At 70.7% G+C, this 52,249-nt stretch carries 53 protein-coding genes, 1 tRNA gene, 1 pseudogene and 1 riboswitch; of the genes and pseudogenes, 29 read left to right on the top strand and 26 right to left on the bottom strand.

What is annotated here, in order from left to right:
- From N2041_RS07915 to N2041_RS07900, 4 genes are all read left to right on the top strand, one after another.
- The coding region (locus N2041_RS07915; RefSeq protein WP_297677539.1) for an MFS transporter at window positions 1–371 on the top strand (371 nt) is incomplete at its 5' end.
- A 75-nt stretch (window positions 372–446) separates the two neighbouring features.
- Window positions 447–665, top strand: a complete 219-nt coding sequence (locus tag N2041_RS07910; protein WP_297677537.1) for a hypothetical protein — start codon at window positions 447–449, stop codon at window positions 663–665.
- 50 nt (window positions 666–715) lie between these two features.
- A complete protein-coding gene (locus N2041_RS07905) occupies window positions 716–1,609 on the top strand; it encodes an alpha/beta hydrolase (RefSeq protein ID WP_297677535.1) in 894 nt (297 codons plus the stop codon).
- Window positions 1,606–2,421 (top strand): phosphotransferase, encoded by an 816-nt coding sequence (locus N2041_RS07900; RefSeq protein ID WP_297677533.1) that lies wholly within the window; start codon window positions 1,606–1,608, stop codon window positions 2,419–2,421. Before N2041_RS07905 ends, N2041_RS07900 begins: the two co-directional genes overlap by 4 nt.
- Here the strand turns inward: N2041_RS07900 and N2041_RS07895 are convergent.
- Window positions 2,418–2,891 (bottom strand): DinB family protein, encoded by a 474-nt coding sequence (locus N2041_RS07895; protein ID WP_297677531.1) that lies wholly within the window; start codon window positions 2,889–2,891, stop codon window positions 2,418–2,420. The genes N2041_RS07900 and N2041_RS07895 overlap by 4 nt on opposite strands.
- A gap of 80 nt (window positions 2,892–2,971) precedes the next feature.
- On the opposite strand from N2041_RS07895, the gene N2041_RS07890 reads away from it, so the two are divergent.
- Together N2041_RS07890 and N2041_RS07885 are read left to right on the top strand one after the other, a co-directional pair.
- The gene (locus N2041_RS07890) at window positions 2,972–3,658 is read left to right on the top strand and encodes an MIP/aquaporin family protein (RefSeq protein ID WP_297677530.1); all 687 of its coding nucleotides are present in this window, start codon (window positions 2,972–2,974) and stop codon (window positions 3,656–3,658) included.
- Window positions 3,659–3,661: 3 nt separating this feature from the next.
- The gene (locus tag N2041_RS07885) at window positions 3,662–4,318 is read left to right on the top strand and encodes a low molecular weight phosphatase family protein (protein ID WP_297677528.1); all 657 of its coding nucleotides are present in this window, start codon (window positions 3,662–3,664) and stop codon (window positions 4,316–4,318) included.
- 6 nt (window positions 4,319–4,324) lie between these two features.
- On the opposite strand, the gene N2041_RS07880 is transcribed toward N2041_RS07885, so the two are convergent.
- Window positions 4,325–5,077 carry a 3-hydroxyacyl-CoA dehydrogenase family protein gene (locus tag N2041_RS07880; RefSeq protein WP_297677526.1) on the bottom strand — a complete coding sequence of 251 codons (753 nt, stop codon included), beginning with the start codon at window positions 5,075–5,077 and terminating at the stop codon, window positions 4,325–4,327.
- 398 nt (window positions 5,078–5,475) lie between these two features.
- On the opposite strand from N2041_RS07880, the gene N2041_RS07875 reads away from it, so the two are divergent.
- Entirely contained in the window at window positions 5,476–7,047 is a 1,572-nt protein-coding gene (locus N2041_RS07875) for an ABC-F family ATP-binding cassette domain-containing protein (protein ID WP_297677524.1), read from the top strand.
- Here the strand turns inward: N2041_RS07875 and N2041_RS07870 are convergent.
- A complete protein-coding gene (locus N2041_RS07870; protein ID WP_297677522.1) occupies window positions 7,044–7,631 on the bottom strand; it encodes a hypothetical protein in 588 nt (195 codons plus the stop codon). The genes N2041_RS07875 and N2041_RS07870 overlap by 4 nt on opposite strands.
- A 117-nt stretch (window positions 7,632–7,748) precedes the next feature.
- Here N2041_RS07870 and N2041_RS07865 point away from each other — a divergent pair, with 117 nt between their 5' ends.
- Window positions 7,749–8,288, top strand: a complete 540-nt coding sequence (locus N2041_RS07865) for an inorganic diphosphatase (protein ID WP_297677520.1) — start codon at window positions 7,749–7,751, stop codon at window positions 8,286–8,288.
- Between the two features lie 18 nt (window positions 8,289–8,306).
- On the opposite strand, the gene chrA is transcribed toward N2041_RS07865, so the two are convergent.
- The gene (chrA, locus tag N2041_RS07860) at window positions 8,307–9,551 is read right to left on the bottom strand and encodes a chromate efflux transporter (RefSeq protein ID WP_297677518.1); all 1,245 of its coding nucleotides are present in this window, start codon (window positions 9,549–9,551) and stop codon (window positions 8,307–8,309) included.
- 120 nt (window positions 9,552–9,671) lie between these two features.
- Here chrA and N2041_RS07855 point away from each other — a divergent pair, with 120 nt between their 5' ends.
- The 3 genes from N2041_RS07855 to N2041_RS07845 are packed head-to-tail and all read left to right on the top strand — an operon-like array spanning window position 9,672 to window position 11,682.
- Window positions 9,672–9,998, top strand: coding sequence for a hypothetical protein (locus tag N2041_RS07855; RefSeq protein ID WP_297677516.1), 327 nt, complete (start codon window positions 9,672–9,674; stop codon window positions 9,996–9,998).
- Window positions 9,995–10,948, top strand: coding sequence for an ABC transporter ATP-binding protein (locus N2041_RS07850; protein ID WP_297677514.1), 954 nt, complete (start codon window positions 9,995–9,997; stop codon window positions 10,946–10,948). The genes N2041_RS07855 and N2041_RS07850 overlap by 4 nt, the downstream gene beginning before the upstream one ends.
- Complete coding sequence (locus N2041_RS07845) at window positions 10,945–11,682, top strand: ABC transporter permease (protein WP_297677511.1); 738 nt, start codon at window positions 10,945–10,947, stop codon at window positions 11,680–11,682. The genes N2041_RS07850 and N2041_RS07845 overlap by 4 nt, the downstream gene beginning before the upstream one ends.
- A 6-nt stretch (window positions 11,683–11,688) precedes the next feature.
- Here the strand turns inward: N2041_RS07845 and N2041_RS07840 are convergent, their stop codons facing one another.
- From N2041_RS07840 to N2041_RS07830, 4 genes and pseudogenes are all read right to left on the bottom strand, one after another.
- Window positions 11,689–12,492, bottom strand: coding sequence for a hypothetical protein (locus N2041_RS07840; RefSeq protein ID WP_297677509.1), 804 nt, complete (start codon window positions 12,490–12,492; stop codon window positions 11,689–11,691).
- A 3-nt stretch (window positions 12,493–12,495) separates the two neighbouring features.
- Window positions 12,496–15,924, bottom strand: coding sequence for a RecQ family ATP-dependent DNA helicase (locus N2041_RS07835; RefSeq protein ID WP_297677507.1), 3,429 nt, complete (start codon window positions 15,922–15,924; stop codon window positions 12,496–12,498).
- A gap of 84 nt (window positions 15,925–16,008) precedes the next feature.
- Window positions 16,009–16,131: pseudogene (locus tag N2041_RS14910) on the bottom strand (topoisomerase DNA-binding C4 zinc finger domain-containing protein); the annotation flags it as partial.
- A 93-nt stretch (window positions 16,132–16,224) separates the two neighbouring features.
- Window positions 16,225–16,794, bottom strand: coding sequence for a TMEM165/GDT1 family protein (locus tag N2041_RS07830; protein ID WP_297677505.1), 570 nt, complete (start codon window positions 16,792–16,794; stop codon window positions 16,225–16,227).
- Between the two features lie 308 nt (window positions 16,795–17,102).
- Here N2041_RS07830 and N2041_RS07825 point away from each other — a divergent pair, with 308 nt between their 5' ends.
- Window positions 17,103–17,306, top strand: coding sequence for a dodecin family protein (locus N2041_RS07825; RefSeq protein WP_297677503.1), 204 nt, complete (start codon window positions 17,103–17,105; stop codon window positions 17,304–17,306).
- Here the strand turns inward: N2041_RS07825 and N2041_RS07820 are convergent.
- The 5 genes from N2041_RS07820 to N2041_RS07800 form a co-directional block, all read right to left on the bottom strand.
- Entirely contained in the window at window positions 17,290–18,522 is a 1,233-nt protein-coding gene (locus N2041_RS07820) for a hypothetical protein (protein ID WP_297677501.1), read from the bottom strand. The genes N2041_RS07825 and N2041_RS07820 overlap by 17 nt on opposite strands.
- A 10-nt stretch (window positions 18,523–18,532) precedes the next feature.
- A complete protein-coding gene (locus N2041_RS07815; protein ID WP_297677499.1) occupies window positions 18,533–19,786 on the bottom strand; it encodes a BREX system ATP-binding domain-containing protein in 1,254 nt (417 codons plus the stop codon).
- On the bottom strand, window positions 19,783–20,718 hold the full coding sequence (locus tag N2041_RS07810) for a hypothetical protein (protein ID WP_297677497.1): 936 nt from the start codon (window positions 20,716–20,718) through the stop codon (window positions 19,783–19,785). The genes N2041_RS07815 and N2041_RS07810 overlap by 4 nt, the downstream gene beginning before the upstream one ends.
- Entirely contained in the window at window positions 20,711–21,493 is a 783-nt protein-coding gene (locus N2041_RS07805; protein ID WP_297677495.1) for a hypothetical protein, read from the bottom strand. Before N2041_RS07805 ends, N2041_RS07810 begins: the two co-directional genes overlap by 8 nt.
- Window positions 21,494–21,591: 98 nt before the next feature.
- Window positions 21,592–22,233: a class I SAM-dependent methyltransferase gene (locus tag N2041_RS07800; protein ID WP_297677493.1), complete on the bottom strand. Its 642-nt coding sequence runs from the start codon at window positions 22,231–22,233 to the stop codon at window positions 21,592–21,594.
- 188 nt (window positions 22,234–22,421) lie between these two features.
- Between N2041_RS07800 and N2041_RS07795 the strand changes: the two genes are divergently transcribed.
- Together N2041_RS07795 and N2041_RS07790 are read left to right on the top strand one after the other, a co-directional pair.
- Complete coding sequence (locus tag N2041_RS07795; RefSeq protein WP_297677543.1) at window positions 22,422–26,243, top strand: Calx-beta domain-containing protein; 3,822 nt, start codon at window positions 22,422–22,424, stop codon at window positions 26,241–26,243.
- Between the two features lie 91 nt (window positions 26,244–26,334).
- Window positions 26,335–27,714, top strand: a complete 1,380-nt coding sequence (locus N2041_RS07790; RefSeq protein WP_297677491.1) for an MFS transporter — start codon at window positions 26,335–26,337, stop codon at window positions 27,712–27,714.
- A 7-nt stretch (window positions 27,715–27,721) separates the two neighbouring features.
- On the opposite strand, the gene N2041_RS07785 is transcribed toward N2041_RS07790, so the two are convergent.
- Complete coding sequence (locus N2041_RS07785) at window positions 27,722–28,261, bottom strand: hypothetical protein (protein WP_297677489.1); 540 nt, start codon at window positions 28,259–28,261, stop codon at window positions 27,722–27,724.
- Window positions 28,262–28,413: 152 nt separating this feature from the next.
- Here N2041_RS07785 and N2041_RS07780 point away from each other — a divergent pair, with 152 nt between their 5' ends.
- From N2041_RS07780 to N2041_RS07770, 3 genes are all read left to right on the top strand, one after another.
- Entirely contained in the window at window positions 28,414–28,710 is a 297-nt protein-coding gene (locus N2041_RS07780; RefSeq protein ID WP_297677487.1) for a hypothetical protein, read from the top strand.
- Window positions 28,711–28,772: 62 nt separating this feature from the next.
- Window positions 28,773–29,957, top strand: a complete 1,185-nt coding sequence (locus N2041_RS07775; protein ID WP_297677485.1) for an MFS transporter — start codon at window positions 28,773–28,775, stop codon at window positions 29,955–29,957.
- A gap of 499 nt (window positions 29,958–30,456) precedes the next feature.
- Window positions 30,457–31,356: an enoyl-CoA hydratase-related protein gene (locus N2041_RS07770; RefSeq protein WP_297677484.1), complete on the top strand. Its 900-nt coding sequence runs from the start codon at window positions 30,457–30,459 to the stop codon at window positions 31,354–31,356.
- A gap of 9 nt (window positions 31,357–31,365) precedes the next feature.
- Here N2041_RS07770 and N2041_RS07765 read toward each other — a convergent pair whose 3' ends face one another.
- Together N2041_RS07765 and N2041_RS07760 are read right to left on the bottom strand one after the other, a co-directional pair.
- Complete coding sequence (locus N2041_RS07765) at window positions 31,366–32,541, bottom strand: cytochrome P450 (protein WP_297677482.1); 1,176 nt, start codon at window positions 32,539–32,541, stop codon at window positions 31,366–31,368.
- A gap of 263 nt (window positions 32,542–32,804) precedes the next feature.
- Window positions 32,805–33,641 (bottom strand): Dam family site-specific DNA-(adenine-N6)-methyltransferase, encoded by an 837-nt coding sequence (locus tag N2041_RS07760; protein WP_297677480.1) that lies wholly within the window; start codon window positions 33,639–33,641, stop codon window positions 32,805–32,807.
- 73 nt (window positions 33,642–33,714) lie between these two features.
- Between N2041_RS07760 and N2041_RS07755 the strand changes: the two genes are divergently transcribed.
- From N2041_RS07755 to N2041_RS07745, 3 genes are all read left to right on the top strand, one after another.
- Entirely contained in the window at window positions 33,715–34,602 is an 888-nt protein-coding gene (locus N2041_RS07755) for an NUDIX hydrolase (RefSeq protein WP_297677478.1), read from the top strand.
- 294 nt (window positions 34,603–34,896) lie between these two features.
- Window positions 34,897–37,557, top strand: a complete 2,661-nt coding sequence (gene gyrA, locus N2041_RS07750) for a DNA gyrase subunit A (protein ID WP_297677476.1) — start codon at window positions 34,897–34,899, stop codon at window positions 37,555–37,557.
- A 12-nt stretch (window positions 37,558–37,569) separates the two neighbouring features.
- Window positions 37,570–38,412: a DMT family transporter gene (locus N2041_RS07745; protein ID WP_297677474.1), complete on the top strand. Its 843-nt coding sequence runs from the start codon at window positions 37,570–37,572 to the stop codon at window positions 38,410–38,412.
- A 75-nt stretch (window positions 38,413–38,487) separates the two neighbouring features.
- On the opposite strand, the gene N2041_RS07740 is transcribed toward N2041_RS07745, so the two are convergent.
- Both N2041_RS07740 and N2041_RS07735 read right to left on the bottom strand, forming a co-directional pair.
- Window positions 38,488–39,258, bottom strand: a complete 771-nt coding sequence (locus tag N2041_RS07740; RefSeq protein WP_297677472.1) for a YceI family protein — start codon at window positions 39,256–39,258, stop codon at window positions 38,488–38,490.
- A 164-nt stretch (window positions 39,259–39,422) separates the two neighbouring features.
- Window positions 39,423–40,727, bottom strand: a complete 1,305-nt coding sequence (locus N2041_RS07735; protein WP_297677470.1) for a thiolase family protein — start codon at window positions 40,725–40,727, stop codon at window positions 39,423–39,425.
- A gap of 168 nt (window positions 40,728–40,895) precedes the next feature.
- On the opposite strand from N2041_RS07735, the gene N2041_RS07730 reads away from it, so the two are divergent.
- Genes N2041_RS07730 through N2041_RS07720 form a run of 3 tightly spaced genes read left to right on the top strand, consistent with a single transcriptional unit; the run spans window position 40,896 to window position 42,100 of the window.
- Window positions 40,896–41,612, top strand: coding sequence for a hypothetical protein (locus N2041_RS07730; RefSeq protein ID WP_297677468.1), 717 nt, complete (start codon window positions 40,896–40,898; stop codon window positions 41,610–41,612).
- A gap of 37 nt (window positions 41,613–41,649) precedes the next feature.
- The gene (locus N2041_RS07725; protein ID WP_297677466.1) at window positions 41,650–41,955 is read left to right on the top strand and encodes a nucleotidyltransferase family protein; all 306 of its coding nucleotides are present in this window, start codon (window positions 41,650–41,652) and stop codon (window positions 41,953–41,955) included.
- The gene (locus tag N2041_RS07720) at window positions 41,939–42,100 is read left to right on the top strand and encodes a hypothetical protein (RefSeq protein ID WP_297677464.1); all 162 of its coding nucleotides are present in this window, start codon (window positions 41,939–41,941) and stop codon (window positions 42,098–42,100) included. Before N2041_RS07725 ends, N2041_RS07720 begins: the two co-directional genes overlap by 17 nt.
- Before the next feature lie 15 nt (window positions 42,101–42,115).
- Here N2041_RS07720 and N2041_RS07715 read toward each other — a convergent pair whose 3' ends face one another.
- The 6 genes from N2041_RS07715 to N2041_RS07690 all read right to left on the bottom strand — a co-directional run bounded on the left by N2041_RS07715 (window position 42,116) and on the right by N2041_RS07690 (window position 45,747).
- Window positions 42,116–42,409, bottom strand: coding sequence for a zinc ribbon domain-containing protein (locus N2041_RS07715; RefSeq protein WP_297677462.1), 294 nt, complete (start codon window positions 42,407–42,409; stop codon window positions 42,116–42,118).
- Complete coding sequence (locus N2041_RS07710) at window positions 42,399–42,692, bottom strand: hypothetical protein (protein ID WP_297677460.1); 294 nt, start codon at window positions 42,690–42,692, stop codon at window positions 42,399–42,401. Before N2041_RS07710 ends, N2041_RS07715 begins: the two co-directional genes overlap by 11 nt.
- An 11-nt stretch (window positions 42,693–42,703) precedes the next feature.
- On the bottom strand, window positions 42,704–43,411 hold the full coding sequence (locus N2041_RS07705) for a PspA/IM30 family protein (protein WP_297677458.1): 708 nt from the start codon (window positions 43,409–43,411) through the stop codon (window positions 42,704–42,706).
- Window positions 43,412–43,516: 105 nt separating this feature from the next.
- Window positions 43,517–44,461: a TerC family protein gene (locus tag N2041_RS07700; RefSeq protein ID WP_297677456.1), complete on the bottom strand. Its 945-nt coding sequence runs from the start codon at window positions 44,459–44,461 to the stop codon at window positions 43,517–43,519.
- Between the two features lie 220 nt (window positions 44,462–44,681).
- Window positions 44,682–44,757: transfer RNA gene (locus N2041_RS07695), tRNA-Thr, on the bottom strand.
- 54 nt (window positions 44,758–44,811) lie between these two features.
- Entirely contained in the window at window positions 44,812–45,747 is a 936-nt protein-coding gene (locus tag N2041_RS07690; RefSeq protein ID WP_297677454.1) for a lytic transglycosylase domain-containing protein, read from the bottom strand.
- Window positions 45,748–46,058: 311 nt separating this feature from the next.
- Here N2041_RS07690 and cysS point away from each other — a divergent pair, with 311 nt between their 5' ends.
- The 5 genes from cysS (at window position 46,059) to panC (ending at window position 50,728) form a co-directional block, all read left to right on the top strand.
- Complete coding sequence (gene cysS, locus N2041_RS07685; RefSeq protein ID WP_297677452.1) at window positions 46,059–47,432, top strand: cysteine--tRNA ligase; 1,374 nt, start codon at window positions 46,059–46,061, stop codon at window positions 47,430–47,432.
- 82 nt (window positions 47,433–47,514) lie between these two features.
- A riboswitch (cyclic di-AMP (ydaO/yuaA leader) is annotated at window positions 47,515–47,652 on the top strand.
- 92 nt (window positions 47,653–47,744) lie between these two features.
- Window positions 47,745–48,236, top strand: coding sequence for a hypothetical protein (locus N2041_RS07680; protein ID WP_297677450.1), 492 nt, complete (start codon window positions 47,745–47,747; stop codon window positions 48,234–48,236).
- A gap of 296 nt (window positions 48,237–48,532) precedes the next feature.
- Window positions 48,533–48,940, top strand: a complete 408-nt coding sequence (gene panD, locus N2041_RS07675; RefSeq protein ID WP_297677448.1) for an aspartate 1-decarboxylase — start codon at window positions 48,533–48,535, stop codon at window positions 48,938–48,940.
- Between the two features lie 37 nt (window positions 48,941–48,977).
- On the top strand, window positions 48,978–49,820 hold the full coding sequence (gene panB, locus N2041_RS07670) for a 3-methyl-2-oxobutanoate hydroxymethyltransferase (protein ID WP_297677446.1): 843 nt from the start codon (window positions 48,978–48,980) through the stop codon (window positions 49,818–49,820).
- A gap of 98 nt (window positions 49,821–49,918) precedes the next feature.
- Window positions 49,919–50,728, top strand: a complete 810-nt coding sequence (gene panC / locus N2041_RS07665) for a pantoate--beta-alanine ligase (RefSeq protein WP_367187706.1) — start codon at window positions 49,919–49,921, stop codon at window positions 50,726–50,728.
- A gap of 470 nt (window positions 50,729–51,198) precedes the next feature.
- Here the strand turns inward: panC and N2041_RS07660 are convergent, their stop codons facing one another.
- Both N2041_RS07660 and N2041_RS07655 read right to left on the bottom strand, forming a co-directional pair.
- Complete coding sequence (locus tag N2041_RS07660) at window positions 51,199–51,384, bottom strand: type II toxin-antitoxin system HicA family toxin (RefSeq protein WP_297677442.1); 186 nt, start codon at window positions 51,382–51,384, stop codon at window positions 51,199–51,201.
- A complete protein-coding gene (locus tag N2041_RS07655) occupies window positions 51,381–51,596 on the bottom strand; it encodes a type II toxin-antitoxin system HicB family antitoxin (protein WP_297677440.1) in 216 nt (71 codons plus the stop codon). Before N2041_RS07655 ends, N2041_RS07660 begins: the two co-directional genes overlap by 4 nt.
- Before the next feature lie 257 nt (window positions 51,597–51,853).
- Here N2041_RS07655 and N2041_RS07650 point away from each other — a divergent pair, with 257 nt between their 5' ends.
- Window positions 51,854–52,174, top strand: a complete 321-nt coding sequence (locus tag N2041_RS07650; RefSeq protein ID WP_297677437.1) for an RNA-binding protein — start codon at window positions 51,854–51,856, stop codon at window positions 52,172–52,174.
- The last annotated feature ends 75 nt before the right edge of the window (window positions 52,175–52,249 follow it).

Here is a 52,249-nt window from a genome sequence, read left to right as displayed (position 1 = left end):
CCGCCGGCCAGCTCTGCCTCGTCGCCGGGCTGCTCGTGCTGGCGGCCACCGCCAGCCTGCCCGTGGCGATGGCGGCCGCAGTCCTCGTCGTCGCCGGCAACGTGCTCACCGTGCCGGCGTGGAACGCTGCGGTGATGGACCTCGCGCCCGAGAGCCACCGCGGCACGCTCATCGGCCTCTCGGTGGCGCTCAGCGGGCTGGCGCTCGCGCTCGGGCCTGCGCTCGGCGGCTTCGTCGTCGGCCGCTGGGGCGCGCCCGCCGCGTTCACCGTCTCGGCGGCGCTGGCCGCGGCCGCGGCGCTCGCCACGCTCGCCTACGCCCGCCGCGCCGGGGCGGCGCCGGCCCCGGGTCCGATCGTTCGAGGCTCCTGAACCGTTCGCGCTCGCCCGGCCCGCGCGTGCCTACGATACGGGCCGTTCGCGACACCATCGCCGGGAGGATGCCCCGTGACGCAGGCCCAGCGCACCGAAACGAAGTGGCGGATGCGGCTCATCATCTTCGCCGTCGTCCTGCTCGCCCTCATCGTCTTCATCGCCGAGAACTGGCTCACGGTGCAGGTCCGCTTCCTCTTCGCGAAGACGGAGACGCGCCTCGCGTGGGCGCTGATCGTCGCCGCCGTCCTCGGGTATGCTGCCGGCTGGCTGACGCCGAAGCTCCGCCGCTAGCCCGCGGCGCAGCGCCGGCGCCGGCACGCTCTCCCGGTGGAGGATTCCCGATGCCCAGCGCCGAAGCCCAGCAGCTCGCCGCGATGTTCCGCGCCGCGCCCCCGCCCCTCGAAACGCCCGACGTCCGCCAGATGCGGGCGAACATGGAGGGGATGGCCGCGCTCGGCGGCGCTGAGCCCGGCACCGCGCTCGAACCGGCCGATGCCGCCGGCGTCCCCGCCGAGTGGTCCGTCGCGCCCGGCGTCTCCCGCACCCGGGCCATCCTCTACCTCCACGGCGGCGGCTACGTCATCGGCTCCATCGCCACCCACCGCGGCCTCGTCTCCCGGCTCTCGGCCGCCTCCGGCGCGGCCGGCTTCGCCATCGATTACCGGCTCGCGCCCGAGCACCCGTTCCCGGCGGCCGTCGACGATGCGGTCGCGGCCTACCGCTGGCTGCTCGGGCAGGGCCTCGAGCCCGGCCGCATCGCCATCGCCGGCGACTCCGCCGGCGGCGGGCTGACCGTCGCCACGCTCCTCGCACTGCGCGATGCCGGGACGCCGCTGCCCGCCTGCGCCGTCGTCTTCTCGCCGTGGACGGACCTCGCCCTCGAAGGCGCCTCCATGGACGCCCGCGATGCCCGCGACCCGATGGTGCACCGGCCCGGCCTCCAGCAGATGGCCGACTGGTACCTCGCCGGACAGGACGCGCGCCAGCCGCTCGCCTCGCCCATCCACGGCGACCTCCGCGGCCTGCCGCCCCTCCTCATCCAGGTCGGCACCGAAGAGACGCTCTACGACGATGCCGTCCGCCTCGCCGTCCGGGCGGTCGAAGCCGGCGTGCCGGTCGCCTTCGAGCCGTACCCGGAGATGTTCCACGTCTTCCAGATCTTCGGCATGCTGCCGGAGGCGCACGCGGCCGTGAAGGCGGCCGGCGCCTTCATCGCCCGCCACACCGGCGGGTGACCATCGACCCCGGCGCGCTCCCCCGGCTGGGGCAGGGGCGCGCCGCCGAAGTGTTCGCGCTCGATGCGCGCCGGGTGGTGAAGCTCGCGCGCAGGCCGGGACCCCTTGCGCCGTTCGAACGGGAGGCCGCGGCGCTCCGCGCTGCCGCCGCAGCGGGGGTGCCCGTGCCCGCCGTCGAGGGCGTTACCGTCATCGATGGACGGCCCGGGCTCATCATGGCCCGGGTCGAGGGCCGCGACCTCCTCGACGTCGCGGCAGCACGCCCCTGGCGGCTGCCGGCGCTGGCGCGGCAGTTCGCCGCCATCCACGCCCACCTCACGCGCGCCGACGGCAGCGGCTTCCCGGGGTGGCGCGAGCGGGTGCTCGAGGTGCTCGCATCGTCGCCGCGCGTCCCCGCACGCGTCCGCGCGGCGGCCCGGCCCCACCTGTCCGCGCTTCCCGGCGGAGACCGCCTCGTCCACGCTGACTTCCACCCGGGCAACGTGATGATGACCCCGGCAGGGCCGGTCCTCATCGACTTCGCCGACGTCTACCAGGGCGACCCGCTCGCCAGCCACGCCCGGACGCTGGTCCTCCTCGAACTGGGCGCCCTGCCGCCGGGGGCGACCCGCGCCGAGCGAATCCTCGCGGCGGCCGGCCGCCGGCTCTTCGCTGCGCAGTATGCCGCCGCATACCGCCGCTCTGTTCCCGCGCCGCCGGACGTTGCGCGCGCCTGGCGGTCAGCTGCCATCATCGAACGTTTGGATGCAGACATCCCGGGCGAGCGGCTGCCGCTGCTCCGGGCCCTCGCCCGCGCGCTCCGGCCCTCCTAGCGCGGCAGCGCTTCCACCCGCAGGCCGAAGAGCGCCGGCGGCTCGGTCCCCAGCGCCGCGAGGTACGAACAGAGCTGGCTCCGGTGGTGCACCTCGTGCTCTACCAGCCCGCCCAGCACCCGCTTCCACGCCGGGAATGGGTCGCCCGCGAGGTTGCCGATGGTCCGCTCCAGGTCGGCCCGCGCGAGCACGGCGACCGTCTTCTTCCCCGAGCGGAGGCAGAGCTCCCGCAGCCGGTCCGCCGTCAGCCCGGGCGTCGGTTCGTGGCCCGGGTAGCGCGGCGCGCCCGTTTCGATGGCGAGCAGGTTCATCCGCCGCGCCGCCACGATGTGGAGCGCCAGCTCCGCAACCGAGAATTCGCCGGGCGCCGGCCGCCACTCGAGGTGCTCGTCGCGCAGCCGCTCGAACGCCTCGTACGTCCGCGCCTGCACGTTCACCACGTACTTGATGAGGTCGTCGCGCCCGATCACCGTCCCCATGCTACGGCAGCGGCTGCTCAGCGGCCCGCTGCTCATCTCCCGTTAACCTTTCCGCAGGAGAGTTCGACCGCGTGTCCCGCGAACAGGCTGCGCCGTACCTGGCCGAGTTCCTCGGCACGTTCGCGCTCGTCTTCGCCGGGCCGGGCTCGATGGCCGTCGATGCCGCCTCCGGCGGCGCGGTCGGCGGCGTGGGCATCGGCCTCAGCTTCGGCTTCATCGTGATGGCGATGATCTTCGCGCTCGGCCACGTCTCCGGCTGCCACATCAACCCGGCGATCACGGCCGCCTTCGCCGCCACGCGCCGCATCCGCCCCGGCCGCGCGGCCGGCTACATCGCCGCCCAGCTCGCCGGCGCGGCGCTCGCCGGCCTCGCCGTCGTCGCCATCGTCGGTGACCACGCCGATGCCGGCGCCAGCCTGCCGCGCCTCGGCGGCGCCGATGCCGCCCTCGCCTCAGAAATCGTCCTCACCTTCTTCCTCGCCCTGGTCGTCTTCTCCGTCGCGACCGATGCGCGGGCGCAGGGCGCGCTCGCGGCCATCGCCATCGGCGGCTACGTCGCGATGGCGGCCACCGGCTGGGGGCCGGTCGCCAACGCCTCGATGAACCCGGCGCGCAGCTTCGGCCCGGCCGTCGCCTCTGGCGCGTGGGATGCCCACTGGGTCTACTGGCTCGGCCCCGCGCTCGGCGCCGTGCTCGCCGCCTTCGCCTACGACCTCCTCCGCCCCGGCGCGCCGCCGCCACCACCCGAAAGGAGCTGACCCATGGCTGCCCTCTCGCTCACCCCTGCCGAGGAAGGCGAACTCCGCCTCCGCATCCGCCGCGAAGCCGAAGCGCTCGCCCGCGAATTCGCCGGCATCTTCTCCATCGAAACCATCGAGCGGTACGTCAACGAATCGTTCGATGCCATCCGCGGCCGCGCCCGGCTGCTCGACTTCGTGCCCGTCTTCGTGCACCGTTACACGCGTGAACGGCTCCGCGCCCTCGCGCAGGCGGAGGGCCTCGTGACGAAGGACCGGCCCGAAGTCCTCTACGTTTGCGTCCACAACGCCGGCCGCTCGCAAATCGCGGCGGCGCTCACGGCGCAGCTCAGCGGGGGCGCCGTGGCGGTCCGCTCCGCCGGCTCCGACCCGGCCGATGAGATCAACCCGGCCGTCGTCGCCATCCTCGCCGAGCGCGGCATCGACCTCTCGCAGGAGTTCCCGAAGCCGCTCGCCGACGAACTGGTCCGCGCCGCCGACGTCGTCATCACGATGGGCTGCGGCGACGCCTGCCCCATCTACCCCGGCAAGCGGTACATGGACTGGGAGGTGCCGGACCCGGCGGGCCAGCCGCGCGAAGTCGTCGAAGCGATCGTCGCCGACATCGAAGGCCGGGTCCGGAAGCTGCTCGAAGAGCTGGGCGTCCCCGCCATCAGCTGAGGCCCGTCACCACTCCTTGCCGATGCCGCCGCGGCCGCCGAAGAAGCCGGACGGCCAGTTGCGCCCGGTGATCATCGCCTTGTCGACGTCCTCCGGCGTGGCGATGCCGGCCTCGACGATGGCGCGCGCCTCGCGGTAGGCGGCCGCGAACACCCGGTTCAGGATGAAGCCGTACGTCCCCGGCGTGTCCTTCACCATCGAGACCTCCTTGCCGGCGGCCTCGGCCAGCTTCCGCGCGGTCGCGATGACCTCCTCGCTGTTCTGCGGCGTCCAGATCACTTCGCACATCCGCATCACGGTCACCGGGTTCGAGAAGTGCATCCCGATGAACCGCTCCTTCCGGGCGTCGGAAACGTCCCGCGCCACGTCCTGGATGCAGAAGCCGCTCGTGTTCGTCGCGAAGATGGCCTCGGGCTTCGCCAGCCGGTCGAGCTCGGCGAAGACCTGCTGCTTCAGGTCGAGCTTCTCCGGGATCGCCTCGATGATGACGTCGCAGTCGGCGAGGGCAGCGAGGTCGGTGCTGTAGCTGATGCGGGCCATCGCCGCCAGCGCGTCGTCGAAGCCGAGCTTGCCGCGCTCGACTGCGCGCTTCATGCCCCACTTGCCGTCTTCGATGGCGTGGCGGGTCTTCGCAATCGCCTCGTCGCTGATATCGCGGACCACCACCTCGTAGCCCGCCTGCGCCACGACCTGGGCGATGCCGCCGCCCATGATGCCGCCGCCCAGGCAGCCGACCTTCTTCACGTCCTCGAACTTCACCGGACCAACCTCCACGGGGCCGAACGCCCCTCGAATCTCGTGCCCCGCAAGGTACACCGGGAGGCGGGAACGGGGGAGGAGGGAGAGAGGGAGAGGTTGGAGGTTGGAGGTTGGAGGTTGGAGGTTGGAGGTTGGAGGTTGAAGGTTGGAGGTTGATGCTCCCCGTTCGCCGTTCGCCGTTCCCCGTTCCCGGTTCCCGCCTCCCGGTTCCCGCTTCCCGTCTCCCGTCTCCGAACTCCCAACTCCGTAGCCGCGGGGCTCCGTCCCCGCGGAGGGCCGGTGAGGCCCACCCGGACCTCCGAATTCACGCGCCCTCCCGCTTCCCGCTTCCCGGTTCCCGCCTCCCGCTTCCCGGTTCCCGCTTCCCTCCCAACTCCTGCTACCCTCACCCTGTCCCCATGCTCTTCTGCGACCACGTTTCGAAGTCGTTCGGCGCCAAAGAGGTGCTCCGCGATGTCACCTTCACCGTCAGCGAAGGCGAGCGCGTCGGGCTCGTCGGGCCCAACGGCGCGGGCAAATCCACCGTCCTCCGCCTCATCGCCGGCCTCGAACAGCCCGATGCCGGCCGCGCCGGCTACACCGGCGGCAGCCTCGGCTACCTCCGCCAGGAGGCCGACCTCGACGACGACAACACCCTCCTCCAGGAGCTCTGGCGCGCGTTCCCCGATGCCAGCGCCATCGAGCGCGAACTCGCCCGCGTCGCCGCCGCCATCGAAGCCGGCGACGGCGACCTCGATGCGCTCGTCGACGAGCAGGCCCGCCTCTTCGAACGGTTCGAAGCGCTCGACGGCTACCGCATCGAAGCCCGCATCGGCCGCGTCCTCGACGGCCTCGGCTTCGAACCCGCCGACTGGCAGAAGCGCTGCAGCGAATTCTCCGGCGGCTGGCAGATGCGCATCGCCCTCGCGAAGGTCCTCGTCCGCCGGCCCGAAAACGTCCTCCTCGATGAGCCGACGAACCACCTCGACGCCCGCGCCCGCGACTGGCTCGCAGAGGAGCTGACCGAATGGGACGCCGCCATCCTCGTCGTCACCCACGACGGCGAGTTCCTCGACCGCTTCGCCACCCGCATCCTCGACCTCCGCGAGAAGACCATCGAGAGCTACACCGGCAACTACACCGCCTTCCAGAAGCAGAAGGCGGCGAAGCTCCAGGCGCTCGACCAGGCCGCCGCCCGGCAGGAGCGCGAACTCGCCCGGCAGGAGCGCTTCATCGAACGGTTCCGCGCCAAGGCCACCAAAGCCGCGCAGGTCCAGTCCCGCGAAAAGCAGCTCGCCCGCGTCGAGCGCATCGAACGGCCGAAGAAGGAGGCCGAAGTCCACTTCGAAATCAGCGCCCACGGCCGCACCGAGCGCGACGTCCTCGTCTTCCGCCACGTCGGCCACGCCTACGGCGACCACCTCGTGCTCGTCGACGTCAACCTCCACATCGAGCGCGGCCAGAAAGTCGTCCTCGTCGGCCCGAACGGCGGCGGCAAGAGCACCCTGCTGAAAATCGCGGCCGGCCTCATCGCCCCCACGGAGGGGTCCGTCGAATGGGCCGAGCGCGCCCGCTTCGGCTACTACGACCAGCACCAGGACGAAGCCCTCGCCATGGACCGCACCGTGCTCGAGGAGGTCCGCTCCGTCGCCCCCCACGAGCCGGAAGTCCGCCTCCGCACCGTCCTCGGCCAATTCCTCTTCAAAGGTGACGACGTCTTCAAGCCGATCCGGGTGCTCTCCGGCGGCGAACGGAGCCGGGTCGCGCTCGCGAAGTTCCTCCTCCAGCCGACGAACGTCCTCCTGCTGGACGAGCCGACGAACCACCTCGACCGCACCACCCGCCGCAAGCTCATCGAAGCCCTGCAGGCCTACGACGGCACCATCCTCTGCGCGAGCCACGACCCCGGCATCGTCGAAGGCGTCGCCACCCACGTCTACGAAGTGAAAGACCTCGGGGTGCGCGAACTCCTCCACCTGCGGAAGGGCTAGGGGGCGCCGGCGCGCCGGGCGCGCAGCCGCCCGCGCCCGCCCAGCTCCCGCAGCAGCTGGCGGAACGCCGTCTCCCGCTCCCGGGCCATGGCGGCGTAGGCCGCCGCCGTGCCGGCGTTCAGCGTGAGCCGCTCGAGCGTGCCGCTCGCCGCCTCCGCCGCTGCGAACGCCGTCGCCCCCAGCACCGCGATGTCCTCCAGCGCGGCCGGCAGCGTCGAACCCGCGTCGTCGGCCTCGTGGAGCAGCCGGCACCAGAGCCGGCAGTCGCTCCCGTCCGGCAGCGGCCCGTCTTCGAACCGCAGCAGGCTGCCGAAGACGGCGAAGCGGCGGAAGGCCGGCGGTTCGAGCCCGGCGGGGTACTCCGCCCGCGCCACGCCGAGCAGCCCGGGGATGCCCGCGAGGCTCAGCTCCCGGCTGCCCGGCGCCGTCGCCGCCGTCAGCCGCGCCTCCCGCGGGGCCGCCCGCGAAAGCTCGGCCAGCGCCCGTCCGAAGTGCCGGTCCAGCGCCGCGTCCGTCCACCGCTCTCCGTCGGGGTCCTGCAGGTCGATGCGCATCCGTTCGCGAAAATCAGCCAGTGTCGTCATGCCCCCACGCTGGCAGCATGCCGCCGCAGCTCCAACAGGTGCCTGTCACGTCACTCGCGCCGAGATTCGCCCGGTGCGACACTCGGGACATCTCACCCGGAAGCGAGCCGCGCACCGATGCATCCCTGGCACGACATCGCCGTCGACCCCGACAAGATCGAGTCCGAGCTTCCCGTCGTCATCGAAATCCCCGCAGGCAGCAAGAACAAGTACGAACTCGAAAAGAAGAGCGGCATCCTCAAGCTGGACCGCGTGCTCTCCAGCTCCGTCCGCTACCCCGCCAACTACGGCTTCATCCCCCGCAGCTTCTGCGACGACGGCGACCCGCTCGATGTCCTCGTCCTCGGCCAGGAGCCCGTCGTCCCGATGACGCTCGTCTACGTCCGGCCGGTCGGTGTCATGCACATGCGCGACGGCGGCAAGGCCGATGAGAAGATCCTCGGCGTCCACTCCCACGACCCGGCCTTCAGCCACATCCGGAAGCTGGAAGACGTCCCGCCCCACCTCGTGGCCGAAATCCAGCGCTTCTTCATCGACTACAAGGTGCTTGAGGAGAAGGAGGTCGTCGTCGACCCCTTCGAAGGCCGGGAGCGGGCGCTCGAAGTCATCCGCATCGCCCTGAGCGACTACTGGAAGATGCGCGCGAACGAGCGCTGAGCCGGCCCGCTGCTGCGTTCAGCCCGCCGCCGTCCAGGCGAGGCCGAGCGCGATGCCGCCGAGCACCAGCCATGCCGAGTTGATCCGCGTCGCGACCGCCGCGCCGAGGGCGGCCGCGAAGAGGCTCCACGCGAACGGGCCGGTGAGCACCTCCCGCGCCAGCTGCACGCTGACGACTACGATGAGCGCCCAGGCCGCGGCGTTCACCCCATCGAGGAAGGCCGCGGAGAGCCGCCACCGCCGCAGCCGCGGCACGAACGGCGCCGCCAGCATCACGAACAGGAACGACGGCAGGAAGATGCCGGCCGCCGCCGCGAGCGCCCCCGCAAAGCCGTCCATCACGTAGCCCGCGAACGCCGCCGAGCTGAAGAGCGGCCCCGGCGTCACCTGCCCGGCCGCGATCGCGTCCAGCAGCTGCGCCTCCGTGAGCCAGCCCCGCCGCTGGACGAACTCGTCACGCATGAACGAGACGAGCACGTAGCCGCTCCCGTACAGCACCGCCCCGATCTTCAGGAAGCCGAGGAAGATGCCGAGCGTCGTCGCCCCGGCGGCGCCGCCGGCAGCCGCCAGCGCCGGGCCGGGCGCGAGCGGCGGCAGCCAGACGCGGGACCGCCGGCCCCGGCCGGGTCCATCTTTCCGCTGGCGGGGCAGCCGCCACCAGTGGCCGCCGGCCCGCGGCAGCTCCGGCAGCTGCCGCCGCGCGGAGCGCGTGAGCGCGTGCACGAGCGCCCAGGCCGCGGCCGAATACACGCCCGCGCCCAGCACCAGCGCGACTTCGCTCACGCCGGCGAGGGCGAGCCCCGTGACGGCCGCGATGACGATCACGGACTCGAGGCCGCGGAACGCCGCCCCCGTCAGTCCCCACGCCGCGTGGAGGATGAGCGCCAGCACCACCGGCTGCGCCCCCAGCAGGATGCCCTCGCCGGCGGGCGTCGTCCCGTACCGCACGTAGGCCCAGGCGAGCGCCGTCACGATCGCCACCGCCGGGAGCAAGAAGAGCAGGCCGCCCAGCCAGAGGCCGGCCATCCCCGCGCGCCGGTGGCCGAGGTGCATCGTCATCTCGGTCGAATTGGGGCCGGGGATGAGGTTCGTCACCCCCAGCATGTCGAGGAACTCCTGGTCGCTTACCCAGCCCCGCTCGCGGACCAGCTCGCGGCGCATCAGCGCGATGTGCGCGGCCGGCCCGCCGAAGGCGATGCACCCAAGGCGGAAGAAGTAGCGCGCCACCTCGCCGGCGCGGCCCGGCGTCGTCGCGGACGTCATGGCCCCACAGCCTACGCCAGCCCCCGTCAACGTTCGCCCTCTGCCGTCGCATCAGAAATTGCAAGCAAGACATTGACTTTCGCGAGCTCGTCCTTAAGATACGGCAGCAGGAGTTGAGACATGACCGAACGCCCGCACCCCCACCTCTGCCAGCTGCTCGCCCACGCCCGCTGCCTCGTCGCTGCCGTCCGCGATGGCGCGGCGCCGCTGCCCCCGTTCGATGACCTCATGGACCGGGCCGCCGCCGCCCTGCTCGTCGCCATGGCCTTCTGCGAAATCCCCCGCGACCTCCCGCTCCGGGGCACGGCCGCCGCTGCCGCCGCCGCCATCGGCGGCCTCGCCCGCGCCGCCCGGGAAGGCGCCGACCCGGCCGACATCGAGGCCGCCCTCGCCGCGCTCGAATCCCTCCTCGCCCGCGCCGCCGCGCCCGCCGGGGCCGCCGCATGAGCGCGCCGCCCGTCCTCGCCCTCCGCGGCGTCACCAAGCGCTACCGCAACGGCACCCTCGCCAACGCCGGCATCGACCTCGAGCTCCGGCCCGGCGAAATCTTCGGCCTCCTCGGCCCGAACGGCGCCGGCAAGACGACCCTCGTCCGCCAGGTGCTCGGCCTCGCCCGGCCGACCTCCGGCACCATCACCCTCGACGGCGTCGACATCGTCGCCGACCCGGGCTTCGCCCGCCGGAATATCGGCTTCCTCCCGCAGGGCACCTTCGACCTCCAGTCGCTCACCGTCGCCGAGACGATCGAGTTCGCCGCCCGGCTCCGGGGCATCCCGCCCCGCGCCGCCCGCGACGCCGCCGCGCGGCTCATCGAGCGGCTCGACCTCGGCCCCTTCCGCGGCACCGCCATGCGCAGCGCCTCCGGCGGCGTGCGCCGGCTGGCCGGGTTCGCCGCCGCCATCGCCGCCCCCGCGCGCCTGCTCGTGCTCGATGAACCCACGAACGACGTCGACCCCCTCCGGCGCGTGCTGCTCTGGGAGCTCATCAGCGAGCTCGGCCGCGGGGGCGCCACCATCCTCCTCGTCACCCACAACCTCGCCGAGGCCGAGCGCGTCATCGACCGGCTCGCCATCATGAACGCCGGCCGCATCGTCCGCGAAGGGACGCCCGCCGCCCTCCGCAGCATCGTCACCGAACGCCTCCGGCTCGAGCTCGCGGCCGCCGGCACCCTCACGCCTCACCCCGCGCTCGTCCCGGACGGCGCCGGCGCTTACCTCTTCGACGCCGCTGACCTGCCCCGGGTCGCCGCCTGGGTCAGCCGCCTGCGCGAACTCGGGACGGTGCTCGATTTCCGCATCGGTCCGCCCACGCTCGATGACATCTACGCCGCCGCCATGGCCCCCGCCGCCGCGGGCCGCCCCGGGCCGGGCCTCGCCATCGAAGGAGCCACCGCGTGACCTTCCTCCGCCAGTACCGTGACCTCGTCTCGATGGAGCTGCGCAGCATGCGCGGCGAAGTCCCCATCATCGCCGCCGTGCAGATCGGCTTCATGGTCGGGTTCGTCTTCGGCTTCGGCTACCTCATCCCCGGCATCACCGAATCGACGGCCCTCTACATCGTCACCGGCACCGCGACGCAGGGCGTCGTCACCATGGGGCTCGTCATGCTCTCCCAGCTGCTCGCCCAGTCGAAGCACGAAGGGCGGCTCGACTACTACCTGAGCATGCCGATCAGCCGCGAGGCCTACCTGCTCGCGCTGGTCACCGCCGTGGGTGTCATGGCGCTGCCGGGCATCTTCTTCTGCCTCGCCGTCGGCGCGTGGCGGTACGACCTCGCGCTCGAACTGCACCCGCTGCTGCCGGTGGCGATTCTCCTCGGCGTCGGCTCGCTCGCCGGCGTCGGCATCGCCATGGCGGTGTATTCGCGCCACCCGCAGCTCACGAACGCCCTCACCCAGCTCATCATCTTCTACGTACTCTTCTTCGCGCCCGTGCTGATGCCGCGCGAGCAGCTGCCCGCCGCGCTGCGCGAGACGGCCCGGTTCGCCCCGCCGACCTACGCCGCGGATGCCATCCGCGCCACATCGACGGACCTGCCCGGGACGCACCTCGGCACCTCGCTGGCCGTCATGGCGCTCTTCGCGCTCGGCTCGATCGCCCTCTCCGCCCTCGCCATCCGCCGCCGGGGCTGAAGCCGGTCAGCGGATGAGCGCCGCTACCAGTGTCGCGATGCCCAGGGCTCCGAGGGCCCCGAAACCGATCGTGACCCTTCCCTGGAGCTGACGGATGGCCGTCTGGAGCTCCTGCCTCGTGGCGGCTTCAGCGGCCTCCAGCCGGTTCGTCCCCTCGCTGACGGTCGTGGCAAATGACTCCAGTGATGACCGAACGTTCTTTGCGGTCTCCGCCGCGCTGGAGAGGATCAGTGCGCGCTGGTCTTCCAGGGCGGTGCTGGAGCTCGATTCGAACCGCTCGAGCTTTCCGGCGAGGGCCTCGATCGACGCGCCGTTTCCCGCAGCGAGGCCGGCGAGCCGTTCCTCGGCCGCGCTGGACCGGGCGTCGAGGGCATCGAGCCTTCCCGTCAACGCTTCTTCGACCCCTGCGAGCTGAGCCGGCAGGCTGTCGAGCGCACTGCGAACAGCTCCCACCGCTTCGACGACGGACTGCCCCGTCGCCTCGAACGCCGCCTGGAGCGCTCCCGATTGCGCCCGCGCCTCGGCGAATCCGGATTCCACCGCCGCGAAACGCCCCGCGATTTCCTCCTGTCCGACGAGCAGCGCCGCGGTATCGATGCTCCGCAGCGTCTCGATCACGCTCCCGACGCCGCTCGTGACCTCGGAGAGGCGGGAGATGAGCGTGTCGAGCTGCCGGGCAGCGTCGTCGAGGTGCCCGCGCGCCTGGTCGTACCGTTCGGTCTCGGAGCGCAGCTGCTCGAGCCGGTCCGCCAGGCCGGCGACGGCCTCCTCGAGCGTGAGGAACTTCGCCAGTTCTTCTTCGATCGTCATCGATCACCCTGCCTTCAAGATGTGGTCGACTCTCGCAGCGAGTCGTTCGGCCAGCACCAGCGCCGCCGGCACGGCGGTCACCTCGGGCATGACCCGCGCCAGTTCCCGGACGAATTCCGGCTGGTCGGCCTGGGCGCGCGCGGCCTCGAGGGCCATCCGGCGCGCCATGTCCGGTTTCCGCCCCGCGACGAGCCCGATTGCCGTCCCCGCAAGGCGCGCGAGACGCCCGTCGTCGTACAGGTAGCGGGTCCGCCCGAACTGGAGGGCGGCGGTCAGGTTCTGCCGCACCGCTACGCCGTCCGGTTCCCGCGCGAGGGCTTCGGCTGCGGCGCGCACCATCAGCAGGGCGGGCTGGTCGGGATAGGAGGTGAGGTACCGGCCCGCCGCGCCCCGGACGCGCTCAGCGTCGAGCGGCGCCACGATGAGCTCGAACAGCCCCGTCATCGCATCGTGCTCTTCCTGCTCGGTCACCGCGTTCACCATCTGGACCAGGTAGTCGTCGTACTCGGTGGTGGTCAGGTAGTTCAGGATGCGGTCCCGCAGCGCCTCGCCGTCGCCGGCAGAGGCCGCCTCGAGCATCTCCTGCAGCGACCGGCGCCGCGCCCGTTCGATGTGCTCGTAGATGAAGTCGATGAGGAGCTCGCACGCGTACAGGACGAACTCGTCCCAGGGACGTTCCGCTGCCGTATCGAGCCGCTCCGCGTACCCCCGCACGAGGCCTGCCTGGTACCCGCGCACGTACTGCAGGAGTCGGTCCCGGACCGTGCCTGCGTCGGCGCCGGCGACCTTCACTTCGAACGCACTGTGCGCGTAATCGACCGTGTAATCGGCGACCACGCCGAGGACGACGAGCCGATGGAGCACCTTCTCCATCGCCGAGCGGACGGCGTCCCCGTCCTTCCCGGGGTCCCCGGTCGCCCTCACACGGAAGCGTTTCGGGTCCTGCCCCCTCCACTGCAGCGACGTTGCTCGCGCGTACCCGGTCTCGCCCAGGAGCTCCAGCACCACCCGCGTCGTCTGGAGATCCTGCTCGCGCCCCCTGAACGCCTGCAGGTGGAACCAGAGCGCCCGGCTGACGTCGTCGTCGGTGCCGTACCTCCGGCGATTCTGCTGGGTTGCTTCGATATCCTGGACGGTCGTGTTCGGGTCGAGGAGCTGCCGGTTGACGCCCTGCTGTTCATCGGAGAGCAGGATGAACGAATACGCGCGGCCCCGGTCGCGCCCGGCGCGCCCGGCCTCCTGGTAGAACGCTTCGATCGACTCCGGGAGGCCTGTATGGATCGTGTAGCGGATGTTCGGCTTGTCGATGCCCATGCCGAAGGCTTTCGTGCACACGAGCCCGTGCACCCGGCTCCGTTTGAAGTCCCGGGCGTTGCTCCGCTTTTCGTCGTCCTGGAGCTGCCCAGCATAGATGCCGAATTTGCCGCTCAGCCGCTTCTCGACCTCCTCGTGAATCGAGCGAATCCCGAACGGCCCCTGCACGAAAGGACAGAAAATGAGCCCCGCTGCCGGCTTCGGCCGGCGCGGGTCGAAGAAAGCGCCGGGTGTCATCCCGAACCGTGACGGCAGCGAGTTCAGGACTCCCACGAGACGGTTCACTTTCTCGTCGGAGGCGCACCGCAGCACCTCGAACTTCAGCTCCGGCCGGTCGAAGGTGGTGGGCGTCACCAGCGCTTCGAAGTCCCTGATCTGGAGCTCGTTCTGGACGTCGCGGAGGACGATGTAGCTCGCGGTGCCGGTCAGGCCTACGAGGGGCGGGGCTTTGCCGTCCTTCTGGCAGTAGTCCCGCGCGATGCGGCCGAGATTCAGGTACGCCGTCCGGAAATCGTGTCCCCACTCGGAGACGCAGTGCGCCTCGTCGATCGCGACGGAACAGACCGGGACGATAGCCGTGAGGGTGCGCAGCGCATCGCGGAACGTCGAAATCTGGAACCGCTCCGGGGCGACATAGCAGAAGAGGTAACGCCCCTGGGCCATGGCATTCACGGCAGCTTCCCGCTCCTGCCGCTCCCGGATCAGACTGCTGATGCCGATCGCGCGGTCGATGCCGACCCGTCGAAGGTTGTCGATTTGGTCTTCGATCAGCGACACGATCGGGTCGACCACGATGCACACGCCGGGCAGGCAGAGCGCCCCGAGCTGGAAGGCGATCGACTTCCCGCCTCCGGTGGGCAGAAGGACGAGCGTGTCCTTCCCCTGCAGGGTCCGCTGAATCGTTTCCCACTGTCCTTCCCAGAAGCCCTGTTTGCGGAAGATGTACCGGAGCATCCACTCCGCGTGCTCCCGGGCCGGTGCGGTTGCCCGGACGGCTCGCGCCGTCGATATCGGGGCCGCGACGTTGATCCCGAGCGGGAGGTCGTGGATGACGAATCGCGGCAGGCCCGCGACCGGCGGCGGCAGCGCGGCCTGCGGCTGCCCCGCCGAGACGAGCACGGCGGCACCGGGCGCGCCCCTCGCGGGAGTCGTGTGGACCCGTGTGGTCGGCCGCGAGAGCGGCAACTCATGCAGGCACGCGACCCGGTAGACCAGCTCGGCCAGCCCTTCCACGGCCGCCGACAGGACGAGCTCGACGTGTTCCGCGGCTTCATCCACGAGCCGCTGCGGCGGGAGGACGGCCACCTCCCAGTGCTCGGGGTTCGGGAAGAAGCCGGCCCGGAACGCTTCGAAGACGGCGATCTGCACCTGGTGGCCGAAGCGCGCAAGTCGCAGGTCCGTCAGCGGCTCTTCCTTCCGCGGCCGGCTGCCCGCGCGCCGCAGGACCTCCTCGACCCGCGCCATCCGCGCCAGGTCGCCGCCGCCCGGGATGACCTCCATGAGCCGCCGGTCGAACCACGATCGCCAGTCAGCTCCGCCTGGCCCGGTGAGTGCGCCGCTCACGTCGACCGCCGTGAGGACCTCGATGGATGGGTGCGCGAGCACGATCGGCAGCTCCGGGGGCCGGTTCGCGCCCGGCTCCGCGAAGACAGGGTGGACGGCGACGCGCGGGACGATCGTCCAGCCCTGGCGGTCGAAGCCGCGCTCGAAGAACCACTCGGCAGATCGGCGGCCCTCTCCCCACAAGGGCAGGTCCGTCCGCGGCCGAAACGGGATCGTCGGCGCTGCGGCGAGCTCCTCCACAGCGCCGGTGATGTCGTCATCGGTCGCCAGCTCCCTCGGCGGGTCCGGGAGCGCCTCCTCGATCGCCGGGTCGACGAAGGTGATAGCGCCGCGGGTGAGGATCGATTCGACGACCGCGATCAGGGTGCCGAACTGGTCCCGGATGTCCTCCGACCGCGGCCCGGGCTCCGGCAGGTCGAGCCGCCACTGGCCCGCGGCCCGGCGGAGCCGCATCGGCACGTCCGCATCATGCACCCGTTCGACGAACCGCTGCGGCAGTCCCACCGCCTGGTAAAGCCGGCCCTGGAGTTCCGGGTACAGCGAGGCGATCTCCACCACATGGGGGAGTTCCTCGGGCGCGATGTCGCCGCTGGCCCGCTGTCGATCAGTGGGCTCGCCGCTCTCGTTCTCGTCATACGGCCGCGTGCCCTTGCAGTCGGGATAGCGTGTACAGCCCCAAAACTGACTCCCTGCGTTCGAGCCCTTTCGGGCAGTTCTGAGCCCCATCATTCCGCCGCATTGCGGACACGAAGGCGACGACATGATGACTCCTCGAGGCGAAATGGGCCGCGAATTCTAACGAAGAACTCGGGAGTTGTCTCCGCCCTCGCCATCCGCCGCCGGGGCTGAAGCCGGTCACCCCCAGGCCGACCAGAGCGCCCACGCGCCGAATACCGCGAACAGCGCCGCCGCCACCACCGCAATCGCCCGCTGCGGCAGCCGCTTCCCCGCCAGCACCCCCGCGCCGATCGCTACCGCGTCGGCCAGCACCATCCCCAACGTCGAACCCAGCCACACGCCCACCGCGCTCGCCTCCCGCCCTGCCAGCGAGACCGTCGCCAGCATCGTCTTGTCGCCCAGCTCCGAGAGGAAGAACGCCGCCGTCACGACCCCGAAGGCGCCGAACCGCTTCCCCAGGCGCGGCTCGCCCGGCTCTTCCTCCAGCGTGTCGCCCCGCAGGCTCCACGCCGCGAAGGCGAAGAACGAGACGCCCACGATGGTGAGCAGCCACCGCTCCGGCAGCAGCTCATCGAACGCCAGCCCCAGCGCCACCGACCCCAGGTGCACCACCAGCGTCGCGAGGCTCACCCCCGCCAGCACGATCCACCACCGGTAACGCGTCGCGAACCAGAGCGCCACCAGCTGCGACTTGTCGCCCAGCTCGGCGAAGAAAATCAGGGCCGTAGAAACGAAAAACGCCGACATCACGAACTCCTCGTGTGCCGGCTCTCGCGGGGAGCACCCTCGGCCGGCACACCACGGTGTGCTGGCCGAAAGTCTCGCCCGCCCGGGCGACCGGGCCGCGCCACCGCCCGCCGCGGCGGGAGCATGTCGATGACGCGCGCGGGGCTACTCCCCTTCGGTTCGGTGGCAAGTGTCGCCCGCGTCCGCCTAACGGTCCAGCCCCTCGCAGCCGGAAACGGCCGTTCGCACCCGCCAGCCCGCACCGTTCGGCCACGGGCCCCTTGCCATCCGGGAGCATAATGAGCGCGATACCACGGTGGAGGTCCGCCATGTCCGTCGCACGCGTCACCGAGATCACCGCCGCCTCGCCCGTCTCCTTCGAAGACGCCATCAAGAAGGGTATCGACCGCGCGAACAAGACCCTCCGCAATGTGAAGGGCGCCTGGGTCCAGGAGCAGACGGTCAGCGTCGGAGACGGCGCCATCAAGGAGTACCGCGTCAACATGAAGGTGACCTTCATCCTCGAGGATTGACGCCGCCGCACGGGCGCGCACCTTCGAACCCGCGGCGGAAGGCCAGAGCGGCGAGCACGCCCCCAGCGAGCAGCCCCTGCGCCGCGAGATCGAGGCCGAATGCCTCACGGCCGTTCGCCAGCGCGAGCGCGAACGCCCCCGCCGCGGCGAGAGCGGCATCGGCCGGCCGCGCGAACCCCCGCCGGCGGGCCGCGGCCGCTCCCTCGACCGCGAGCCAGCAGACCGCCGGCGCCGCCATCGCCACGAGCCGCTCCGTGTCCCGCGCCACCAGCAGCTGCGCCCACGCGAGCAGCAGCACCGGCGCCAGCCGGGCCGCCAGCCGCGGCTTCGCGGCTGCCCCGGCGAGCGCCAGCGCCGCCGTGAGCGGCCCGAACGTCCCGAACGTCAGCGCCCGCGCGAGCCCGCCATCGAACCCCAGCACCCGCTGCTCCCAGCCCACCTCCCGCAGCAGCGCGCGGTAGTCGTAATGGGCCACGATCTCCGGGAAGCGGCTGATGACCGGCGGCAGCGAGGCCACATACCCCGCGTCGTCGTTCCACGCCGGGATGGCGACCCGGACGAGGACTGCCGCCGCGACACCCGGCAGCGGCGCCAGCGCCCCCGTCACGAGCCGGCGGCGGCCGCTGCCCGGCAGGCGGTCGGCGAACGCCAGCGCCAGCGCGGCCGCGATGAGCGCGCTCTCCTTCGCCAACGCGCCGGCGAAGAGCGCCGCCGCGAACGCGCGCGGCTGGCCCCGCGCCGCGAACAGCAGGCAGAGCGCGATGGCGCCCGAGGCCGCCGCATCCGGCAGCCAGAAATCCGCCAGCTGGTAGCGGAGCCCCCAGCCGGTCGCGAAGAGCAGCAGCACGCCCGCAGCCGCCAGCCCGGGCGGGTGGCCTTCGCTGCGGAGCAGCCGCCAGGTGGCCGCCCCGGCCGTGAACGCGCCGGCGAACGCGGCCGCGAGGAACGTCCACTGGAGCGGCAGCGGCGCCGCCCAGGCCAGCAGCGGGACCAGCACCCGCCAGCAATACGGCGCGATGTGGAAATTCCACGGCCCGGCGCGGGCCGCCTCGAGGTAGTAGTGGCGGTCCCAGCCCGGGTCCGCGAAGGCTGCCGTCCCCTCGAACCGGAACGCCGTGAACGCCGCAACCGCTCCGATCGCGGCGCCCGGGAGGAGGAGGGCGACCGGACTGCGAGCCGGGACCGGTGCGACGCGGTAGGGGCCGCCGAACCTCACGCCCTCACTGTCACCGGCCGCTGTCGCTTGCGCCACCCTCCTCGCCTGCTGTCAGCTCCTCGGATTCGTCGGTCGGAGTCGATCCGATGTCCTCGACCTCGATCTCTGCGGGGCCTTCGTAATATCGCTGAAGATCCCACGACGTTATCCAGCGCCGAATGAGTTCGCGCATCCGGGTCGAAGCGTAGAGCGTGATGTGGTCGGCCGGCGGCGGCGTCCAGCCGGCGTAGGCCTGCCGGTAGATGTCTGTCACCACCTCGCGGATGCGGGCGATAGCTGCTTCGTCCGGTGTTGCGAGGGGGATAGCCGCGCGGATCGCCTCCATCCCGGCCTTGCTGGCTTCGGCCGCTTCAGGCCCATACTTCACATCCGCTATGCGGGGAACCTCTTCCCAGTCCTCCTTACCGCGGAGAACGGCATCGTCGAAATCCGAGGTAACTGCGCCGACGACAAGGAGGGCTGCCTCTGCGAGCTCCGGCCGGTCCGTCTGTCCCAGGAGCGCCGCCAGGTTGCGGTACGCCTGGATGCGCTGCTGGCGGGGATATTGCGCGATGAGCTCGACCTCGTCGAGGAAGACGACGAGCCCCTTGAAGCCCAGTCCCTGGACGAAACGGGAAGCGAAGGCCAGCCGCTGATAATCGAGCTCGCCAGCCGCCGGGCGCGGGCCGAGCTGCTGGATGCCCGAAACGCCTCGCTGGTGGAGCTCGTTGCGCAGATCCCGGGCGGTGAGATTGTTATCGCCGCCCCAGAAGCGAACGACCCGGTCGGACAGCTCGTGCTGCGCCCGGAGGCTTGCGTAGAGCGCCAGCGTCGCGCCCCACCAGCCTCCGCCGAATTCGAGACCGTCAGCCCAGGTCTGAAGGTCGAGCCAGTCTTCGCTCTGGAATTTCGCGCGGGTCGCCGCCGCCGGCAAGCCGGTTCCCTCCATATCCGGGAGGCGCAATTGCCGCAGGATCGTTCGTGCCGTCCGGGGGAAGGAGCTCAGAGGCGTCTCCTTCGAGACGGCGAGCGTGGCTGTCGCGAAACTCAGGTCACTCGCAATCTGCTGCAGGGCATAGAGGAGGTGTGACTTCCCCGCTCCGAAATCGGCACGCACCAGAAACCCGCGGGTTCCTGGCGAAACCGCAGTCTCGAGGGCCTGCTGGCGAAACCGCTCCTCGATCCGCTGCTGGAACGTCCCCAAGAGCGCCACTGCGTGGCGGTTCGGGACTCCGTTGCGGAGCGCCTCGATAGCCCAGCGGGCACCGATAGCGTTGTCGTTCACAGAGCTACCCTCAGCAGCGCCGCGCACGGATTGGCCCGATCGCGTCCCCGGACGTCGTCGGCTATCCGAGAGTAGAGTGCGCGGTAGATGTCGAACGACCGGCGCTCAGATTCAACGAAATCCTGCGGAAACGTAAAGATGATGGCCGCGCCATGGAGCCTGTCCGCTTCGTCGATGAACTCGCGAACGAGCTCGAACAGGTCGAAGAGCTGAAGTCTTGTGAAACGAAGTGTGCCAAGCCGGGTCCGTTCCGTGTAATATCGGCTTCCATCGAGAACGAAAGCTGTCGGTAGGCCGAAGCGAAAACGCGACCTGATGAAAGAATAAAGAATCGAACGCGCTCGTGTCCGATCGATACGTTGGAAAATCTGGATTTCGCGCAAATCTCGCGCTAACACGTCTTCGCCGGCGAGCCACATTTTTGCGACAGATGTCTGGAAATTCTCGGAACCTGAGAATGCGCCGTGAACCAGAACGGTCATCGCCTTCCGGTAATCGATGTCCAGGCCATAGTCGCGGAAGATGAGGTCGCGCACCGCGGCCTGGTACGCCGTCGTCACCTGGGAGCGGTCGACTTCGTACGTCGCGCACACCCGTTCGAGAGTGCAGGGAATCCCCGGGTCATCCATCGGGAAACCGATGTCCGCGCAGATCCTTCGGAGATACCGATCGACGAGCCCGTCCCAGTCGACCTTTCGCGCGATGGCGGACCACACTGCATCCATCTTGTGAAGCAGCACGTCGTCGGCCGTAAGGTCGAAGACGGTGACCCCGGCCGCCTCGGCATCGGCGGAGATGTCGTCGAGCGCCTTCCGCCGCACCGGGTCGTCTGCGACGAGAATCTTCACGGTGCCGCCACCGGCCGGCAGGAAAGATTCGAAATACTCTTCCCGCAGGGAGCGCCGCAATATTTCGAGCGGGACGTCAGGCATCAGCGACCCTCTCGAACCTGATCGCGTAGTAGACGTGCTCGTAGCCGTCCGGGCCGTAGATGCGGAACGGCGTGCGCGCGCGGGTGCCGGTCGACGCCGGGAGCGAGAGCCGGTAGCCATCGATGGAGTTGTTCACGCGCCGGTCGAGGAGATACAGGTGTCGCGTGAAGTCTGCCGCGGTGTACTCGGGGTTATTGAGCGAGAGAATCTCGTACACCGCACCTGCGTCCGCTGAGAACGAATCATCGCGCTGGCTGGGCCGGCGCTGGGCCTGCCCGGCGGCATACAGCGTGGCCCGGTAGATAGCCCGCAGGATGGATTGCGTCGAAGCGTCCTCCCGAAACCGCGCCCGCGCCCGCTGGATCCCCGCAACGACCGCGCTCGGTCGCTGACCGCGAAACGGTTTGTGGTCCAGCCGGACGGCGTCGCCGCTGAACGTGACGATGACGGGAAAGACGACGGCGGTCGATTCCCGGTCCGTCGGCTGCCATTCCCAGCCCTGCTTCAACGAGAGCTCGCGAACCTCGTCTTTCAGTGTGCCGGGGTTCGTCTCGAGCGCGGTGCTCACTCGGCTCAGCCGCTCGCGGGCCGCTTCGAGGGAGGCCGTCAGCTGCGGGAGTGCCGCGGTGACCGCCTCGATACTCCGCCGGATGCGTCCAATCTCGCCTTCGCGGCTCGCACGCGCTGAGGCGCGGGCAGCCCTGGCAGACCGCTGTGCCGCCGTGTCGAGGTCACCCAGGGCCGCATCGAGTTCCGAAAACAGTTCTTCGAGCACGGTAATCCCGCCGATGAGCGTCGCGGGGGAGTTTATGCGTGCCCTGGCTGCTTCGCAATACGTCGCGCGAACGCGACAACAACGCGACAGAATCCCCCCTACCGCCCCGGCTTCAGCGCACGCAGCCAGATGTGCGCCTCCTCCATCCCCACCCAGTTCCCCCACCACCGTTCGCACACGTACAGCCACCGCTCGTCCCGGTTCGCCAGCCAGTCCAGCACCGCGCCCACCAGCCGCCGCCCCCGCCCCGGCTGGCGCGTATCCGCGTTCAAATTGAAGCACAGCCGCCGCCGTTCGATCTTGAACTTCGCCGGGTGGTAATACCCCCACAGCTGCCCGTCCAGCGTCGTCGGGTCGAAATACTCGAACATCGCCAGGTAGACGCCCCGCCGGTGCGTCGGGTCCTTCCACGTCAGGTACGGCGTCGACCCGTGCGGGAAGCGGAAGTACACCAGCGCGCCCGGCTTGCACACCCGCCACACCTCCCCCATGAACGCCAGCACGTCGTCCACGTGCTCGATGAGGTGCGAGGCGTACACCTCATCGACCGAATCGTCCTTCAGCGGCAGCGGCCGCATCACATCGGCGATGACGTCGACCCCCGGCACGCGCGCGATATCGAGCCCGATGGCGCCCGGCTTCTTCCGGGTGCCGCAGCCGAGGTCGATGATGACGCGCCGGCGGGTCGGGTCGTCGGCCGGGATGGCGTGCCCGGGGGCGGCGCTGGCGAAGCCGGTCATGCCGCGGATTATCGCGCAGCGCCCCGCTATCCGCCCCGGCGGCGGCCGTTCGCGACAAATGTTGTCGACTTTGCGCCGGGGGCCGAAAACCTGCTGACGTGACGCGGCCGTCCTCATTACGATTCCTTCCCCGGCCCGCAACACGACGGCAACCGGGCCGCCAAACGAAGGAGGGTGTCGTGCACAGGATGCTCATGCGCCGGGCGGCGGTTGCGCTCGTCGCCCTCACCGTCTTGCTGCTGCCGATCGCCGGCAGCGAACGGCGCGCCGGCGCCGATACCCCGCTGGTGACGCGCTACTACTTCGAGGAGCGCTACTCGGTGGCGACCGAGGGGCAGGCCGCGAACCTCTGCATTACCGTCCGCCGCGATGGCGACATCTCGCAGGCGGGCAGCGTGACCATCTACGGCCTCTCGTCTGCTGACTTCTACTCCCCGCCGTGGGGGTTCGCCCTCGCGTTTGCCCCCGGCCAGGCTGCGCGGACCATCGACTGGCCGGGCGGTCCGGGATCCTGCCTCGCTGTCGCCAGCAACACCGCGCCGGACGGCTTTCGTCAGTACTCGCTCTACCTCAGCGGCTACCCGTGGCAAGCGCCTGTCTGGGGCTCGACTCACACCGTGACCATCCTGGACGACGACACGACGTCCGCGGAGTATGCCCTCGGCCTCCCGGGCGGGTCGTTCCGCGAAGACGCCGGGACCGTGCGCATCCCGGTGTTCCGAAACACAACATCGGGGGCCGCCGCAGTCTCCTGCAGCCTGTCTCACTACGGAACGACGGCGGCGGATATCGCCTCCGTGACGCCGGTGCCGTTCGCGGACGGCGACCGGGTCGCGTACTGCGACGTCACCCTCGTCGACGACACGCTGTCAGAGGCGACGGAAGGCTTCATGATCTTCATCACCGTCGGCTCCTCCTGGTCGAGGAGTGCGTCGTACGACATCCTCGACGACGACAACCCGGGCATCATCCGGTTCGAGCAGCCGACCGCGAGCGCGTCGGAGACGGCCGGCACGCTGGACATCCCGGTGCATCGAAACGGCGGGGCTAAAGGCCCGGCCTCGGTGCGCTGCGTCGACCTCGGCATCGGCTCGGCGACGGCGGGCAGCGACTACACGTTCTCGAGCCAGCTGCTCGAATGGGCCGACGGGGACGACTGGCCCAAGTACTGCCGCATCACCCTCATCGATGACACCGCGGTCGAATCCGATGAAACCGTCATCCTCGCGCTCGAAGCGGTCTCCGGAGCCCCGGTCGGCAGCCCGGCAAACCTGACGTTGAGCATCGGCAGCAACGACAGCCACGGGTACCTCTACGTCAATGACCGCACGGTGAATGAAAGCGCCGGCACCAGCTACGTCTCCGTCTACCGCAGCAGCGGGACGTCCGGCGCGGTGGGCGTGACCTGCCGCCTCAAGACCGGCACCGGCACTGCCACGCCCGGCGACGACTTCACGCTCGCCGAGCAGACGCTGTCCTGGGCCGACGGCGAATCCGGCGAGCGGCAGTGCACCTTCACGGTGGTCGACGACAGCCTGGTGGAGGGGAACGAGACCTTCGTGGTCGAACTGGTGAACCCCACGGGCGGGGCGACGGTCTCCCCGCCCGGCACCGCGACCGTGACGATCTACGACAACGATTCCTATGGCACGTTCTCCCTCTACGGCCCGACGGTGAACGAAAGCGACGGCACCAGTTACGTCTCCGTCTACCGCACCAGCGGCTCATCCGGCGCAGTGAGCGTGACATGCCGCCTCAAGGCCGGGGAGGGTACCGCAACGCCGGGCGTCGACTTCACCCTGGCCGAGCAAAACCTGTCCTGGGCTGACGGCGAGAGTGGTTTCAAGCCCTGCAACTTCACCGCTATCGATGACAGCCTCGTCGAGGGGAACGAGACCTTCGTGGTCGAATTGGTCAACCCGACCGGCGGCGCGACGGTCTCCCCGCCCGGCACCGCGACCGTGACGATCTACGACAACGACGCCCCGGGCGCGTTCTCTGTTCAGGGTGCATCGGTGATTGAGGGCTCCGGAAGCGGAACCGTCAGGGTCTATCGGCACGGCGGGACGTCGGGTGCGGTGGGCGTGACCTGCCGCCTCAAGACCGGGACGGGCACCGCGACGCCCGGCGTCGATTTCACCCTCGCCGAGCAAAACCTGTCCTGGGCTGACGGCGAGAGCGGTTTCAAGCCCTGCAGCTTCACCGCCATCGACGACAGCCTCGTCGAGGGGAACGAGACCTTCGTGGTCGAATTGGTCAACCCGACCGGCGGCGCAACGGTCTCCCCGCCCGGCACCGCGACCGTGACCATCTATGACAATGACCTGCCGGGCGAGTTCTTTAGCTACGGCACCTCCCATTTCGAAGACCTGGGACAGGGCAAGGTTTCGGTGCACAGGTCGGCTGGCGCCGTGGGTGCAGTCTCGGTTACCTGCCGGATCAAGTCGGGGCTTGGCACGGCGACCCCCGGGGTAGACTTCACGCTCGTCGAGCAAACTTTGAGTTGGGCGGACGGCGAAACCGGCTCGAAGCCGTGCAGCTTCACGGTCGTCGCCGACCAGGTCCGCGAAGGCGACGAGACCTTCTTCATCGAGCTGGTGAACCCCACCGGGGGGGCGACTATTTCCGGCACGGGACAGGCGCAAGTGACCATCATGGAGCGCCCCATCGTTACCGGGGTCTCGCCCGCCAGCGGGCCCATCGCCGGCGGGACCCCCATCACCATCTCCGGCTATAACTTCACCGGCGCCAGCACGGTCTACGTCGGCATGGAACCCTGCGCCAGCATGACCGTCGTCTCCGATACCACCATCACCTGCACCACCCCGCCGCGCCCGGGCGGCCCCGCGGCCGCTTACGGCCCGGCCAGCGTCGTCGTCCATGTCCCCGTCGGCCAGTGGGATACCCGGAGCTCGCCCTGGGAGGGCACCGCCGACGACTTCCTCTACTACGGCCCCGGCCCGGCTGTCACGCAGCTCGTGCCCGCCACCACCACCTGCAACGGCCAGCACTGGGTCGTGGTCCGCGGCACCCGCTTCTTCACCTGGGGTTCCGCCGGCGCGGCCAGCCTCCAGGTTCGCATCGGCGGCCAGCTGGTCGACTACCAGCACCTGGTCCTCAGCTTCGGCGAAAGCGCGCTGCTCGTCCTCGCGCCGGCGCTCCCGGCCGGCTCCTACCGCGTGACGGTCACCACCGTCGAAGGCACCTCCGCCGACGTCGCTGCCGACGACCTCACCTGCGCGGGCGGGTCCAGCAGCACGCCGCCGCCGGCCACGAGCACCCCGGCCCCCATCACGGCCGCGCCCGCTGTCTCCGGCGTGGTGCCCAGCTCCGGCGTCTGCGACGGCACGCTCCAGGTTGCCGTGCTCGGCAGCGCCTTCACGAGCGGCGCCACTGCGACCTTCGGCGGGGCCGCCGCGACGGTCACCTACGTCAACCAGAACACCCTCGTCATCCGGCCCGCCGCCCGCGCGCCCGGCCAGGTCGATATCCGCGTCACCACGCCCAACGGCACGAGCCCGAACACCGCTGCCGACGACTTCACCTGCCTCGCGCCGCCGACGCAGGGCGGTTCGAACCCCGGCAGCGGCGGCACCGGTGGCACCGGCGGCACGGGTGGGACCGGCGGCACCGGCGGCACGGGCAGCACGCCCGGCGGTTCGAACCCGGGCAGCGGCACGGGCACACCCGGCACCGGCGGCTCGCCCGACCCGGCGACCATCACGCCCGGCCCGGTCACCTACACGCTCTACGCCACCTACACGCTCATCGCCTGGGCCGGCCCCGATAACGCCTCCATCGCCGCGCTCCTGGCTGCGAACCCCACCATCCGCGCCCGCATCAGCGCCATCTGGACGTTCGACCCGGTCGGCCAGCGGTGGCTCGGCTACTTCCCCGGAAGCGAAAACGTCCCGGGCGCGAACGATTTCTCGACGCTGCGCACGGGCCGGAGCTACTTCATCGCTATCCGCCCCGGGCCCAGCCCGGTCAGCTGGCTCGTCAGCCCGTAGCCCCGCTCACCCGCCGCGGATGGCCCGTCCGGTAAAGACGGGCCATCCGTGGCATCTAACACTCACGTTCACGTGAGGGTACGCTGGCAGTATGGCAGCGACTCCCTCCCTCGGCGAACCCGCCGAACCCGGCCAGCCCGGCAGCCTGCCTGCCGACCTCGCGGAAGCCGCCGCGGCGCGCAGCCTCCGCGCCATCCTCGCCCGCCAGTTCGCCAGCCTCGCCGTCTACAACTACCGCCTCTACTTCGCCGGCCAGCTCGTCTCCCTGGTCGGCACCTGGATGCAGACGACCGCCCAGGCATGGCTCGTCCTCAAGCTCACCGGCTCGCCGCTCGCCCTCGGCACCGTCACCACCCTCCAGTTCCTCCCCATCACGGTCTTCACCCTCTTCGGCGGCGCCGTCGCCGACCGGCTGCCGAAGCGGCGCGCCCTCGTCGTTACCCAGACGCTCGCCATGCTCCAGGCGGCCGTGCTCGCCCTCCTCGTCGCCACCGGCCGCGTCCAGCTCTGGCACGTCTACGCGCTCGCGCTCTGGCTCGGCACCGTCAACGCCTTCGATGGCCCCGTCCGCCAGTCGTTCGTGGTCGAACTCGTCGGGCGGGAGCGGCTCGTGAACGCCGTCGCCCTCAATTCGAGCATCTTCAACCTCGCCCGCATCGCCGGGCCGGCGGTGGCCGGCGTCACGATCGGCGTCATCGGGCTCAGCTGGGCGTTCGCCGCGAATGCCGCCAGCTTCATCGCCGTCCTCGTCGCCTATGCGCTCATGCGCCCGGCCGAATTCCGCGCCGTGCCCCGCGCGGCAGCCCGCGGCAACGTCCTCCACCAGGTCCGCGAGGGCATCGTCTACTCCGCGCGCACGCCTACCGTCGCCTTCTTCTTCATCCTCCTCGGCATCATCGGGACCTTCGGCTACAACTTCACCGTCATCGTCCCGCTCGTCGCCGAATTCGTCCTCAAGGTCGGCCCGGAGAAGTTCGGCATGCTGACGTCGGCGATGGGCGCGGGGAGCCTCGTCGCCGCGCTCGTCATGGCCGCCACCGGCCGGCTGCGGCCTTCGTGGCTGCTGCTCGCCTCGGCCGTCTTCTCGGCGCTCCTCGCCGCGATCGCCTTCTCGCCCGTCTACGCCGTCACCGCCGGGCTGCTCTTCCTCCTCGGCATCGTCGGAGTGGCGTTTTCGACGACGATCAACACGTCGCTGCAGGTGGCCGTGCCCGATGAGCTGCGCGGCCGGGTGATGAGCATCTTCTTCCTGCTCTTCGCCGGCTCCACGCCGGTCGGCGGCTACATCACCGGCTTCCTCGCCGAGCACCTCGGCGTCGGCTGGGGCCTCGCCATCATGGCCGGGCTGTGCGGGTTCGGCACGCTCCTCGGCGCGGCCTACTACCTCCGCGCCGGGCGCCGCGCCTTCGCCGCCATCGAAGAAGCGCCCGCGCCCCCGAAGCGCCGCGCGGGTGCCGAAGCCGCCGGCTGAGCGGCAGCTACGCCTCCTGGAAACTCCAGGTGCCCGTCCCGATCATCACGCCCATCACCATGATCGCCAGCGTGAGCATCAGGCCGAGCAGGCTGAGCGTCATCGAGACCGCCCTCGCCCGCCGCAGCGCCGCTTCGTCGATCGCCTCGCCGCGCGCCTTCGCCTCGTACAGCCGGAGCTGCTTCGGCCCCGCCCAGAACATGTGCAGCGCGACCACCGCGAGCATCACGATCAGCACGTTCATCTTGATGATGAACCAGACCCCGAAGCGGAGGCTCGTGAACTCCGTATCCGCGGGGATCGCGTAGTAGTCGCGCCACGTGATGATCAGGTACGTGCCGGCGATGAGGATGAGCGCGAGCCCGAACCCGCCGAGGTAGCCGAACCGCCGCGTGATCGTCTTCATCGCCGCCACCCGCGTCGGCAAGTCGGCAATCTGCCGCGAGGCCGGCGCCCACGCGACGGCGAGGAACACCTGCGGCCCCACCCAGAGCGCGATGCCCAGCAGGTGGAGCCAGATGAAGAAGATGTGCAGCGTCGAATCCACGGCGGCGCTCCCCCGGTCGAACTCCTTCGATTACAGCCCAGCCCGCGCTACCGGGAAAGCTGCTGAACGGCCGTTCAACGTTGCGAATACAACGCTCGACGATGTGTCGAACATTACCTCATGTTGACTTAGCACGTGCTAAGCTCACCGCCATGGCGCATTCCATCGACTGGCAGGGCGAAGCCCGGCTCACCTTCGGCGACGCCCTCGAAACCCGCGTCCGCGCGGCGCTCTTCCGCAACGGCGGCCCCGCCGGCTGGTCCGGCGAAGTCGTCATCGACGGCGCCGCCTCGATCGCGCCCGGCGACCGCATCGAACTCACCATCGGCCGCTCCCCCTGCCGCGCGCTCGTCCGCGAAGCCGCCATCCGCGGCGGCGCCGGCCACCGGACCACCAGCCTGCTCGTCGACGGTGACGGCCCGCCCCCCGCGCCCCTCGCCCGCGGCTGACGCCCGCTCGCGGGACGCCCGCGCCCCTTGTCGGATGACCTTCCCGGCGTAGGATCACGGCGGTGCGCCGGCCGTTCCGCAACATCCCCCGGGCCGCGTGGCTCCTCGGCTTCACCTCGCTCTTCGCCGACCTCTCGAGCGAGCTCGTCTACCCGCTCATCCCGATCTTCCTGACGGTCACGCTCGGCGCCCCCGTCTCCGTCGTCGGCCTCGTCGAAGGCGTCGCCGAGGCGACCGCCTACGCCACGCGCCCCTTCGCCGGCCGCTGGAGCGACCGGACGGGCGCGCGCAAGCCGTTCGTCGTCGCCGGCTACGGGCTGGCGGCCGCCGGCAAGGCGATCCTCTTCGCCGCGCCGGCGTGGGGCGTCGCGCTCGCCGGCCGCGCGGTCGACCGCTTCGGCAAGGGCATCCGCACGCCCCCGCGCGATGCCCTCCTCGCCGATGTGACCACCCCGGCCGACCGCGGCCGCATCTTCGGCTTCCACCGCGCGTTCGATACCCTCGGCGCAGTCTTCGGCCCGCTGGCGGCGCTCGCCTTCCTCGCACTCGTCGGCGAACAGCACCTGCGCTGGGCGATCGGCCTCGCCATCATCCCGGCCGTCGTCTCCGTTGCCGTCGTCGCGCGCATCCCCGAACGGCGGCCGCCTGCCCGGCGCGACGGCGACCCGCCCGCGCCCGGCCTGCGCGACCTCCCCGCGGCCTACTGGCTCTTCCTCGGCGCTACCGGCCTCTTCATGGTCGGCAACTCCTCCGATGCCTTCCTCATCCTCCGGGCGAAAGACCTCGGCATGGCCACCACGGCCGTCGTCCTCGCCTACGTCGTCTACAACGCCGTCTACGCCGTGCTCTCCTACCCCGCGGGCACCCTGAGCGACCGGCTGCCGCGGCCCGCCGTCATCGTCGGCGGCTACCTCGTCTTCGCCGCCGTGTACCTCGGGTTCGCGCTCGCCGGCTCGCAGGCGGTCATCTGGGTGCTCTTCCCGCTGTACGGCGCCTACATCGCCGCCACCGAAGGCATCACGAAGGCGTTCATCGCCGACCTCGCGCCGGCGGCGGCCCGGACCACCGCGCTCGGCCTCTTCCAGGGCGTCACCGGCGGTCTCGTCCTCGCCGCGAGCCTCCTCGCCGGCCTGCTCTGGGACGCCTTCGGGCCCGCGGCCACCTTCGGGTTCGGCGCCGCCACCGCCTTCCTCGCCGCCATCGCGACGGCCGCCCTCCTCGCGACCGGCCGTCTCCGCACGCCCTGAGGCGGCCCCCCGCCCGACCCCGCCCCGCCCGGTTGGAGGTTGGAGGTTGGAGGTTGATACTCCCTCCCGGCTCCCCGTTCCCCGTTTCCCAACTCCGAACTCCGATCTCCCAACTCCGTAGCCGCGGGGCTCCGCCCCCGCGGAGGGCCGGCGAGGCCCACCCGGGCCGTCGAATTCGAGCGCCCTCCCGCTTCCTGGCTCCCGGAACACCCGTTGGGCGCATCGCGCCCCGCGGGGACGGGGCCCCGCGACTACGCCACTTCTCCCGCCCCGCCCGGTTGAAGGTTCAAGGTTGATACTCCCTCCCGCCTCCCGCTTCCCGGTTCCCGCTTCCCCGTTCCCGCTTCCCCGTTCCCCCACCGCCGGCGCGGAGCGCCGGCATCCCGCGGTGACGCCGCCGAAGGCGGCGAGCCATCCACCGCCGCGGGCGGCCAGCCCGCGGCATCCCGCATCACCCGCCTCCCGGTTCCCGCCTCCCGGTTCCCTATAATCCCCGGTCATGAGCCGCACCTTCGACCACCTCCTCATCGACCGCGTCGGGACCGACGGCCGCGTCGCCCGCATCACCCTCAACCGTCCCGAGAAGATGAACGCCCTCTCCCAGGAGCTCCTCTTCGAATTCTGGGAGGCCCTCCACGACCTCGAAGCCGACGACTCCGCCCGCGTCATCATCGTCCGCGGCGCGGGCCGCACCTTCAGCGCCGGGTACGACCTCGCTCCCCCGCGCGGCGGCGCCGACGGCGTCGTCCGCCGCTACCGCACCAGCGACGAGAAGGGCCGGCGGCTGCTCATGGGCATCCGCACCGGCATGCAGCAGATCACCGATATCCACCTCTACTTTTGGAACATGGCGAAGGTCACCATTGCGCAGGTGCACGGCTACGCCCTCGCCGGCGGCTGCGAACTGGCGATGATGGCCGACCTCGTCGTCGCCGCCGAAGACGCCCAGCTCGGCCACCCGGGCCTGCGCGGCCTCGGCACGAGCCGCACCGGCGTCATCTGGCCGCTCGTCATCGGCATGCGCAAGGCGAAAGAGCTCTACTACACCGGCGATTCCATCTCCGGCCGCGAAGCCGAGCGCATCGGCATGATCAACTACGCGTGGCCGAAAGAGGACCTCGAAGCGAACACCATCGCCCTCGCCGACCGCCTCGCGAACGCCACCGCCGACCACCTCGCCATCCTGAAACTGAACATGAACCGCTTCTACGAGAACATGGGCATCTACAGCTCGGTGCGCAGCTCGACCGACATGGACGCCATGGCCCAGATGACCTCCTTCAGCTACGCCTGGCAGGACAAGATGCGGGAGAGCATGGAGGCCGGCACCGGGCTCAAAGGCGCGCTCGACTGGCGCGAAGGCATGTACCGCCCCGACACCCCCGGCCTCAAACGCTGACGCCGGCCGCTACCGCCGGCGGAACGCGATCGGCAGCTCCAGCACGCCGCGCATGATGAACGTCGGCACGCGCGGCAGCATGCCCTCCGTCGTCCGTTCGAACCCCGTCGCCGCGCCCAGCAGCTCCTCGTAGGCGACCCGCGCCTCCAGCCGGGCCAGCGGCGCGCCGAGGCAGAAGTGGATGCCGAGCCCGAACGCCAGGTGGCGGTTCGGCGACCGCTCCACGTCGAACCGCAGCGGCTCCGGGAACTGCGCCGGGTCGCGGTTCGCCGCCGCCAGCCACACCACCGTTGGCAGGTTCGCCGGGATCGTCTTCCCCCGCACCTCCACGTCGCGCGTCGGCCGACGGACGGTCGCCTGCACCGGCGAGTTGTAGCGCAGCACCTCTTCGATGGCGCCCGGGATGCGGGCCGGCTCCGACTCTACCTTCGCCAGCTCGCCCGGGTGCTCGAGGAAGGAGAGCATCGTGTTGCTGATAAGGTTCGTCGTCGTTTCGTTCCCCGCGACGAGCAGCAGCACCAGCATCTGCAGCAGGTCCGCGAAGGTCAGCCGCTCGCCATCCTGCTCCGCCTGCACGAGCCCGCTGATCAGGTCGTTCCGCGGCCGCTGCCGCCGCTCCTCCGTCATGCGGGTGAAGTACTCCCGCATCTCCTCGAACACTTCCGCCCGGATCTGCCGGCCGCCGCCCCCGAGCGCCGTGCCAAGGCTCGCCACCGCCTCGTCCGACCACTCCTTGAACTTCGCCCGGTCCTCCGGCGGGATGCCGAGGATCTCGGCGATGACGATGACCGGCAGCGGGTAGGCCAGCGCCGCCACGAGGTCGCACTCCCCTGCTTCGAGCGCCGGCTCCAGCAGCTCGCGCGTAATCTCCCGGATGCGGGGCTCGAGCTGTTCGACCATCCGCGGGGTGAACGCCTGCGAAACCAGCGACCGCAGCCGGGTGTGCCGCGGCGGGTCCGAACTCAGCATCATCGGCTCCGGCGGGTCCGTCACCTCCGGCGGCGGCGGAAACCGCGACGACCACGTCTCCCAGTCTTTCAAGATGGCCGTCGCGTCGTCGTACCCGAAGACCATCGCCAGCCCGCGCTCGGGCAGGATGAGCGGGCTCATCGCCCGGCCGAGCTCGTAGAACGGGAACGGGTTCTCCAGGAACGCCGGGTCGTTGATGTTCGGGGCAGCAACCATGCGGGCACCTCCGCCGACCATTCTACCCGAATCACGTTCGAGTTTCGGAAGGAGGTTGGAGGTTGGAGGTTGGAGGTTGATACTCCCTCCCCGCCCCCCGTTCCCCGTTCCCGTCTCCCGGTTCCCGTCTCCCGGTTCCCGCCTCCCGGTTCCCGCCTCCCGGTTCCCGTCTCCCGGTTCTCGTCTCCCGGTTCCCGCCTCCCGGTTCCCGCCTCCCGGTTCCCGCCTCCCGGTTCCCGCCTCCCGGTTCCCGCCTCCGCCCCCTACCCCACGTTCCCGAACAGGTACTCCGCCACCGGCGCCCGGCCGTTCGCCTTCGAATTGATCGCCCGCGACATCTGCACCACCCGCGGCCGGAGCCCTTCGTAGAGCGCTGCGATCGCCGGGTGGGCCGAGTTCGAGAGCGCGAACCACGCCCCCCGCGCGGCGAGTCCGCGCACCGCCGCCGCCAGCCGCTCCTGGTCGCCCCAGCCGAATGCCCGGTCTGTGTACGCCGTAAAGTTCGCTGTCGCGCTCAGCGGGTGGTAGGGCGGGTCGAGGTAGACGAAATCGCCCGGCCCCGCGGCCGCGCACACGTCGGCGAAATCGGCGCAGCGCAGCTCGGCATCGGCCAGCTCCGCCGCACAGGCGCGCAGGTTCGCCTCGTCGTAAATGCGCGGCCGCGCATACCTGCCGTGCGGCACGTTGAACCGGCCGTGCCGGTTCACCCGGTAGAGCCCGTTATAGCAGGTCCGGTTCAGGAAGATGACCCGCGCCGCCCGCTCGGCGGCCGCCCGCGGCTCGCAGGCCCGCACCCGGTAGTACAGCTCCCGCCGCCCCGCGCGGTCCGCCGCGAGGTACGCCTCCGCCAGCGGCCGCAGCGCCGCGATCACCCCGTCGACGTCGTCGCGCACGGCGGCGAAGGTGGCGATCAGCTCCGGGTTCGCATCGGCGAGGATGGCCGGCACCCGCAGCCCGAGCGCGCGCAGCCCGAAGAACATCGCGCCCCCGCCGAGGAACGGCTCGATGTACCGCTCGACCCGCAGCCCCTCCAGCCCGGCGGCGACCGTCGGCACCAGCCGCGCCTTGCCCCCGGCCCATTTCAGGAAGGGCGTCGCCATCGGCCACCATCGTGCCGAACCGCCCGCCCGGGGGCAATTCCCCCCGGCCCGCGCCGGCTGCTACGGTGAAATCATGCCCTACAAAGCGCCCGGCTCCGGCCGCGAAGGCTCCGCCGTCTTCCTCGTCGCGCCCGACGGCTCCATCCTCCTCCAGCAGCGCGACGACGACGTGCCGCCGGCCGGCGTCGGCCGCTGGACACCCCCCGGCGGCGGCCGCGAACCCGGCGAATCGCCGCTCGACACCGCCCGCCGCGAATTCGAAGAAGAGACCGGCATCCGCCTCCAGCGCCTCCGCTACATCGAAACCGTCACCACCGCGCAGGTGCCGGACCTCCTCCCCTCCTGCCTCCACCTCTTCGTCGCCGACGACCCCGTCCCCCGCGCCGCCATCGAGGTCCGCGAAGGGCTCGATTTCCAGTACCACCACCCCTCAGCCTTCGATGCCCTGCCGATGAACCCCGGCACCCGCCAGCTGCTCGCCCGCTTCACCGCCAGCGATGCCTACCGCGGCACCGTCGGCATGCTCCAGCCCTTCCGCGTCGGCGTCGGCGTCATCGCCCTCGACCGCTGGGGCCGCGCCCTCCTCCAGCTGCGCGACGCCGACCTCCCGCCGGAACGGTTCCCCGGCCTCTGGTCCATCCCCGGCGGCCTCGTCGAACTCGATGAACCGCCCGACGCCGCCGCCTTCCGCGAGTTCGAAGAAGAGACCGGCGTCCTGCTCGACGACCTCCGCCTCTTCCGCGTCTACCGCGCCAGCGAGCTGCCCGGCTCGCTCACCCACGTCTACCACATCTACTACGGCGACCCGGACGTCCCCGAGGAGCTCATCGAAGTGCGCGAAGGGCAGGCCTTCCGCTACTGGGCCCCGCGCGAGGTGGACGCCCTGCCCCTCGCCGGCCCCGCCGCCAGCGTCCTGCGCGACTTCTTCGCCAGCACCCACTACCGCAAGCTCTTCCACTGAGGCGGGATGGCGCGGACTGGCCCGCCCGGGGCGGGGAGTGAGGAGTTGGAAGGTGGGAGGTGGGAGAGAGCGTGCGCCCGTGCGGGTTGCCGTCAACCTCCAACCGTAATCGCGGGGCACCGTCCCCGCGGGGCGCCATGCGCCCAACGGATGTCCCCGGGAAGCGGGAACCGGGAGGCGTTACCTCCAACCTCCAGCCTTCAACCTCCACCCTCCGTCCCCTCCCCCGAACCTGCCAAAATGGTACAATAACTTCAACCATTTCCCCTGCCCCAGCCTGCCCCGGAGCTGCCCTTGTCCATCGAACCGACGTCGCAAATCCGCCCTGTCCAGATCGAACAGGAGATGCGCACGAGCTACCTCGATTACGCGATGAGCGTGATCGTCTCGCGCGCCCTCCCGGACGTCCGCGACGGCCTCAAGCCCGTCCAGCGCCGCATCCTCTGGGGCATGTACGAAGGCGGCGCACGGGCAGGCACCGCCTACCGCAAATCCGCCGCCACCGTCGGCGACGTCATGGGGAAATACCACCCCCACGGCGACCAGGCGGTCTACGACACCCTCGTCCGCATGGCGCAGGATTTCTCCCTGCGCTACCCCCTCGTCGATGGGCAGGGCAACTTCGGCTCCGTCGATGGCGACCCGCCCGCCGCCATGCGCTACACCGAAGCCCGCATGTCGGCCATCGCCGAAGAAATGCTCGCCGATATCGACCAGAACACGGTCGACTTCGAACCGAACTACGACGGCCGCCACGAGCAGCCTTCCATCCTCCCGGCCCGCATCCCCAACCTCCTCCTCAACGGCTCGGCCGGCATCGCCGTCGGCATGGCGACGAGCATCCCGCCGCACAACCTCGGCGAAATCGCCGATGCCGTCTCCATGCTCATCGAAAATCCGGAGACCACCACCCTCGATGACCTCCTCACCGTCATCCAGGGCCCCGATTTCCCCACCTACGGCATCGCGCTCGTCGGCAAGGACCGCGCCCAGCTGCGCACCGCCTACGGCGAAGGCCACGGCCGCATCACCATGCACGCCCGCACCCACGTCGAAGAATCGAGCCGCGGCCGCACCAGCATCATCGTCACCGAACTCCCCTACCAGGTGAACAAAGCCCAGCTCATCGAGAAAATCGCCGACCTGGTGCGCGACCGGAAAATCGACGGCATCGCCGACCTCCGCGACGAATCCGACCGGAACGGCATGCGCATCGTCATCGAGCTCAAGAAAGAAGGCTCCGTCCAGCAGGTGAAAAACCTGCTCTTCAAGCACACCGCGATGCGCTCCACCTTCGCCATCAACATGATGGCCATCGTCGACGGCGCGCCCCGGCGCCTCGGCCTCAAGCGCGCCCTCGAACTGTTCATCGACCACCGCCGCGACGTCATCCGCCGGCGCACCGAGTTCCAGCTCGAAAAGGCCCGCGAGCGCGAGCACATCCTCCAGGGCCTCCTGCGCGCCATCGACCTCATCGATGCGGTCATCGCCACCATCCGCGCCTCCGAATCCGCCCAGCACGCCATCGAGCTCCTGCAGGGCAACGGCCTCGTCCAGCTCGAGCGGCTGCCCGCCAACAGCCCCGCCGGCATCCGCGCCCTCGCCCAGCGCAACCCGTTCACCTTCTCCGAAGTCCAGGCCCGCGCCATCGTCGATATGCAGCTCCGGCGCCTCGCCGGCCTCGAACGGCAGGCCCTCCTCTCCGAATACGAAGAGCTCATCAAGAAGATCGCCGAGCTCGAAGACCTCCTCGCCAACCCGCGGAAGATCGACTTCCTCATCCGCGACGACATGCAGGAGCTCAAGAAGAAGTACGGCGACCCCCGCCGCACCGAAATCGTCGAAGCCGACCCCGAGGACTTCCGAGAAGAAGACCTCATCCCCCACCAGGACTGCGTCGTCACCCTCAGCATCCGCAACTACATCAAGCGGATGCCGCTCGAGGAGTTCCGCCGCCAGCGCCGCGGCGGCCAGGGCGCCCGCGGGGCCGCCATCCGCGAAGAAGACGCCGTCATGAAGCTCGTCGTCTGCGACAGCCACGACAACCTGCTCTTCTTCACCGACCGCGGCAAGGTCTACCACCTCCGCGCCTTCGACGTGCCCGATACCAAGAAGCAGGCGAAGGGCCTCCCCATCGTCAACCTCATCGACGTCGAGCCCGGCGAGCGCGTCACCGCCATCCTCCCCGTCCGCAGCTACGACCGCGACTTCATCCTCCTCGCCACCCGCAAAGGCGAAATCAAGAAGACCCGCCTCTCCGAATTCGAAGAGGTCCGCCGCAACGGCAAAATCGCCTTCAACCTCGAGCCCGATGACCAGCTCATCGCCGCCCGCGCCGCCACCAACGAGACGCACGTCATCCTCGTCTCCAGCGAAGGCATGGCGATCCGCTTCAAAATCGACGACCTCCGCGATGCCAGCCGCACCAGCGGCGGCGTCCGCGGCATGAAGCTCACCGGCGATGGCTACGTCGTCGGCGTCGAAACCACCGACGACGGCTCCGACCTCCTCATCATCTCCGAGCGCGGGTTCGGCAAGCGCACCGCCATCGACGAATACCCGGTGCAGGGCCGCGGCGGCCAGGGCGTCAAGACCCTCAACATCACCGAGAAGACCGGCAAGGTCGCCGCCTGCCGCATGGTCACCCCCGGGCAGGACCTCATGCTCGTCACCCGCGAAGGCATCGTCGTCCGCACCCGCGTCGACGGCATCAGCCGCATCGGCCGCAACACCCAGGGCGTCACCGTCATGCGCGTCAACGAAGGCGACGCCGTCGCCAGCATCGCCGCCTTCACCATGTCCGACGACGAGGCGAAAGGCCGCGGCCGCGCCCGCCCGGCCGCCAATGGCGCCGGCCCCGATGCGAACCTGAACGAGACGCTCCCGCTCGACCTCGACGACGACCCCGATGCGAACGGCGCAGACGGCGACCCGGCCGATGACGCCGGCGCCTAGCGCCCCCGCCCGGTGACGTCCATCCTCCTCGGGCTCGGGGCGGCGCTTGCCTGGGGCACCTCCGATTTCCTCGGCGGCCGGTTCACCACCCGCCTCCCCGTCTTCACGGTCGGCTTCGCCGCCCACGCCTCCGCCGTCGTGCTCCTCACGGCGGCGCTGCTCATCAGCGGGGCCGGCGTCTCGGGCAGCGCGCTCAGCTGGGGGCTTGCCGCCGGCCTCGCCACGAGCTTCGGCGGTCTCGCCCTCTACAAAGGCCTCTCCCTCGGCGAATCTGCGGTGGTCGCGCCGCTCTCCGCCTGCGGCGCCGTCATCCCCGTCGCTGCCGCGCTCATCGCGGGCGATGCGCCGGGGCCCGCAGCCCTCGCCGGGATGGCGCTCGCCTTCGCCGGCATCATCCTCGTCTCGCTCCCGGCCGAGGGCCGCCTCTTCGCCGGCGGCCGCCACCTCCAGCCCGTCGTCCTCGGCCTCGCGGCGGCGGCCGGCTTCGGCGTCTTCTTCCTCCTCATCGACCGCGGCGCCGCCAGCGATGGCGATGCGCTCGTCGCCGTCCTCTTCGCCCGCATCGGCGCGGCGATCTTCACCGGCACCGTCGGCGCGGCGGCCGGCGCGCTCCGCTGGCCCGGCGCGCTTCCCGGCCTCCGCCTCTCCGCCATCGGCGCCATCGATACCGCGGCGAACCTCTCCTTCGCCCTCGCCACCGCCCGCGGCAACGTCGCCATCGCCTCCGTCCTCGGCTCGCTCTACCCGGTGCAGACGCTCCTGCTCGCCCGGCTCGTCGGCGGCGAACGCTTCACCCCGCGGCGCATCCTCGGCGCTGCCCTCGCCCTCGCCGGGGTCGCCCTCATCTCCGCCTGACGCCCTCCGGCACACGCGAAACCGGGGGCGCGGCGCCGCGCCCCCGGTGCGACGTGCGCAGGGCTCGGCCCCGCCTTACTGCTTCTGGAGGAAGAGCTGGAACTCCATGACGCCTTTGTCCTCGACGCTCAGCACGATCGCCGCCCGCGGCTGCGCGATGTTGTAGTCGGCGAATTTGATCTCGATCGACCCCACCACGACGATGAGGCCGTTCTCCACCTTCGCCTGCGCCGGGATCTCCACGTCGCGCGTCACCCCGTGCAGCTCGAGCGCGCCCTTGAGCGTCGTGCTGAACGCCTCGCCGTTCGCGAACCCGGCCGGCAGCCGCACCGCTTCCTTCAGCGTGAAGGTCGCGTTCGGGAAGAGGTCCGTCTCCAGCGCCTGCCGCCGGAGCGCGTTGTCCCGCTGCGAACGGTCGCTGCGGAGCGTCTGCAGGTTCGCCGTGAACGAACTCCCCGGCTGCACCGTGCCGTCCTGGATGGTCACCGTCCCCCGGACGTCGGAGGTGCGGCCCACCGCGGTCACCGCGCCGATCTGCGCGAGCTCCTCCTGCACCCGGTAGCCGACGAACGTCTCGCCGGCCGGGGCGATGCCCCAGGCGCCGTCGATGCCGCCGGCCGCGCTGCTGCCGCCCCCGCTGCCGGGCTGGGCCGTCGCGCCGGCGGCCGGCGTCGAGCCCGCGCCAGCCTGCCCCGCCGCCGTCGGCGTGCGCAGCGTCTCGAGCGCACCTTCGAGCGACACCGCTTCCGGCGCGTCGCTCCGGATGAAGAAGAACCAGGCGGCGAAGGCGGCGATGGCCGCGACCGCCAGCCCTCCCCCGCCGAACATCAGCAGCTTCCGATTCATGAGCGGCTCCCGGGACTCGGATGTCCCGCCTATCTTCGCGCAGGGGCGCCGCGGGAACGGTCAGGCGTCTTTACCCCGGTAAAGCGCGGCCGCGCGGCCGAACGGAACGCGGCGCCGGGAGGATTCCCGGCGCCGCGCATGAGGTTCGAACCCGGTGCGGAGGGCTAGAGCGCCTCGATGATGGTGCTGATGCCCATGCCCGCGCCGATGCACTGGGTCGCGAGGCCGTAGCGCTTGCCCGAACGGCGCAGTTCGTGCGCGACGGTCAGCACGAGCCGGGCGCCGGTCGCGCCGAGCGGGTGGCCGATGGCGATCGAGCCGCCGTTCACGTTCACCTTCTCCAGCGGGATGCCCAGCTCCTTGCAGGAGGGGATGACCTGCGCGGCGAACGCCTCGTTGAACTCGACCCGGTCGATCTGGTCGGCCTCGATGCCCGCATGGCGGAGCGCCTTCTTCGTCGAGGGGACCGGGCCGAGGCCCATCACCTGCGGCTTCACACCCGCGATGCCGTAGCCCGCAATCCGGGCGAGCGGCTCGAGGCCGAGCTCGAGCGCCTTCTTCTCGCTCATCAGCAGCACCGCGCTGATGCCGTCGTTCGTCGGGCAGCTGTTGCCGGCCGTGATGCGCAGCTCCTGCCCCGTCGGGCTGACGATGCCCTTCACCGGCGGCAGCTGGCTCAGCGCTTCGATGTTCGTGCCCGGCCGGATGCACTCATCGCGGTCGAAGACGATCATCTTCCCCCGCTCCGATTCGACCCAGTTGCCCTCGGCATCGAAGACCGGGTCCTCCACCTCGAGCGGGATGATCTCGTCCTTGTAGACGCCCTTCTCGTAGGCGGCGACGGCCTTCCGGTGGCTCTCCACCGCGAACTGGTCCATCTCCTCCCGGCTCAGGTTGTAGACCTCGGCCACGTTCTGGGCGGTCTGCACCATCGAGAGGACCGGTGAGTAGTCGAGGATGGCATCCGGGAACGGCACGGAGAAGTTCTCGAAGTGGTCCGGCGCCATGTTCCGCTGCTCCGGCGTCTGCTCGAGCCGGCGGCGGTTGAACTCCGTGATCCGGGTCGTCGGGCCGCGCTGGCCGCCGCCGAGCCCGCGGCCCATCCGCTCCGCGCCCATCGCGATGCCGCACTCCGTCGCGCCGACGGCGATCGACTGCGCGATGCGGTGCAGCACCTCCATGCTCGAACCGCACTGGCGGTTCGTATCGAAGGCGGAGATTTCGGCCGGCAGGCCGGCGAGCCGCGCGATGGTGTCCGCGCCGATGCCCGCGAGCTCACCCGCGCCCTGCACGTTGCCGAGGCCGATATCTTCGACCATCGTGGGCTTCACCTTCGGGTTGCGCTCCAGCAGCGCGCGGAGCACCTGCGCGCCCGCTTCATCGAGCCGGGTGGCGACGAGCTTGCCGCGCCCGCCGCGCGCGAACGCGGAGCGGACACCATCGACGATGACGACGTTCTGAAGTTCCAAGGCTGTTCCTTCTTCCTGGGGTTGCCGGGCTGGGCCGGGGAAACCGGCCCGCAATCCCGAGCATGATAGGGCATCGGCCGCAGAATGCGAATCGCCGCCGTTTGAACACGCGCGTCGCCGCAGCGCGACAGGGGATGACGCGTTCCCCTGCTATCATCCGCAGCCGTCATGCGCCGCCGGCTGCTGCAGGCCCTCCTCGTTGCGCTGATCGCTGTCCTCGGCGGCGCCGCCTGCCTGCCCGGCAGCGACCCCGCGCCGACCCCGACCCCCACGGCGACCGCCACGCCCACCCCGACCGCCACGCCCACCCCGAGGCCGACGCCGACGCGCACGCCCACGCCCACCCCGACGCCCACCGCCACCCCGACACCCACGCCAGTCCCGCCGACGCCGACGCCGACGCCGCGCCCGCCAACCCCCACGCCAACGCCGACGCCGCGGCCCTACGTCCCGCCGCCGCCGTACGTCCCGCCCACACCTTGGTCCCCGCCGGGGTATTACCCGCCCCCGGGGTCCGGCGGCGAGACCGTCGAGTCGTGCAGAGGCTCGTTCGACATCCCTGCCTCCTACGGCTTCGTGGTGACCGTCGAATGCTCGTCCTGGGGCTGGCGGACGCTCTTCACGATTACGGTCGAAACCGATTTCTTTGCGGACTTCGACTATCCGATCGAGATCGAGGTCGAAGTGGACCCGCCCAACGCGCTGCCGGACACCGATTGGGACTACCTCTATTACGACGGCGATTCCGTCGAATTCGACTGGCCCGCCGATTTCCTCTACTTGCGGGACCCTGTGACCGGCCGTTACGACATCACGGTCAATGCGAGGAACCTATCCACTTACCGCTGGGTGACCATTGCCGCGGGCTCCTTCACCATCCGCTGAGCCCCGCCCACGCCGCGGCTTCTCCTACACTCCCCCCGTGGACCCGCGCACCCGCGCCATCGCCGACTGGGTCGTCAACCGCCTCGGCAGCGACCCCCACGTCCGCCGCATCGTCCTCTTCGGCTCCCGCGCCCGCGGCGATGCCCGCGAGCGCTCCGACGTCGACCTCGCCATCGAAGCGCCCGGCGCCGACCCGGTCGCCTGGGACGACATCCTCGCCGCCCTCGACGAAGCGCCGACCCTCCTCCAGCTCGACGTCGTCCGCCTCGACGATGCGCCCGAGGCGCTCCGCGCCGCCATCGAACGGGAGGGCATCGAACTCCACCATGCCGTCGCAGCGTAGCCGGGTCGCCGTCGAAAAGCTGGAGCGCGCCCTCGCCCGCCTCGACGAGGCGCAGGCCCGACGCGTCTACGAGGCCGTCCGCGAGGCCATGCCGGTCCTCCGGGCCGCTGCCGCGCGGCTGCGGGCCGAACTCAACGCCGCCTGAACAGGCCGGCGCGGCCTAGACCGCCGCCTTCGTCCCGCAGCGCGGGCAGAACTTCGCCTTCAGCGGCAGCTGCGCGTTGCAGCTGAGACAGCGCAGCTCTTCTCCCGGGCTCGGGAGCAGCGCGCCGCACTCCATGCAGAAGCGCGCGCCCCCCTCGTTCCGCGCCCCGCAATCGACGCAGAAGATCGGCGGGGCAGCCGGGGCGGCGGCATGGCCGCCCTTCGCGGCCTTCCCCTCCTTCTCCTTCTTCTTTTTCTTGTTCCGGCGTTCGAAGAGCTCCTCGAACACCTCGAACAGCTCATCGACCATCGGCAGCCACCCCCGACGGCCCGCCCGGGATGAGCCCGTCCGGGTCCATCAGCTTCCGCAGCTCCTCCAGCGAGCAATCCGCCGGCGGCACGAACGCATCGGAGGGCACGATTTCGTCCGCCGGCAGCGGCTCGCCCCGCTCCTCGATGAGCCGGTGCATCGCTTCGAGGTGTGCCCGGAACTCCGTCGCGTCGCCCCGGTTGATGTCCTCGTCGAGCGCGGCATCGATCCGGTTCAGCTCGTCGATGAGCGCATCATCGAGCCGCCACTGGCCGCGTCCCATCAGCCGCACGATCACCGCGCACCCCCTTCCGCTGCGACCGCGGCCCGCAGCCGCTCCAGCTCGGCGTCGATGGTCGCCTGCCGGCCGAGCGCTTCCAGCTCCCGGTCGATGCCCGTCTTCCCATCGAGCGAATCCTCGAGCACGCCGCTCTCGAGCAGCTCCTGGATCGCCTGGCCGCGGCTCTTCAGCTGGGCCGTTCGGTCCTCCGCCCGCTGGATGGCGTAGCCCACGTCGGTCATCTCCTCCGAAAGCCCGGTCACCGCTTCGCCGATGCGGACGGTCGCCTTCGCCGCCGTGTACTGCGCCTTCAGCACCTCCTTCCGGGTGCGGAAGGCTTCGACTTTCGCCTGCAGCCGCTGCTCCGCCTGCACGAGCTGCTCCTGTTCGGCCTTGAGGTTCGCCACCTGCGCCTCGAAGCTCTCGACCTGCGCCTGCGTCGAGGCCTTCCGTTCGAGCGCGATGCGGGCGAGGTCCTCGCGGCCCGCCTTCAGCGCCTGCATCGCCTGCGCATCGAAGGTCGGCAGTTTCGCGCGCAGCTCCTCGGCCTGCAGCTCGAGCCGCCGCCGCGCCGCGGTCACCTCCACGATGCCGCGCTTCACATCGCGCAGCATCTCCACCTGCTTCTCATAGCTCAGGTCGAGCATCTCGCGCGGATCCTCGAGCCGGTCGAGCGCCTTGTTCGCCTTGGCCTGGAAGATGGCCGTCAGCCGTTTCCACATCGGGGGTCGACTCCTTTCCTGCTGCTGTCGTGCTGGTCACGGTCTCCCGGACGGGTGCAGTCTTCGGCACCATTCGATCGTACCGGAAGGCCGGGGAACCCGGTGTCAATGCCCATGCGCGGCCTCCGCGGCCGGCGCGGGCGCCGTCTTCGGCCACCGCCACGAGGCCAGCAGCGCCACCGCGAGGATGCCCACGATGACGCCGAGGCTCGCCAGCGACGGCACCTTGTAGAGGTCGACGATCAGCATCTTCGTGCCGACGAAGACGAGGATGGCCGCGAGCGCCGGCTTCAGGAAGCGCAGCCCGCCGAGGTAGCCGGCGAGCACGAAGTAGAGCGCCCGCAGCCCGAGGATGGCGAAGATGTTCGAGGTGAACACGATGAACGGGTCGCTCGTCACCGCGTAGATCGCCGGGATGCTGTCCACCGCGAACACGAGGTCCGTGCTCTCCACGAGCACGAGCACGAGGAAGAGCGGCGTCGCGTACAACACCCCCTCCCGCCGGACGAAGAACTTCTGCCCCTCGTACCGCGCCGTCACCGGGAAGAGCCGCCGCGCCAGCCGCACGAACCGGTTCTTCTCCAGGTCCGGCGTGTGCTCCTGGTCCCGCAGGAACTTGATGCCCGTGAAGATGAGGAACGCGCCGAAGAGGTAGATGACGAAATGGAGCGTGTGGATGAGGAAGCCTGCGGCCGCGATGAGCACCGCCCGCATGAGCACCGCCCCGAGGATGCCCCAGAAGAGCACCCGGTGCTGGTAGGCCGGCGGCACCGCGAACGCCGAGAAGATGAGCAGGAAGACGAAGACGTTATCGACGCTGAGCGATTTCTCGATCAGGTAGCCGGTCACCCACTCCACGCCGGCCTCGCCGCCGCGGAAGAAGACGACCCCGGCGTTGAACGCCAGGGCCAGCCCAATCCAGGCCGCGCTCCATGCCAGCGCCTCCCGCCGCGAGACGGCGTGGGCGTCCCGGTGGAAGACGCCGAGGTCGAGCGCGAGCATGCCGGCGACGAGGCCGGCAAAGATGAGCCAGGGTAAGAGGTCGGTCATGGGTGCCCTTCGCGGCCAGCAAAAAAACCCCGGCCGCATCCTCCGTGCAGGATGTGCCAGGGTCTTACCAGGCGAAGGTCTCGCCTCGCGGGGCCGGCGCTCAGCGCGCGTGGTGACGACCCTCGCGGTCTCCCGGGGAGCGGGTGACGGCTACTCCCCCTTGCCTTTCCACCGTAGCGGCCCGGCCGCGAACGCGTCAAGCCGCCAGCGAAATAGTACGTGGAGCCTCGACAGGGACTCGAACCCTGGACCTAGCGATTACGAATCGCTCGCTCTACCAGCTGAGCTATCGAGGCCCGCTGCCCATCATCCTACCGCGCCCGCCGCCTTCGGTGAATCCGTCCCGCCCCTTACGGGATCGTGATCGCCTCCGGCTTGCAGCTCCACGCCGACCACGGCTTGTGGCCCTGCGCCTCGCTATAGCGGAACGCCGCCAGCGCCGCCTTCAGGTTCGCCACCGGGTCGGCCCACTGCTCGAAGCTCAGCCCCGCGTACTCGAACCAGAGCGGGATCACCTGCATCAGCCCGTACGCCCCGTAGCCCACCGCATCCGGCCGGAACCGGCTCTCACACCAGGCGACCCGCGCCACGCTGTCCGCCAGCTCCGCCGGCCAGCCCGCCTCGATCGCGAACGCGATCACCTGCGCGTAGGTCAGCGGCGGCAGGCTCGCTGCCGGCGGCGCCACCGCGGGCGCCGGCGCAGGCGCCGGGGATGCGGCCGGCTCCTCCCGCGCGGCCGGGGGCGCCGCAGGCGACGGCGCCGGGGCCGGCGCGCTGCTCGCCGCAGCGTTCGTCGTCGCGGGCGCCGGGGCCGGCCGGGGCTCTTCTGCGGCAGCCGCCGCTGTTGCCGGCGCGTCCGCCTCCGCGGCAGCCGCCGTCGTGTCGGTGATGACGTTCGACGGCCGGACTTCGATGACGCGCGCCGGCGCGGGCAGCGCCGCCGCCAGCGCGAAGCCCACCTGCGGCGCCCGCGCCTCCGGCGTGCCGCCGCCCACGAGGTGCGCCGCGAGGAAGAACGCGAGGCTCAGCATCAGCACTTCCGCCGGCCGCACGAACCACGGCTGCCGCTGCGGCTCCTGCCGGGCCGGCGGCTCCTCCCGCCAGCGCGGGGCGAGCGCCGCCGGCGCGCCTGCGGGCCGCGCGCAGCCGCACGCCTCGGCGGCGTACGCCGGTTCGAAAGCGGGCTGGAGCAGGGCGGCGTCGGATTTCGCGGGCAGGCGGAGCCCCCGGCACAGCGCCAGGGCCACGGCAAGGCCGTAATCAGCCCACGTTGCGAGCCTGCTCATGACGCGCACCGGCTCCTCGCGAAGCCGGGCCGTCACGCGGCGGTCTCCACGTAACTTCCGTTTCCCATAGGCAGTCTCAGCGCGCCAGCCCGGGGCGCAGGGGCCGGACCGGGGAATCCGGGCCGGGGGCGGACGCGCCTGTTCACCCCGCCAAGGGTGCCCCTGAGGTTCGCACAGCAGCCCGCTAACAGGCAATACGCCCGCCACCACGAGTCATGCCCGGAATTCCCACGACCCGCGCCAGCGCCGCCCCCGAACGTGCCGCAACGCCGCCCTCCGTTACACTGGAGCGACCACCCAGGGGGCCCGAGATGCAGCTGACGGATACGCTCTCCACCTCGCGCAAGCCGCTCCTCCCGCCCGTCGGCGATGACGGCGTCGTGCGCATCTACGTCTGCGGCATCACGCCTTACTCCGAAGCACACGTCGGCCACGCCCTCCACGCTATCGTCTTCGATACCCTCCGCCGCTACCTCGACTGGCGCGGCATCCCCGTCCGCCACATCCAGAACTTCACCGATATCGACGACAAGCTCATCGAGCGCGCCAACCGCCTCGGCATCCCCATGGCCGAGCTCGCCGAGCAGAACATCCGCCAGTACCTCGCCCAGCTCGCGGCGATGAACGTCCTCCCCGCCCACCAGTACCCCCGCGTCACCCAGGTGATGCCCCAGATCATCCGCTTCATCGACGGCCTCATCGCGAAGGGCTTCGCCTACGCTGCTGGCGGCGATGTCTACTACCGCGTCCGGGCCTTCGGCGCCGAGCGGTACGGCGCCCTCGCCAAGCGCGATATCGATGACCTCCGCGCCGGCGCCCGCGTCGACCCCACCGAGCACAAAGAGGACCCGCTCGATTTCGCCCTCTGGAAGGCTGCCAAGCCCGGCGAGCCGAGCTGGGAAAGCCCGTGGGGCCCCGGCCGCCCCGGCTGGCACATCGAGTGCTCCGCCATGGCCCTCGAAACCCTCGGCGAGCAGATCGACATCCACGGCGGCGGGATGGACCTCATCTTCCCCCACCACACCAACGAAATCGCCCAGACCGAGGCCTACACCGGCAAGCCCCCCTTCGCCCGCATCTGGATGCACAACGCCCTCCTCCAGCTCGGCAGCGAAAAGATGTCGAAGTCCATCGGCAACCTGGTCTCCATCCAGGAGGCCCTCGACCGGTACGGCGCCGATGCCCTCCGCCTCTTCGTCATCACCAGCCACTACCGCAGCCCCGTCACCTACTCCGAAGAGGCCCTCGAAGCCGCGAAGGCCGGCGCCGAGCGCCTCCGCCATGCCGCCTTCGCCCCCGGCGGCAGCCAGCCCGCCGGCATCGACCACGAAGCCGTCCGCGCCCGCTTCATCGAAGCCATGGACGACGACCTCAACACGCCGCGCGCCCTCGCCGCCCTCTTCGAACTCGCCCGCGAGATCAACCGCGCCGCCGCCGCCGGCGGCGATGTCGCCCCCGCCCAGGGTGTGCTCCGCGAACTGTGCGGCGTCCTCGGCCTCACCCTCCAGGCCCCCGCCGGCCGCCGCCGCGAAGCCGCGCCCTTCATCGACCTCCTCGTCGAACTCCGCGCCGAGCTGCGCGCCGCGAAGCAGTGGGCCCTCGCCGACCGCATCCGCGACCGCCTCGCCGACCTCGGCATCGACCTCAAGGACAGCCCCGACGGCACCACCTGGAGCGAGCGCTGAGCCGCCCCGCCGGCCCGATTGTTATGCGATTGCAACGCCGAAACAGGCAGTTCGTAGCACACGCCGCGCCCCGCCCGTGATACGGTGACTCGTGCCGAACCCCGCCGCAGCCGGCGGGGGCGGGGGAACCACTCCCTGGGGTGTATTGCGCGAGCAGGCGCATAGGCGACTTCCGACGCCGAACCCGTCAGCTAACCCCGCAGGCGTTCGGAGGGCACCGCCCCGGCCCTCCCCGGAATCCGAACAGGCCCGCCGGCCCTCCCACCGGAGGCGCGGCGCGGCCCCACGACGGCATCGCCAGGAGGTTCTGCCATGACTTCAGCACCCACGTCCTATTCCGGCACCTTCGCTCCGCTCCAGGCGGATGGCTCCGTCTTCACCATCCGCGACCCCCTCGCCGAGGCCCGCGACCTGCTCCGCCACGCCGCCCGGCTCCCCTTCCATGCCAACCAGCCGCAGGCGTGGCAGAGCGCCTTCCGCCAGGCCGTCACCGACGCCCGCGCCGCCATCCGCCACCACATCTGGAGCGCCGAGCTCCCCGATTCGCCCCTCAACCTCGCCGAGATGCTCGAACCCCGGCTCATGCCCCGCGTCGACCAGCAGCGCGAAGAGCACGAAGCGTTCTCGCGCAAGATCGACGAGCTCGTCGCCGAGGCCAGCGCCCCCGGCGATATCGACATCTGGAAGATGATCGAGCTCAGCGAGCAGGCCATCCTCCTCGAAATGGCCCTCGCCCGCCACCACAACCGCCTCACCCAGATCGTCTTCGAAACCACCCACCGCGACCTCGGCGAAGCCGGCTGACGCGCCCCCGCGGGGCGGACCGCGAACTCCCGCGGTTCGCCCCTTGACAACGCTTCGCCGTATCGAAACGATCATGCCGCCGGCGATCCCCGTAAGGACGTCGAGCCTGCTACACGAACCGCCTGCACGTTCAACGAGCGTCCGCCTGGACCCGCGTGGCCGGTACGGACCGGGAAGTTGAGCCGGAACCAGCGCCCCGTGCGCCCCCTGCCAAGCCCCGTGTCGTCCCCGCCTCGCACGCACCGAAGCGGGGACGTTTGCTGAACGGCCGGCGGCACGCCGGAGGGGACAGCACCATGCGCGTGATGATGAGCGGCAAAATCCACCGCGCCACCGTCACAGGCGCCAACCTCGATTACGAGGGCTCCATCACCATCGACCCGGACCTCATGGAGGCCGCCAACATCCTCCCCTACGAACAGGTCCACGTCGTCGACGTGACCAACGGCGCCCGCCTCGAAACCTACGCCATCCGCGGCGAACGCGGCTCCGGCGAAATCTGCGTCAACGGCGCCGCCGCCCACCTCGTCCACCGCGGCGATATCGTCATCATCATCGCCTACCAGCACCTCACCGACGCCGAGGCGCAGGCCATCGCGCCCCGCCGCGTCTTCGTCGATGCCCACAACCGCATCACCAGTGTCGAAGCGGGCGACGGCTACAGCCACAACCCGCGCGAACTCGCCGGCAGCGCCGCCGGCTGATTCCCGCGCGCACCGCGCGAAGGAGGGGCACCGGGCCATGGGACGGCTCTCGATCCACAAACTCAAAGAATGGAAAGCCCAGGGGCGGCGGTTCGCGATGATCACCGCCTACGACTACCCCACCGCCCGCCTCGTCGAACAGGCCGGCATCCCCATCATCCTCGTCGGCGACTCCCTCGGCTCCGTCGTCCTCGGCTACGACTCCACCATCCCCGTCACCATGGACGACATCGTCTACCACACCCGCGCCGTCGTCCGCGCCACCGAAAAAGCCATCGTCGTCGCCGATATGCCCTTCATGAGCTACCAGGCCGACCCGAATGAGGCGATGCGCAACGCCGGCCGCCTCCTCAAAGAAGGCGGCGCCACCGCCGTCAAGCTCGAAGGCGGCAGCCAGCTCGCCCCGCTGGTCCGCCGCATGGTCGACGCCGGCATCCCCGTCATGGGTCACCTCGGCCTCACCCCGCAGTCGGTCAACCAGTTCGGCGGCCACAAGGTGCAGGGCAAGACGCCGGCCGCCGCCGCGAAGCTCATCGCCGACGCCCGCGCCCTCGAAGAAGCCGGCGCCTTCGCCGTCGTCCTCGAAACCATCCCCGCGCCGCTCGCCCGCATGGTCACCGAGCGCATCGCCATCCCCACCATCGGCATCGGCGCCGGGCCCCACTGCGACGGCCAGGTGCAGGTCCTCCACGACATGCTCGGCATCTACGACGACCGCCGGCCGCTCAAGCACGCGAAGCGCTACGCCGTCCTCGGCGAAGCCATCCGCGAGGCCGTCCGCGCCTACATCGGCGAGGTCGAAGGCGGCCAGTTCCCCACCGCCGAGCACAGCTTCGAGATGGACGACGCCACCCTCGCCGAGCTCGCGCAGGCCGGCTGACCCGCCCGCCCATGCCGCCCGCCAGCGACGCCGACTTCTCCCTCGCCGGCGAGCCCGCGCACCCCGGCGGACCCGTCATCCTCACCAGCCCCGCCGCCATGCAGCGTTGGCGGCGCGCCCACCCCGGCGACCTCGGCTTCGTGCCCACCATGGGCTACCTCCACGACGGGCACCTCGCCCTCGTCCGCCGCTCCCGCGCCGAGAACCCGCTCACCGTCGTCTCCATCTTCGTCAACCCGACGCAGTTCGGCCCCGGCGAGGACTTCGAACGCTACCCCCGCGACGAAGTCCGCGACCTCGCCCTCCTCCGCGAGGCCGGCGTCGATGCCGTCTACCTGCCCTCCGCCGCTGAGATGTACCCGCCCGGCTACCAGACCTACGTCACCGTCGAACGGGTGACGCAGCGGCTGGAGGGCGCGGCCCGCCCGGGCCACTTCCGCGGCGTCGCCACCGTCGTCCTCAAGCTCTTCAACGCGGTCAGCCCCACCCGCGCCTACTTCGGCCGCAAAGATGCCCAGCAGCTCCGCGTCATCCGCCGGATGGTGCGCGACCTCGACCTGCCCGTGGAGATCGTCCCCTGCGAGATCGTCCGCGAACCCGACGGCCTCGCCATGAGCTCGCGGAACGTGTACCTGTCGCCCGCGCAGCGCGCCGCCGCGCCCGTCGTAAAGCGCGCGCTCGATGCCGCGGCCGCCGCCTGGGCCGCCGGCGAACGCGACGCCGAAGCGCTCCGCCGCATCGTCCGCGGCGTCATCGCCGCCGAGCCGCTCGCCGCCCTCGAATACGTCTCCCTCGCCGACGACGAAACGCTCGACGAACTCGAAGGCCGCGTCGAACGCCCCGCCCTCCTCTCCCTCGTCGTCCGCTTCGGCAGCACCCGCCTCCTCGACAACCTCGAACTCAGCTGACCCGGGAAGCCGGGAAGCGGGAGAAGGGAGAAGGGAGAAGGGAACCGGGAGAAGGGAGAAGGGAACCGGGAGAAGGGAGAAGGGAGAAGGAAGAAGGAAGAAGGAAGAAGGAAGAAGGAAGAAGGAAGAAGGAAGAAGGAAGAAGGAAGAAGGAAGAAGGAGAGAGAAGGCGGCCCCTCGCGGCCGGGAAGCGGATCGGCCGGGCGTTGACGGTCCGCAAGCCGGACGTACGCTCCCTCCCAGCTCCCAGCTCCCAGCTCCCAGCTCCCAGCTCCCAGCTCCCAGCTCCCAGCTCCCAGCTCCCAGCTCCCAGCTCCCAGCTCCCAGCTCCCAGCTCCCAGCTCCCAACTCCCAACTCCCGACTGCCGACTCCCAACTCCGTCGTCGCGGGCCTCCGTGTCCGCGGAGGGCCGGCGAGGCCCACCCCGGCCGTCGAATTCAAGCGCCCTCCCGCCTCCCGGTTCCCCGCCTCACGGCTCCGCAATCCCGAGGTCGCGGCAAATCTTCCGTGCGAGGAATTCGTTGATCTCGCGATGGCGTGGAACGGTCGAAATGCTCCGCGTCTGCGGGTTCACCCACACTGTGTGGCGTCGGCCCTCGCGGAGCAGACGGCAGCCCTGCGCTTCGAGATGCCGTTCGAGGTCGCGCCGGTTCATCCGGCGCGCAGCTGCTCCCGGACGACCTCCCGGCCGACAAGGTCATGAGCCACGAGCTCGCGATTCGCAGCGATCACCAGGTCGAGCGCCTCCCGGAGGTTTTCGCGCGCCTCGTCGAGCGTCCTCCCCTGGGTGTTCACCCCGGGCAGCTCTTCGACGAAGGCGACGTAGCCCTCGGGCACGCGAACGTAAACGGCAGTGTATGTGGCCATGGGGGACGCTCCTCACCGGCATCCTACCCCCGGTCGAGATGGTTGACCACGCCCCCTTCCCACCCTCCCCCGCCTGTGGTACGGTGGAACCGTGGCACCCGGGAACCCCGGGCCAGCCAGCCCAAGGCACGCTCGCTTTCGCTCTCTCTCGCAGGTTCCGTTTCCCGCTGGTCTGTCGTGAGTCGTCGCAGGTGGTCGTCCGTGCCCGAAGCCGGCCTGCCGCATCGACTCACCAGCAGCGAAAGGACCTGCATCACATGAAGCTCTACATCGGCAACCTCTCCTACGAAACCACGGATTCCGACCTCCAGGCGGCGTTCGCCGCCCACGGCGAAGTCCGCTCTGCCCAGGTCGTCACCGACCGCGAGACCGGCCGCTCCCGCGGCTTCGGCTTCGTCGAAATGGACGACCGCGGCCAGGCCGAGGCCGCCATCAGCGCCCTCAACGGCAGCCAGCTCCGCGGCCGCACCCTCATCGTCAACGAAGCGCGCCCCCGCGAGGACCGGCCCCGCTCGGGCGGCGGCTACGGCGGCGGCAGCCGCGGCGGCTACGGCGGCGGCGGCGGCGGTCGCTACTAAGCGACGACCTGACGGGACTTCCGACTAAAATTACCACCCCCCGCCGGCCCGACCCGGCGGGGGGTGGTCCTTTTC

Source organism: Tepidiforma sp., assembly GCF_026419595.1.
GTDB lineage: Bacteria > Chloroflexota > Dehalococcoidia > Tepidiformales > Tepidiformaceae > Tepidiforma.
Note: the sequence above shows the minus strand (reverse complement) of the source record. Positions and strands in the feature narration are given on the sequence as shown.

Excerpts from the sequence above, each read along its gene's own strand:
- N2041_RS07855 (WP_297677516.1), top strand. The coding sequence starts at position 9,672 with ATGACCGAACGCCCGCACCCCCACCTCTGCCAGCTGCTCGCCCACGCC.
- N2041_RS07790 (WP_297677491.1), top strand. The coding sequence starts at position 26,335 with ATGGCAGCGACTCCCTCCCTCGGCGAACCCGCCGAACCCGGCCAGCCC.
- N2041_RS07825 (WP_297677503.1), top strand. The coding sequence starts at position 17,103 with ATGTCCGTCGCACGCGTCACCGAGATCACCGCCGCCTCGCCCGTCTCC.
- N2041_RS07660 (WP_297677442.1), bottom strand. The coding sequence starts at position 51,384 with ATGAACCGGCGCGACCTCGAACGGCATCTCGAAGCGCAGGGCTGCCGT.
- N2041_RS07865 (WP_297677520.1), top strand. The coding sequence starts at position 7,749 with ATGCATCCCTGGCACGACATCGCCGTCGACCCCGACAAGATCGAGTCC.
- N2041_RS07655 (WP_297677440.1), bottom strand. The coding sequence starts at position 51,596 with ATGGCCACATACACTGCCGTTTACGTTCGCGTGCCCGAGGGCTACGTC.
- panC (WP_367187706.1), top strand. The coding sequence starts at position 49,919 with ATGCAGCGTTGGCGGCGCGCCCACCCCGGCGACCTCGGCTTCGTGCCC.
- N2041_RS07700 (WP_297677456.1), bottom strand. The coding sequence starts at position 44,461 with ATGACCGACCTCTTACCCTGGCTCATCTTTGCCGGCCTCGTCGCCGGC.
- panD (WP_297677448.1), top strand. The coding sequence starts at position 48,533 with ATGCGCGTGATGATGAGCGGCAAAATCCACCGCGCCACCGTCACAGGC.
- N2041_RS07680 (WP_297677450.1), top strand. The coding sequence starts at position 47,745 with ATGACTTCAGCACCCACGTCCTATTCCGGCACCTTCGCTCCGCTCCAG.
- N2041_RS07690 (WP_297677454.1), bottom strand. The coding sequence starts at position 45,747 with ATGAGCAGGCTCGCAACGTGGGCTGATTACGGCCTTGCCGTGGCCCTG.
- N2041_RS07650 (WP_297677437.1), top strand. The coding sequence starts at position 51,854 with ATGAAGCTCTACATCGGCAACCTCTCCTACGAAACCACGGATTCCGAC.
- N2041_RS07770 (WP_297677484.1), top strand. The coding sequence starts at position 30,457 with ATGAGCCGCACCTTCGACCACCTCCTCATCGACCGCGTCGGGACCGAC.
- N2041_RS07755 (WP_297677478.1), top strand. The coding sequence starts at position 33,715 with ATGCCCTACAAAGCGCCCGGCTCCGGCCGCGAAGGCTCCGCCGTCTTC.
- N2041_RS07740 (WP_297677472.1), bottom strand. The coding sequence starts at position 39,258 with ATGAATCGGAAGCTGCTGATGTTCGGCGGGGGAGGGCTGGCGGTCGCG.
- N2041_RS07780 (WP_297677487.1), top strand. The coding sequence starts at position 28,414 with ATGGCGCATTCCATCGACTGGCAGGGCGAAGCCCGGCTCACCTTCGGC.
- N2041_RS07905 (WP_297677535.1), top strand. The coding sequence starts at position 716 with ATGCCCAGCGCCGAAGCCCAGCAGCTCGCCGCGATGTTCCGCGCCGCG.
- N2041_RS07720 (WP_297677464.1), top strand. The coding sequence starts at position 41,939 with ATGCCGTCGCAGCGTAGCCGGGTCGCCGTCGAAAAGCTGGAGCGCGCC.
- panB (WP_297677446.1), top strand. The coding sequence starts at position 48,978 with ATGGGACGGCTCTCGATCCACAAACTCAAAGAATGGAAAGCCCAGGGG.
- N2041_RS07885 (WP_297677528.1), top strand. The coding sequence starts at position 3,662 with ATGGCTGCCCTCTCGCTCACCCCTGCCGAGGAAGGCGAACTCCGCCTC.
- N2041_RS07830 (WP_297677505.1), bottom strand. The coding sequence starts at position 16,794 with ATGTCGGCGTTTTTCGTTTCTACGGCCCTGATTTTCTTCGCCGAGCTG.
- N2041_RS07875 (WP_297677524.1), top strand. The coding sequence starts at position 5,476 with ATGCTCTTCTGCGACCACGTTTCGAAGTCGTTCGGCGCCAAAGAGGTG.
- chrA (WP_297677518.1), bottom strand. The coding sequence starts at position 9,551 with ATGACGTCCGCGACGACGCCGGGCCGCGCCGGCGAGGTGGCGCGCTAC.
- N2041_RS07840 (WP_297677509.1), bottom strand. The coding sequence starts at position 12,492 with ATGACGATCGAAGAAGAACTGGCGAAGTTCCTCACGCTCGAGGAGGCC.
- N2041_RS07715 (WP_297677462.1), bottom strand. The coding sequence starts at position 42,409 with ATGGTCGATGAGCTGTTCGAGGTGTTCGAGGAGCTCTTCGAACGCCGG.
- N2041_RS07765 (WP_297677482.1), bottom strand. The coding sequence starts at position 32,541 with ATGGTTGCTGCCCCGAACATCAACGACCCGGCGTTCCTGGAGAACCCG.
- N2041_RS07850 (WP_297677514.1), top strand. The coding sequence starts at position 9,995 with ATGAGCGCGCCGCCCGTCCTCGCCCTCCGCGGCGTCACCAAGCGCTAC.
- N2041_RS07710 (WP_297677460.1), bottom strand. The coding sequence starts at position 42,692 with ATGGGACGCGGCCAGTGGCGGCTCGATGATGCGCTCATCGACGAGCTG.
- cysS (WP_297677452.1), top strand. The coding sequence starts at position 46,059 with ATGCAGCTGACGGATACGCTCTCCACCTCGCGCAAGCCGCTCCTCCCG.
- N2041_RS07705 (WP_297677458.1), bottom strand. The coding sequence starts at position 43,411 with ATGTGGAAACGGCTGACGGCCATCTTCCAGGCCAAGGCGAACAAGGCG.
- N2041_RS07760 (WP_297677480.1), bottom strand. The coding sequence starts at position 33,641 with ATGGCGACGCCCTTCCTGAAATGGGCCGGGGGCAAGGCGCGGCTGGTG.
- N2041_RS07800 (WP_297677493.1), bottom strand. The coding sequence starts at position 22,233 with ATGACCGGCTTCGCCAGCGCCGCCCCCGGGCACGCCATCCCGGCCGAC.
- N2041_RS07810 (WP_297677497.1), bottom strand. The coding sequence starts at position 20,718 with ATGCCTGACGTCCCGCTCGAAATATTGCGGCGCTCCCTGCGGGAAGAG.
- N2041_RS07870 (WP_297677522.1), bottom strand. The coding sequence starts at position 7,631 with ATGACGACACTGGCTGATTTTCGCGAACGGATGCGCATCGACCTGCAG.
- N2041_RS07795 (WP_297677543.1), top strand. The coding sequence starts at position 22,422 with ATGCTCATGCGCCGGGCGGCGGTTGCGCTCGTCGCCCTCACCGTCTTG.
- N2041_RS07730 (WP_297677468.1), top strand. The coding sequence starts at position 40,896 with ATGCGCCGCCGGCTGCTGCAGGCCCTCCTCGTTGCGCTGATCGCTGTC.